The organism is Catenulispora pinisilvae (genome assembly GCF_015356865.1).
Lineage (GTDB): Bacteria > Actinomycetota > Actinomycetes > Streptomycetales > Catenulisporaceae > Catenulispora > Catenulispora pinisilvae.
The window spans coordinates 1-56063 of sequence record NZ_JAAFZA010000036.1; the positions used below are offsets into that span (position 1 = coordinate 1).

Annotated in this window: 52 protein-coding genes, 3 pseudogenes and 1 riboswitch (1 of these 56 running past the window's edge); of the genes and pseudogenes, 36 read left to right on the forward strand and 19 right to left on the reverse strand. The window is 70.2% G+C overall.

The genetic code is table 11. The features are described from left to right. Positions 1–1242: 1242 nt before the first annotated feature. Positions 1243–3828, reverse strand: a complete 2586-nt coding sequence (locus tag IZR01_RS12600) for an ABC transporter permease (RefSeq protein WP_194923909.1) — start codon at positions 3826–3828, stop codon at positions 1243–1245. A gap of 192 nt (positions 3829–4020) precedes the next feature. After that, entirely contained in the window at positions 4021–5229 is a 1209-nt protein-coding gene (locus IZR01_RS12605) for a cation:proton antiporter (RefSeq protein ID WP_194923910.1), read from the reverse strand. A gap of 136 nt (positions 5230–5365) precedes the next feature. Here IZR01_RS12605 and IZR01_RS12610 point away from each other — a divergent pair, with 136 nt between their 5' ends. Then, the gene (locus tag IZR01_RS12610; RefSeq protein ID WP_194892303.1) at positions 5366–5836 is read left to right on the forward strand and encodes a type II toxin-antitoxin system PemK/MazF family toxin; all 471 of its coding nucleotides are present in this window, start codon (positions 5366–5368) and stop codon (positions 5834–5836) included. Between the two features lie 198 nt (positions 5837–6034). Here the strand turns inward: IZR01_RS12610 and IZR01_RS12615 are convergent, their stop codons facing one another. Further along, positions 6035–7054, reverse strand: a complete 1020-nt coding sequence (locus IZR01_RS12615; protein ID WP_194923911.1) for a transglycosylase SLT domain-containing protein — start codon at positions 7052–7054, stop codon at positions 6035–6037. A gap of 11 nt (positions 7055–7065) precedes the next feature. Then, positions 7066–7217: riboswitch (cyclic di-AMP (ydaO/yuaA leader) on the reverse strand. Positions 7218–7480: 263 nt separating this feature from the next. Here IZR01_RS12615 and IZR01_RS53190 point away from each other — a divergent pair. The 3 genes from IZR01_RS53190 to IZR01_RS12630 all read left to right on the forward strand — a co-directional run bounded on the left by IZR01_RS53190 (position 7481) and on the right by IZR01_RS12630 (position 11832). Beyond that, positions 7481–10426, forward strand: coding sequence for a helix-turn-helix transcriptional regulator (locus IZR01_RS53190; protein ID WP_194892305.1), 2946 nt, complete (start codon positions 7481–7483; stop codon positions 10424–10426). Between the two features lie 137 nt (positions 10427–10563). Further along, complete coding sequence (locus tag IZR01_RS12625; protein WP_194892306.1) at positions 10564–11274, forward strand: DsbA family oxidoreductase; 711 nt, start codon at positions 10564–10566, stop codon at positions 11272–11274. Between the two features lie 117 nt (positions 11275–11391). Next, positions 11392–11832 (forward strand): hypothetical protein, encoded by a 441-nt coding sequence (locus tag IZR01_RS12630; protein WP_194892307.1) that lies wholly within the window; start codon positions 11392–11394, stop codon positions 11830–11832. Between the two features lie 343 nt (positions 11833–12175). Here the strand turns inward: IZR01_RS12630 and IZR01_RS12635 are convergent, their stop codons facing one another. Continuing rightward, positions 12176–12460 (reverse strand): DUF7336 domain-containing protein, encoded by a 285-nt coding sequence (locus tag IZR01_RS12635; RefSeq protein ID WP_194892308.1) that lies wholly within the window; start codon positions 12458–12460, stop codon positions 12176–12178. Further along, complete coding sequence (locus IZR01_RS12640) at positions 12460–12798, reverse strand: hypothetical protein (protein ID WP_194892309.1); 339 nt, start codon at positions 12796–12798, stop codon at positions 12460–12462. Before IZR01_RS12640 ends, IZR01_RS12635 begins: the two co-directional genes overlap by 1 nt. A gap of 230 nt (positions 12799–13028) precedes the next feature. Here IZR01_RS12640 and IZR01_RS54190 point away from each other — a divergent pair. Beyond that, positions 13029–13151 (forward strand): annotated as a pseudogene (locus tag IZR01_RS54190) (DsbA family oxidoreductase); the annotation flags it as partial. 108 nt (positions 13152–13259) lie between these two features. Here IZR01_RS54190 and IZR01_RS50430 read toward each other — a convergent pair. After that, complete coding sequence (locus tag IZR01_RS50430) at positions 13260–13439, reverse strand: hypothetical protein (RefSeq protein ID WP_228559305.1); 180 nt, start codon at positions 13437–13439, stop codon at positions 13260–13262. A gap of 148 nt (positions 13440–13587) precedes the next feature. On the opposite strand from IZR01_RS50430, the gene IZR01_RS12650 reads away from it, so the two are divergent. The 14 genes and pseudogenes from IZR01_RS12650 to IZR01_RS12715 all read left to right on the forward strand — a co-directional run. Then, the gene (locus IZR01_RS12650) at positions 13588–14157 is read left to right on the forward strand and encodes an NUDIX domain-containing protein (RefSeq protein WP_228554017.1); all 570 of its coding nucleotides are present in this window, start codon (positions 13588–13590) and stop codon (positions 14155–14157) included. 245 nt (positions 14158–14402) lie between these two features. Then, positions 14403–15689 carry a glycosyltransferase gene (locus tag IZR01_RS12655; RefSeq protein WP_194923912.1) on the forward strand — a complete coding sequence of 429 codons (1287 nt, stop codon included), beginning with the start codon at positions 14403–14405 and terminating at the stop codon, positions 15687–15689. 7 nt (positions 15690–15696) lie between these two features. Beyond that, positions 15697–16422: an SDR family oxidoreductase gene (locus tag IZR01_RS12660; protein WP_194923913.1), complete on the forward strand. Its 726-nt coding sequence runs from the start codon at positions 15697–15699 to the stop codon at positions 16420–16422. 21 nt (positions 16423–16443) lie between these two features. Continuing rightward, positions 16444–17337, forward strand: a complete 894-nt coding sequence (locus IZR01_RS12665; protein ID WP_194923914.1) for a TIGR03619 family F420-dependent LLM class oxidoreductase — start codon at positions 16444–16446, stop codon at positions 17335–17337. Positions 17338–17340: 3 nt separating this feature from the next. Further along, on the forward strand, positions 17341–18216 hold the full coding sequence (locus IZR01_RS12670; RefSeq protein ID WP_228559307.1) for an SDR family NAD(P)-dependent oxidoreductase: 876 nt from the start codon (positions 17341–17343) through the stop codon (positions 18214–18216). Between the two features lie 26 nt (positions 18217–18242). Then, on the forward strand, positions 18243–19238 hold the full coding sequence (locus tag IZR01_RS12675) for an NAD-dependent epimerase/dehydratase family protein (protein WP_194892313.1): 996 nt from the start codon (positions 18243–18245) through the stop codon (positions 19236–19238). A 49-nt stretch (positions 19239–19287) separates the two neighbouring features. Next, the gene (locus IZR01_RS12680) at positions 19288–19968 is read left to right on the forward strand and encodes an HAD family hydrolase (protein ID WP_194923915.1); all 681 of its coding nucleotides are present in this window, start codon (positions 19288–19290) and stop codon (positions 19966–19968) included. After that, the gene (locus tag IZR01_RS12685) at positions 19949–21178 is read left to right on the forward strand and encodes a sedoheptulose 7-phosphate cyclase (protein WP_194892315.1); all 1230 of its coding nucleotides are present in this window, start codon (positions 19949–19951) and stop codon (positions 21176–21178) included. Before IZR01_RS12680 ends, IZR01_RS12685 begins: the two co-directional genes overlap by 20 nt. Beyond that, positions 21171–21953 (forward strand): cupin domain-containing protein, encoded by a 783-nt coding sequence (locus tag IZR01_RS12690; protein WP_194923916.1) that lies wholly within the window; start codon positions 21171–21173, stop codon positions 21951–21953. Before IZR01_RS12685 ends, IZR01_RS12690 begins: the two co-directional genes overlap by 8 nt. Continuing rightward, positions 21950–22351, forward strand: coding sequence for an AraC family ligand binding domain-containing protein (locus IZR01_RS12695; protein WP_194923917.1), 402 nt, complete (start codon positions 21950–21952; stop codon positions 22349–22351). The genes IZR01_RS12690 and IZR01_RS12695 overlap by 4 nt, the downstream gene beginning before the upstream one ends. Before the next feature lie 2 nt (positions 22352–22353). After that, complete coding sequence (locus IZR01_RS50435) at positions 22354–23412, forward strand: VOC family protein (protein ID WP_228559309.1); 1059 nt, start codon at positions 22354–22356, stop codon at positions 23410–23412. A 22-nt stretch (positions 23413–23434) separates the two neighbouring features. Further along, positions 23435–24670, forward strand: coding sequence for an MFS transporter (locus tag IZR01_RS12705; protein ID WP_194923918.1), 1236 nt, complete (start codon positions 23435–23437; stop codon positions 24668–24670). Between the two features lie 287 nt (positions 24671–24957). Next, on the forward strand, positions 24958–25485 hold the full coding sequence (locus tag IZR01_RS12710; RefSeq protein WP_323746990.1) for an LmbU family transcriptional regulator: 528 nt from the start codon (positions 24958–24960) through the stop codon (positions 25483–25485). 226 nt (positions 25486–25711) lie between these two features. Continuing rightward, positions 25712–25856 (forward strand): annotated as a pseudogene (locus tag IZR01_RS12715) (DsbA family oxidoreductase); the annotation flags it as partial. Positions 25857–26025: 169 nt separating this feature from the next. Here the strand turns inward: IZR01_RS12715 and IZR01_RS54195 are convergent. Continuing rightward, positions 26026–26401 (reverse strand): annotated as a pseudogene (locus IZR01_RS54195) (alpha/beta fold hydrolase); the annotation flags it as partial. Positions 26402–27082: 681 nt separating this feature from the next. Beyond that, on the reverse strand, positions 27083–27280 hold the full coding sequence (locus tag IZR01_RS12720; RefSeq protein ID WP_194923920.1) for a hypothetical protein: 198 nt from the start codon (positions 27278–27280) through the stop codon (positions 27083–27085). 347 nt (positions 27281–27627) lie between these two features. Here IZR01_RS12720 and IZR01_RS12725 point away from each other — a divergent pair, with 347 nt between their 5' ends. After that, positions 27628–28512, forward strand: coding sequence for an aldo/keto reductase (locus IZR01_RS12725; protein ID WP_194923921.1), 885 nt, complete (start codon positions 27628–27630; stop codon positions 28510–28512). A gap of 119 nt (positions 28513–28631) precedes the next feature. On the opposite strand, the gene IZR01_RS12730 is transcribed toward IZR01_RS12725, so the two are convergent. After that, positions 28632–29057, reverse strand: a complete 426-nt coding sequence (locus IZR01_RS12730; RefSeq protein ID WP_194892324.1) for a hypothetical protein — start codon at positions 29055–29057, stop codon at positions 28632–28634. Between the two features lie 149 nt (positions 29058–29206). Between IZR01_RS12730 and IZR01_RS12735 the strand changes: the two genes are divergently transcribed. Then, positions 29207–29941: a Type 1 glutamine amidotransferase-like domain-containing protein gene (locus tag IZR01_RS12735; protein WP_194923922.1), complete on the forward strand. Its 735-nt coding sequence runs from the start codon at positions 29207–29209 to the stop codon at positions 29939–29941. A gap of 417 nt (positions 29942–30358) precedes the next feature. Here IZR01_RS12735 and IZR01_RS12740 read toward each other — a convergent pair whose 3' ends face one another. After that, positions 30359–31213: a S1 family peptidase gene (locus tag IZR01_RS12740; protein ID WP_194923923.1), complete on the reverse strand. Its 855-nt coding sequence runs from the start codon at positions 31211–31213 to the stop codon at positions 30359–30361. Between the two features lie 262 nt (positions 31214–31475). Beyond that, entirely contained in the window at positions 31476–33053 is a 1578-nt protein-coding gene (locus tag IZR01_RS12745; RefSeq protein WP_194923924.1) for an alpha/beta fold hydrolase, read from the reverse strand. Between the two features lie 85 nt (positions 33054–33138). On the opposite strand from IZR01_RS12745, the gene IZR01_RS12750 reads away from it, so the two are divergent. Then, positions 33139–34377: a sensor histidine kinase gene (locus IZR01_RS12750; protein WP_194923925.1), complete on the forward strand. Its 1239-nt coding sequence runs from the start codon at positions 33139–33141 to the stop codon at positions 34375–34377. Next, positions 34374–35054 carry a response regulator transcription factor gene (locus IZR01_RS12755; RefSeq protein WP_194923926.1) on the forward strand — a complete coding sequence of 227 codons (681 nt, stop codon included), beginning with the start codon at positions 34374–34376 and terminating at the stop codon, positions 35052–35054. Before IZR01_RS12750 ends, IZR01_RS12755 begins: the two co-directional genes overlap by 4 nt. Before the next feature lie 97 nt (positions 35055–35151). Here the strand turns inward: IZR01_RS12755 and IZR01_RS12760 are convergent, their stop codons facing one another. Further along, positions 35152–35382, reverse strand: a complete 231-nt coding sequence (locus IZR01_RS12760; protein ID WP_194892330.1) for a ferredoxin — start codon at positions 35380–35382, stop codon at positions 35152–35154. Then, positions 35376–36578, reverse strand: coding sequence for a cytochrome P450 (locus IZR01_RS12765; RefSeq protein WP_194892331.1), 1203 nt, complete (start codon positions 36576–36578; stop codon positions 35376–35378). Before IZR01_RS12765 ends, IZR01_RS12760 begins: the two co-directional genes overlap by 7 nt. A 347-nt stretch (positions 36579–36925) precedes the next feature. On the opposite strand from IZR01_RS12765, the gene IZR01_RS12770 reads away from it, so the two are divergent. After that, on the forward strand, positions 36926–38227 hold the full coding sequence (locus IZR01_RS12770; RefSeq protein ID WP_194892332.1) for an alpha/beta hydrolase: 1302 nt from the start codon (positions 36926–36928) through the stop codon (positions 38225–38227). A 339-nt stretch (positions 38228–38566) separates the two neighbouring features. Next, positions 38567–39922, forward strand: a complete 1356-nt coding sequence (locus tag IZR01_RS12775; protein WP_194892333.1) for a recombinase family protein — start codon at positions 38567–38569, stop codon at positions 39920–39922. An 18-nt stretch (positions 39923–39940) separates the two neighbouring features. On the opposite strand, the gene IZR01_RS12780 is transcribed toward IZR01_RS12775, so the two are convergent. Continuing rightward, complete coding sequence (locus tag IZR01_RS12780; RefSeq protein ID WP_194923927.1) at positions 39941–40531, reverse strand: CGNR zinc finger domain-containing protein; 591 nt, start codon at positions 40529–40531, stop codon at positions 39941–39943. 141 nt (positions 40532–40672) lie between these two features. On the opposite strand from IZR01_RS12780, the gene IZR01_RS12785 reads away from it, so the two are divergent. From IZR01_RS12785 to IZR01_RS12795, 3 genes are read left to right on the forward strand one after another with little or no spacing between them, the layout of a single operon-like run. After that, positions 40673–41827, forward strand: a complete 1155-nt coding sequence (locus IZR01_RS12785) for an MFS transporter (protein WP_228554020.1) — start codon at positions 40673–40675, stop codon at positions 41825–41827. A 34-nt stretch (positions 41828–41861) separates the two neighbouring features. Further along, positions 41862–42632: an ABC transporter ATP-binding protein gene (locus IZR01_RS12790; RefSeq protein ID WP_194923929.1), complete on the forward strand. Its 771-nt coding sequence runs from the start codon at positions 41862–41864 to the stop codon at positions 42630–42632. Next, positions 42632–45166: an FtsX-like permease family protein gene (locus IZR01_RS12795; protein WP_194923930.1), complete on the forward strand. Its 2535-nt coding sequence runs from the start codon at positions 42632–42634 to the stop codon at positions 45164–45166. The genes IZR01_RS12790 and IZR01_RS12795 overlap by 1 nt, the downstream gene beginning before the upstream one ends. Positions 45167–45169: 3 nt before the next feature. On the opposite strand, the gene IZR01_RS12800 is transcribed toward IZR01_RS12795, so the two are convergent. The 3 genes from IZR01_RS12800 to IZR01_RS12810 form a co-directional block, all read right to left on the reverse strand. Beyond that, a complete protein-coding gene (locus tag IZR01_RS12800; protein ID WP_194892338.1) occupies positions 45170–45742 on the reverse strand; it encodes a DUF1003 domain-containing protein in 573 nt (190 codons plus the stop codon). Between the two features lie 85 nt (positions 45743–45827). Further along, positions 45828–47906 (reverse strand): LCP family protein, encoded by a 2079-nt coding sequence (locus tag IZR01_RS12805; RefSeq protein WP_194892339.1) that lies wholly within the window; start codon positions 47904–47906, stop codon positions 45828–45830. After that, positions 47899–48303, reverse strand: coding sequence for a DUF6542 domain-containing protein (locus IZR01_RS12810; protein WP_194892340.1), 405 nt, complete (start codon positions 48301–48303; stop codon positions 47899–47901). Before IZR01_RS12810 ends, IZR01_RS12805 begins: the two co-directional genes overlap by 8 nt. Before the next feature lie 177 nt (positions 48304–48480). On the opposite strand from IZR01_RS12810, the gene IZR01_RS12815 reads away from it, so the two are divergent. Genes IZR01_RS12815 through IZR01_RS12830 form a run of 4 tightly spaced genes read left to right on the forward strand, consistent with a single transcriptional unit; the run spans position 48481 to position 52606 of the window. Then, complete coding sequence (locus tag IZR01_RS12815; protein WP_369125351.1) at positions 48481–49344, forward strand: ABC transporter ATP-binding protein; 864 nt, start codon at positions 48481–48483, stop codon at positions 49342–49344. Positions 49345–49354: 10 nt separating this feature from the next. After that, positions 49355–50695, forward strand: coding sequence for an FtsX-like permease family protein (locus IZR01_RS12820; RefSeq protein ID WP_194923931.1), 1341 nt, complete (start codon positions 49355–49357; stop codon positions 50693–50695). Between the two features lie 8 nt (positions 50696–50703). Further along, the gene (locus IZR01_RS12825) at positions 50704–51948 is read left to right on the forward strand and encodes a sensor histidine kinase (RefSeq protein ID WP_228554022.1); all 1245 of its coding nucleotides are present in this window, start codon (positions 50704–50706) and stop codon (positions 51946–51948) included. Between the two features lie 10 nt (positions 51949–51958). Then, positions 51959–52606 (forward strand): response regulator, encoded by a 648-nt coding sequence (locus IZR01_RS12830; protein WP_194892342.1) that lies wholly within the window; start codon positions 51959–51961, stop codon positions 52604–52606. 223 nt (positions 52607–52829) lie between these two features. Here IZR01_RS12830 and IZR01_RS12835 read toward each other — a convergent pair whose 3' ends face one another. Continuing rightward, entirely contained in the window at positions 52830–53225 is a 396-nt protein-coding gene (locus IZR01_RS12835; protein WP_194892343.1) for an STAS domain-containing protein, read from the reverse strand. A gap of 87 nt (positions 53226–53312) precedes the next feature. Between IZR01_RS12835 and IZR01_RS12840 the strand changes: the two genes are divergently transcribed. The 3 genes from IZR01_RS12840 to IZR01_RS12850 all read left to right on the forward strand — a co-directional run bounded on the left by IZR01_RS12840 (position 53313) and on the right by IZR01_RS12850 (position 55293). Further along, positions 53313–53765: an ATP-binding protein gene (locus IZR01_RS12840; protein ID WP_194892344.1), complete on the forward strand. Its 453-nt coding sequence runs from the start codon at positions 53313–53315 to the stop codon at positions 53763–53765. Then, positions 53753–54277 carry an ATP-binding protein gene (locus IZR01_RS12845; protein WP_194892345.1) on the forward strand — a complete coding sequence of 175 codons (525 nt, stop codon included), beginning with the start codon at positions 53753–53755 and terminating at the stop codon, positions 54275–54277. The genes IZR01_RS12840 and IZR01_RS12845 overlap by 13 nt, the downstream gene beginning before the upstream one ends. Positions 54278–54396: 119 nt before the next feature. Then, a complete protein-coding gene (locus IZR01_RS12850; protein WP_323746150.1) occupies positions 54397–55293 on the forward strand; it encodes a SigB/SigF/SigG family RNA polymerase sigma factor in 897 nt (298 codons plus the stop codon). Positions 55294–55337: 44 nt separating this feature from the next. On the opposite strand, the gene IZR01_RS12855 is transcribed toward IZR01_RS12850, so the two are convergent. Further along, positions 55338–55787, reverse strand: coding sequence for a response regulator (locus IZR01_RS12855; RefSeq protein WP_194892346.1), 450 nt, complete (start codon positions 55785–55787; stop codon positions 55338–55340). A gap of 134 nt (positions 55788–55921) precedes the next feature. On the opposite strand from IZR01_RS12855, the gene IZR01_RS12860 reads away from it, so the two are divergent. Then, positions 55922–56063: the start of a hypothetical protein gene (locus tag IZR01_RS12860; RefSeq protein ID WP_194892347.1), read on the forward strand. 317 nt of this gene lie beyond the right edge of the window; only the first 142 of its 459 coding nucleotides appear in the window; it begins with the start codon at positions 55922–55924; its stop codon lies off the right edge, out of view.

Genomic DNA, 56063 nt, shown 5'->3' on the forward strand with positions numbered 1-56063 from the left:
GTCCCCGACCCCGGCGCCCCATCCACAGCCAACCGCCGCCACGGATCCGAACCACCCGGCGCCAGCAGCCCGGCGATACGAGCCGCCAGCCGCTCCGGCGAGATGGGCTCAGCACGCATCAGTCATCTCCACAGACATCCCACTTCCCAGACCGCCACACCGCGCCCGCGGATGTGCCCGCCACACCGCGCCCACAGATGTGCCCACCACACCGCGCCCACGGATGCGCCCGCCGAGCCGCACGCCGCCAGCTCCCGCAACTGCGTGTCGGACCGCCGCTCGCACCCGCATGTCAGCGCGCCGCCCCGCGTGTCGCTGCCGCATCGCGCACCCATCCGCTGCCGTACCGCGTGCTGCTGGCCCGCGCACCTGCCTGCCTCTCGCCATGTGCTGCTGGCTCGTGCACCTGCCTGCCTCTTGCCATGTGCTGCTGGCTCGTGCACCTGCCGGCCAGCGCTCGCTTGTCTGCCGCCGCACACTGCCCACTTGTGCCTTTGCCGGTCGGCCGCCGCGCCCCGCCTGCTCGCGCACCCGCGTGCTGTCACGCCGCCCCGCGTGTCGCTGCCGCATCGCGCACCCACCCGCTGCCGTACCGCGTGCTGCTGGCCCGCGCACCTGCCTGCCTCTCGCCATATGCTGCTCGCGCGCTAGCCTGCCGGCCCAGCGCTCGCTTGTCTGCCGTCGTACCGCGCATCTGCCCGCCGACACGCCGCTGATTCGCGCACGTGCCCGCACCGCCCACTTGTGCCTTTGCCCGTCGGCCGCCGCGCCCCGCGTGCTGGCCCGCCGCTCGAACCCGTGTTTCGGCACGCCGCCCCCGCTTGTCGCTGCGGCATGGCGCACCTGCCTGCCGCGGTACCGCGTGTTGCTGGCTCGCGTACTTGCCTGCTGTCTCGCCGTGCACTGCCCGCGCGCACCTGCCTGCCAGCCCGCCCAATCGTGCCTTTGCCTGCTGGCCCACCGCGGGCCGCCGATTCGCCCCAGGGCTGGGCTGCCGCCGCTTGTCGCTGCCACATGGCGCACCTGCGTGGCTCGCGCTTTTGCGTGCTGTGTCGCCGCGTCGCTCGTACGCACCTGCCCGCCGGGCCCACCGCTCGCTTGTCTGGCGCCGCACCGCGCATCTGCCCGCCGACATGCTGATTCGCGCACCTGCCCGCACCACCCACCTGTGCCTCTGCCTGCGGGCCACCGCGCGCCGCCTGCTCGCTCACCCGCGCCAAACCGCCGCGCCACCGCGCGCGCTCACGAATCCGCGATCGCCGCGACGATCGACACCGAAGCCGCCCGCCGTCCCGGCAGCACCGATGCCACCAATCCCGCCACCGCCGCCAGCAGTACGTATCCCACCAGCGTCAACACCGGCACCGACAGCACCGCCCCGCCCTCGACTCGGCCGATCAGCGCCTCCAACGCGGCCGCGATCCCGACGCCGAGCGCCACTCCCATCAGCGCCCCGACCGCCGACATCAGTACCGCCTCTACCGACAACATGCGCCGCAGCTGGCCGCGCGATAGTCCCAGCGCGCGCAGGAGGGCTGACTCGCGGGTGCGTTCCACGACCGACAGCGACAGGGTGTTGGCGATGCCCAGTACCGCGATCACCACCGCCAGGCCGAGCATCGCGGTGAACAGTTGTAGGGTCGCGTCCGCGCTGCCGGTCAGTGAGTCCTTCTTCTCGGCCAGGCTCCCGGTGTGTAGGAACGGGTACTGCGACACCACAGAGTCGACGGCGGCTCGCGAGTCGACCGTGGGGACACCCGGTGCGGCCAGGATGCGGACCTGGGTGTCGCCGAGTGGCTTGAACGTCGACAGGAACTGTGGACGGGGCATCAGTACGTCGTACCAGTCGATGCCGTGGCCGGTGAAGACCTGGTAGATCAGGGTCACCCGGGCGGTTACCGGGCCCGATTGCTGGGTCTGCACGGTGATTGTGTCGCCGAGTTTCACGTGCTGCGAGTCGGCCATCTCGTTGGACAGGGCGACTGTGCCGGGGCCGAAGGCGGCCAGTGAGCCGGACTTCACCACCGGTTTGAACAGGGTGCCGTAGGCCGACGCCTCGACCGCTCCGACGTCGACCGACGTGCCGTTCAGCGTCGCCTTCGTGCCGTCCACCGCCGCGACGTGCGCCAGCTGTGGTTTGGCCCGCAGCTGGTCGGTGACTTGGAACGGGACTGTCTGTCCGGTGCTCGGCGGGTCCACGGAGTAGTCGTACGGGTTGTGCGAGTCGATCCACTGCGACTGCGTCACCGTCACCGAGTTCTGCGTCACTGTGAACAGTGCCATCAGCGTCACGCCGATGGTCAGCGCCGCGGTGGTGGCCGCGACCCGGCCGGGGTTGCGGCGGGCGTTGGAGCCGGCCAGCTTGGTCGGGGTGCCGAACAGCCGGCCCGGGAGCCAGCCCAGGGCCCAGATCATCGGCCCGACGATCAGCGGTCCGGCCACGATCAGCGCGGCGAAGACCAGTGCGCCGCCGCCACCGATCAGTTTCACCCCGCCGAGCAGGTCGTGCTGTCCGGTGCCGAGGGCGGCCAGCACGACGCCGACCACGCCGAGCGCCACCGCGACCAGCACCCGGGTGCGGCCGATCCGGCCCTTGGTGGTCTTCACCTCCTGCTGCGTGCGCAGCGCCTCGACCGGCGGCACGTTCGTCGCGGCCCGGGCCGGCAGCACCGCCGAGACGATGGTGACCGCGAACCCGACCGCCATGCCCAGCGCGATCACCCCGCCGGACACCACGATCCCGCCCGGCGGCAGCTGGGTCGAGCTCACCGCCGCGACCACCGCGTGCAGGGCCTGCGCCACGCCGATCCCGGCCAGCACGCCGAGCGCGGAGCCGACCAGCCCGACGAGCGCGGCCTCGGCCACCGTCGCGGCGAACACCTGCCCCTTGCCGGCGCCGATGCAGCGCAGAAGTGCCACCTGCCGGATCCGCTGCGCCACCAGGATGGTGAACGTGTTGTAGATGACGAACCCGGCGACCAGCAGCGCGACCGCCCCGAAGACCTCCAGGATCTGCGGGACGTTCCCGGCGATCGAGGCGCGCTGCTCCAGCACCGCCTTGGTGTACTGGGTCCCGGTCAGGACGGTGAACTGCGGCCGGCCGCCGAGCGCCGACGCCGCCTCGGACGCCAGGTGCGCCTGCGAGGCGCCGCCCTTGGCGTGCAGGTCGATCTCGTCATAGCTGGTCTTGCCGGTGAGGCTCAGCACCACCTGCGGTTCCAGCCCGACCAGGGTCCAGCCGTTGGCACGGTTGTCCACGCCGTACTCGGCGATGCCGGCCAGCCGGAAGGTGTGGATCGCCGAGTCGTGCCCGACGACCCGGATCGTCTGGCCGACCCTCAGCTTGTGCTCGGCGGCGGTGTCCTTGTCGATGACCGCGTCCCCGGGCCCGGTCGGCCCGGTCCCGGCCACGATGGACCCCGGATACAGCGCCGGATCGGCGGGGAACGCCAGGGCGTTGCCGGTCAGGCCGTCGGTGCGCATCGGCTGCCCGTTGGCGTCCAGCACCGGGGCCGGCCCCTTGACCTGCCCGCTGACCACCGCGTCCGAGCCGACGTGCGCCTGGATCTGGTCCACGACCGACGGCGTGAGCAGCGACGGAGGCGTCGGCGGCGCGGTGGCGTTCGGGTAGACGGCCGAGCCGGTCTGCTGCACGGCGACGTCCACGTTCTGCGCGGCCCGCGCGTACCCGTAGTTGAACGCCTGGTTGATGGACCCCGAGAGCAGGAACGTCCCGGTCACGAAGGCGATGCCGAGCACGATCGACAAGCAGGTCAGCGCCAGGCGCACCGCGTCGGCGCGCAACCCGGCCAGCACTACCTTCGGCATGCGCACCTCCTCGGGGCGGATCTGCTTTGCGGGGCGGACTGCGGGCTCACGTCTCCAGGACCGGATCATCGTAACTTTCCTGGCGTGACTATCCTGGCGCGCCCGGGGTGGGCTGCGCATCGGACTGTGGTCGGGTTCGCGACGGGATGATCTCCGACCACGGGTGGATCCAAGGTGCATCCACCGAAGTCGTCACCAACTCTCAGCGGCCTCCTCCCGCCCCTGCGGAGCCCGCGTGCTCCCGCTCACCTTCAGCGCCAGGAACGGATAGATGAGCACCGAGAGCATCCCCGCGCCGACCATCGCGGCCGCCGTCGACGACTTCAACGTCCCGCGCTCCACCCCGATCGCCGTGATGGCCACGATCAGCGGCAGCCCGGTGGCCGCATACAGCGCGATGGCCCGCCGGCCGCGCGTGCTGGTGCCCTCCGGCGCGGTCAGGAAGCTCGGCACGCCGCGCGTCACCAGGAACAGCCCCAAGAACAGCGGCACCAGCCCGAGGGTGGCCCAGTTCGAGGTCAGGGCCTTGAGGTCGTAGCCGATCCCGGTCTCGATGAAGAACACCGGGATCAGGAAACCGAAGCCGATCGCCTCCAGCTTCCCGGTGATCCGCTCGGCGCGCTCCGAGTCCCCGCTGTGGAACAGGATGCGCATGATGACGCCGGCGGCGAACGCGCCGAGCAGCATGTCCACCCCCAGCGCCACGGTCGCGCCGATCATCGCCATCAGCAGCGCGATGACCAGCCGGACGGCGAACTGCCCGGAGGTCTCCATGGTGATGTCGGCCAGCCGGTGCACGGCCGCGTGCTCGCCGCGCACCGCGAGCACCACCCCGGCCGCGGCGATCAGCGCGAACGCCGTCAGATAGACCATCGCCTCGCCGGGCTTGCGGCCGTCCAGGAACAGGGTCATGGCGATGATCGGCGCGAACTCCCCGACCGCGCCGACCGCCATCACCACGTTGCCCAGTGGCGTTCCGACCTCGCCGGCGTCCCGCAGCACCGGCAGGATCGTGCCCAGCGCGGTGGTGCTCAGCGCGATGCCGACGATCACGCCGCTCTTCGCCGACGGCGCCAGCAGCAGGCCCAGGCTGACGCCGAGCACCACCGACATCGCCCAGCCCAGCAGCGCACGGTTCAGCGGGGCGCCGCGCAGCCGGCCGAAGTCGATCTCGTAGCCGGCCATGAAGAACAGCATCGCCAGGCCGAACTGGGACAACGCGTGCACGTAGTCGTCGTCGTGGGCCCAGCCCAGCACATCCGGGCCGACCAGGATGCCGAGCACGATCTCGAACACCACCAGCGGCACCGGCGCCTTGCGTCCGGCCAGGTCGGCCAGCGGCGGGGACAGGACCGCGATGACGGCCACCAGCAGCATGGTCGCCAGAGAGTGCGTTGTCACACTGGGATTGTCCGGGCCCTGAGGTGCGTTCGGCCGGGTGTGGGAGCGCTACCGCGTGGCGTTCACTCGTTAGGCGCAGCGCGCGGCTCAATGGCGGTTGGCGGCCCGGCTCACTCCTTTGGCATAGTTCGGCGCCATGGCAGAGCATGAGCACGACCAGTGGGGGAACTCGCCCGGCCGGTTCCCGCCCTTCGACACCGTCGAGATGGACCCGCACAAGATCGGCGCGGTGCACACCGAGTGGGACCCCGAGGAGGACCACCACCCGGATCCCGGTGAGATCGTCTGGACCTGGGTCCCCTACGAGGAGCACGACGGGCGCGGCAAGGACCGCCCGGTGCTGCTGGTGGCCCGGGGCAAGGCGACCGGCAACTTCCTGGCGGTCAAGCTGACCAGCAAGTGGCACTCGGACGCCGAGAACTGGGTCAGCATCGGCACCGGCGACTGGGACCGGGACGCGCGCGAGTCCTGGGCGGTGATCGACCGCGTGGTGCGGGTGCACCCCGAGGGCATACGGCGCGAGGGCCACGCGCTGGACCGCGGCGACTTCGACAATGTCATCGGCCACCTGCACAAGCGGTATGGCTGGACCGGCGAGGGCTACTGAGCTTCAGCGGGTGTGAGCCCGACGGCTCCAGCCCGATGCCATGAGGCTGAAGCACGGCCGAAGCAGAGCCGAAGCAGAGCCGAAGCAGAGCCGAAGCAGAGCCGAAGCACGGCCGAAGCCCCCGAGCGCGTCCGCGCCCGGGGGCTTCCGGGTCTCACCCGGGATCTGACCGCGTCGCGATCGTCGCGATCGTCGGGATCAGTACCCGTACCAGCAGGAGCCGCCACAGCGGGCCGCCACGACCGAGTCCAGCGAGCCGTAGGTGGCCGCCGCGTACCGGACGCCGGCGATGATGTTGTCCACCGGGTTGTAGATGTCGGTGTGGCCGGACAGCGCGTAGGCGTTGAACGTCGGCGAGATGGTCTGCATCAGACCGATCGACGGGTGGCCGGCGGCGGCGTTGGAGTCCCAGCCGTTGGTGGCGCTCGGGTTACCGGCCGACTCGTGCATCACGGTCTGGTAGATCGCGTTGTACGAGACGTAGTACCCGTTGGAGTTCAGGATCGAGATGGCTTCCTTGATCCAGCCGTCCAGGTTGTTGGCGTAGGAGCCGGTCGACGCCGAAGAGCTCTGGTAGCTCTGGGTCTGCGTCTGGGTGCCCTGGCTGCTCTGCGAGCTCTTGCTGGACGACTGCGTCGACTGGTTCGACTGCGTCGACTGGGAGTTCTGCACCGGGGCGGACTCCGTGACCGGCTGGTTCGAGGTCGAGGTCGAGGTCGAGGCCGGGGCCGCGGAACCGTCGGCGTTCGGCAGGTTCAGCACCCAGCCGATCAGGATCAGGTTCGGGTCCTGGAGCTTCTGCCCGCCGGCCTGGGCCTTGCCGGTGTTGAGCTTGAAGATCTCCGGGTACTTGCTGCCGTCGCCGAGCTTGGCCTGGGCTATGCCGGACAGGGTGTCGCCGGCGCGGACCGTGTAGGTCGCGGACTGCGGGGCGGCGTCGGCCTTGGGGGCCGCGGCGGACTTCGGGGCCACCGCGGCGACCGGCGCCACCGCGGCGACCGGAGCGGCGGCGTGCGCCGGAGCGGCGGCGGCGAGCGCGGCGGCCACAGCCGAGGCCGGAGCCGGCGCCAGGGCCGGGACGGCCGCCGGAGCGGCGTGCGGCACGGCGGCGAACGCGGGGGCCGCGGAGGCCAGGGTCGGGACGGCGACCGCGCCGAGGGCGGCGGCGGTCAGGGTCAGGCCGCGGGAACGGCGGCTGAGCACCAAAGGTGTGCGCATGTGCGTAGTTGTCTTCCTCTTTGACCGCCTACCGGGTTAGCTGACGGGTTCGGGCGAAAGAGGCTGCCCTACCACTTCGGAAGCGGATTCACCCCATTGGGACGTGGGTCCCCGGTTCCCGTCCGGCGCTTTGCGCGCTTTTGGGATTCGGCGTAGGCCGCCGGTGTCCCGTCTTCCGGGTCTCGGACCGGCGTGCCTGGTCTGCGACCGTAGCGGCCCGGACTGGGCAAAAGCACGCTGAGACGGTCACGAAAAGGTAACAACGCGCTAGGTAGCTGCGCGTTCTATCTCCAGTAATTGATTTAGCTCGGAATTCAGAGGGATGAATCGGGCATAAGGTATTTCGACGTACCTCAGAGACGCTCTGTACACGAGCCGGTACTTCGGACTCGCCAACAGGACGCGCACGGGAGGACACTTCCTTGCGTGAAGGACGCACCAGCGATACTCGGCCGGCAGCAGACGCTCGAGAAGTGCATGGCGGCACTGGCCGCCGGCGGCGGCGTGCTGGTGAGCGGTCCGGCCGGGATCGGCAAATCGGCGCTGCTGGACGCGATCGGCTCGGCGTGCGCGGCCGCCGGGCAACTGGTGCTGCGCAGCGCGTCGGCCGCCGCCGAGTCCTGGCTCCCCTACCTCGGGCTTTACGACCTGTTCTCCGACGCTGTCGCCGCCCGGCCCGAGGTGGTCCCCTACCACCTGCGCTCGGCCTTCGACGGCGTGCTGATGCGCTCGGTCCCCGACGGCGCGGCCACCGACCAACTCGCGATCCGGGTCGCCGTGGTCGAAGCACTACGCGCGCTGTCCTTGGAACGGCCGGTCCTGCTGATCCTCGACGACGTGAACTGCCTGGACTCGGCCACCGCCGAGGTCCTGGCCTTCGCCGTGCGCCGCCGCCAGGGCAGCCGCGTCCGCGTGCTCGCCGCCGAGCGGTTGTCCGAAGGACAGGAGCCCACCTGGTGGGGACTCCTGCCGGAGGACGCGGTCGAGATCGCCCTGGGCAACCTGCCCGGCCCGGTGGTCTCCGAACTGCTGCGGACCCGCCTCGGCCTGCGTCCCACCGACAAGCTGTCGCAACGGATCCGCGACGCCGCGGGCGGTAACCCCTTTTACGCACTGGAGTTGGGCCGTGCCGCACTGCGATCGGGAACGGTGGTGCAACCCGGCGACGCGCTGCTGGTCCCGGAACGCCTGCGCGGCCTGCTCGCCGACCGCCTGCACGCGTTGCCGCAGGCCGCCCGCGACGCGCTCCTGCTGATCTCGACGGCCGCCCGCCCGCCGCGGGAACTGCTGGCCGGGCACGAGTGGGGACTGTCACAGGCGCTGGCCTCGGGCATCATCGTCTCCGGACGGGACCTGGAGCCGCGCTTCGCGCACCCGCTGCTGCGCGAGATCGTGTATGCGGACGCTGATATAGAGGCCCGCCGCGAATGCCACGCGAAGCTCGCGCTGGCGCACGACGACCCGCTGGAGCGGGCTCGGCACCACGCGCTGGCGACGGCCGACTCGACCGAAGACCTGGCGGCGGAACTGGAAGAGGCGGCACGGATCGCGGTGCATCGCGGAGCGCCGGGGACTGCTGCGGAGTTGTTCCGGATGGCCGCTGAGCGGACGCCTGCCAGCGGCGGCGCGGGGGTGCAAAGCGGGACGCCTGCCAGCGGCGGCGCGGCGGCGCCAAATACGCATTCTGCGCAGAACGGGACGTCCGCGGCCGGTAGCGAAGTGGTCAACGGTACCGACACCCTGTCGGCGACAACCGCTCCTGACGCTCATGAAGACGCCGCCGCGACGAATGCGAAGCCCGGCGCGGGCCTGGCGAATGTCGGCGCGATGTTGGCGGACACCGACGTGGCGTCCCGTCGCCTCCTGGAAGCCGCCCGCGCCGCCTTCGACGCCGGCCTGCCGCGCCAAGCCCGCGACGCCGCCGAGCGGGTCGCGGCCGGACCCGATCCGGCCTGCCGCGTCGGCGCGCGACTGTTGCTGGTCGAACTCGACGACGACATATCCGTGCAGTCCGCGCTTCTCGAGGCGGCCGAGGCCGACGCCGCGGGACGTCCGGACTTGCAGGCACGGGTCAGCCTTCAGCGTGCGGACCACGCCTTCCGCTCCGGTTCCGTCGAAGCGGCGATCGGGGCCCTGGCACGGGCCGAGGAGTACGCACTGTCCACCGGCGACCGCAATCTGCGGGCCGAGTCGATCGCGATGCGCGTGCCGACCGAGATCCAGACCGATCCGGAGCGGGCCATCGAGTCGCTGGAGGAGGCCGAGGCGCTGGGGCTCGGCGGCGATCTGACGCTGCCGTCCATCGCGGTCCGCAAGTCCCTGATCATCTGGTTCCTGCGCCGGGGCGACGTCGCCGACGCCTTGGCGACCGCCTCCCGGCTGCGGGCCGACGTCGAGCGGGCCGGGCGACTGCGCGACCTCGGTGACGTGCTGCACCTGGTCGCCTCGGTCAACGAGCGCGCCGGGCTGTGCCGTCAGGCGCACGAGGCGGCGCTGCTCGGCAGCCGGCTGCGCGCCGAGACCGGCTCTTCGAGCGTGCAGGCGCTGATCCTGACCGCCGCGGCTGAACTGTCCGGCGGCAGCGCCGAGGCCGCGGTGGAGGTGGCGCAGCGGGCCATCGAGGCCGGGACCGCGTCCGGCGATTCGGAGTTCACCGGCTACGCACACGCTTTCCTGGGACGCGCCGAACTACTGCTGGACCGCTCCTCCCAGGCCGCGCACCACCTGGCCCGTGGCAGGACCCTGATGCGCAACGTCGGCATGGTCGACCCGGCGACGTTCCTGGTCGACGCCGACCTCGCCGAGACCCTGGCGCGCTGCGGCTCGTTCTCCGCCGCCGACCGGATACTCGACGAGGCGCAGGAAGCCGTCCGGCGCCTGGAGCGCGACGTGGTGAAGCTCGGCCTGACCCGGGCCCGCCTGCTGCGCCACGGCCTGGCCGCCGACGCCCGCGAGGCCGCCGACCGGCTCCGGGCCGCGATCCCGGCCGAGCACGCCTATCCGCTGGAGATAGCCCGCGCCGAGGTCACACTGGGCGAACTGGAACGCCGGGCCCGCCGCCGCGCCGCGGCCCGCACCGCCTGGGAATCGGCGGCGACGGCCTACGCCGCAGCCGGTTGCAGCCCCTGGCTCCGCTTCGTCCAAGGCCGCCTGGCCCGCCTGGACACCCCGGCCGAACCGCTGAGCGCCACCGAGCGCCAGATCGTCGAACTGGTCCGCTCCGGCGCCACCAACCGCCAGATCGCCGCCGCACTCCAGGTGTCGGTGAAGGCCGTCGAAGGCAACCTGACCCGCCTCTTCCGCCGCTTCGGCGTCAGCAGCCGCGCCGAACTCGCCGGCGCCGAGCCGGTGGCCCGGGTGGAACACGTGTGACGGACGGAGACCGGGGTCACGTCCCCACCCGGAATTCCCCGAGGTAGTTCACCGTTGAACGAGATGTGTGGGCCCCAACCCCCTCCGGGCCCACACATCTATACGTGAGCGACCTACTAATAAGGGAGTGAACCACCGTGCGCGTCGAGATCTGGAGTGACGTCGCCTGCCCCTGGTGCTACATCGGCAAGGCGCGTTTCGAGCAGGGCCTACAGGCCTTCGCCCACAAGGACGACGTCGAGGTGGTCTTCCGCTCCTTCGAACTGGACCCGCAGCGAGCCAAGGGCGACACCGTCCAGGTCCTGCCGATGCTGGCCAGCAAGTACGGCATGAGCTTGGACCAGGCCAAGCAGGCCGAGTCGCGGGTGGCGGCGAACGCTGCCGACGCCGGCCTGGGCTACCTGGCCGAGGGCCGGGACCACGGCAACACCTTCGACATTCACCGGGTGCTGCACTTCGCGAAGACGCGCGGGAAGCAGAACGAGCTGCTGGACCTGGCGTACACGGCGAACTTCGCTGAGGAGCGCTCGGTCTTCGACGACGACCGCCTGGTCGAGTTGGCGGTGAAGGCGGGCCTGGACGAGACCGAGGTGCGCGCGGTGCTGGCGGATGCGACCGCCTTCGCTGCTGATGTTCGTGCCGACGAGCAGGAGGCACAGATGCTGGGTGCAAACGGCGTCCCGTTCTTCGTGCTGGACCGCAAGTTCGGCGTCTCTGGTGGTCAGCCGGCCGAGGTCTTCACCCAGGCACTCCAAGAGGCCTGGGCCGCGCAGTCACCAGTACTGAAGGTTGTTGGCGAAGCGCCGGATGGCGCAGTCTGCGGGCCCGACGGCTGCGAGATCCCGTAGTCGCGCACCCTCAGGTTCGCGGTCCGCTTGACGCCAAGACCTTGGATATGTGGTGTTGAGACTTTGCCGAGGCCGTGATGTGAGCGGGGCGGAGGCGGTGCGGGCTAGTCTGCTCGGGTGAGTCTCCTCGATGACGTGGCCGAGCGTGACGGCTGGCGGTGCTGGGTGTGCGACGAACCGGTCGACCCCGAAATGTCGGTGAACGACCCGCGGGGCCCTAGCGTTGACAGCCGAACCGCCGACCGGAAGGCCAAGGTCGTTGAGCGGCTCGCGCACCGCGGGTGTAACAGCCGCAAAGGCGCGGTCCATGTGGTGATTGCGTGGCCGGAACGCCTGTATGTGATCGAACCCGCGCCGCTGATCGCCGTTGCCGAGCGGCTGGAGCGCAAGGGGGGCCGCGAGGTGGTGGGCCGCTGCCCGACCAGGCAGGACGCCCAAGAGGCGGCGGATTGGCTGGTGGACCGGTTCTCCCGGCTGGTGCCGGGGCTGCCGGTGACCGCCGGCATCGAGGCAGGCGGCGGCCAGTTCCTCGTCATTCTGGCCACCGGTCGCCGCTGACCGGGCGCGTCTCGCCGATGGCTAATCCCCTCTCTGTCGGTCCTTCAACACGGTGCCTGGAATGAGGTTCAAAGCGGCGGTTCGGCCCGCCATCGTGCCAGTTGATGAACGCCAGCCGGTTCAGGTCGCAGCGGGCCAAGACTGCGTGGGCGGTGGCGGCCACCTGTCCGAGTCGGTTGGCAATCGCCACTGACCCCCGTCACCGTGAACGTGAACGCGTGCATGCCGGCGCTCAGGTTGACCGCAGCACTGGCTTTGAACGTCAGAACTGACGTCATGTGTCGATGAGTTTGGGCGTCGATCAGGAGCGCGGGATCGGTGAAATTCTCGCTGAGAAGTGATGTCACTCGAAGCGAGCGCGTTTGAAACCCTCGGCCCACGTGTCCTGGTCAACCGTGTACTCATCGATGACGAAGCACTCCGGCTCGGTGGCGAAACCGGGAAGGGTCCGAGCTCGGGTTCTGCGCTCCTGTGCTTTCTCGAAGGTGGAGTAGACGCCGAGTAGCTTGACGTTGTCGCCATCGTGCTCGTCGATATAAACGTCGTCATGGTCGTCAACGTGCAGGGCTGTGCCGTCGTCACCGGCTTCGTTCTGGTGCCCGACGTGCCAGAGCAGATAGACCTTCATCAGACTGCCACCTGCGTGACCTGACTCGCTCTGACCAGGAAGTCGGTGCGACCGTCCACGGCCTCCACACCGTCGGGACGGGCGGTCGTCACCAGCAGCACCGCATCTGGTCCTGGTCCGGACGGCGAGTCGACGATCTCACAGCGGATCGCTCCGGGGCAGGGGTATGAGGTCGTCGGCCCCGCGTCTCCCGTCTGGTCCACGATCGCGACCTTCTCGACGAACCGCCATGTCCGGTCGGTGGCGTCGACCACGACAGCCTCGACGATGCCCGGCTGGGGTTCGTCATCGATCCAGCGGGTGATCTCGCAGTGGAGATGTGGATAGGACGGGCGCATGCGGCGAGTCTTCCATCGACGGCGACAACCTGCGCTGGCCGGCTGGGGGCGACGACCCGGCCACGTGGCCGCTGATCGTGTGGCCCCGCCATTCCGACCAGGGTCCGGCCCTGGAGAACGGCCTGATCTACACGCTCCTAGCCTGGCAGCGCGGGAAACTGCGGGACGCTGGCCTAGCCGGATTCGACGTGGACGACGACCCCTCCGACTTCGTCCGCTTCAAGGCGTGGGGCGAAGACGCCTTCGCCCACAAGGACGACGTCGAGGTGGTCTTCCGCTCCTTCGAACTGGACCCGCAGCGGGCCAAGGGTGACACTGTCCAGGTTGTGCCGATGCTGGCGGGCACGTACGGCATGAGCTTCTACATCAACGAGCCGAAGCCGGCCACCGAACCCGTTCCATAGCTGGGATCCCGCAGCTGGCTGGCGACCGCGTCTCGACATCAGGGAGTCAGCGCGGAGTCAGCGCATGTAGTCCCTGGCCCGTCGCCGCGTATCGCGCACCGTGCCGGGCGAAGGGCCCGGACGCCGCAGCTCGTGGACACCCTTGGTGTCCGGACCACCCACGGGATCGACGTCCCAGCCGCCGTGGTCCACATCCAGACGTAGGTCCAGCGGTCGATCAGCGGGGTTCGATGCCAAACCCGCACCCAGCGCAGCATCCGCTCCAGACGCGGGACGATCCCTCCCGGCGGCACCCAACTCGGCGCGTCCGGCCTGTCCCGCCGGCGGGACGGTAAAGCAGAAGTCTGATGCTCCCGCGCGGTCCGCGCCCGATAGCCTGCTACCCATGAGCGTGCCCGCAGGCCCCCAGGAGCCCGAGATCGTGTGCATCTCCTCTGAGGTTGCCTACCGGAACAAGTGGATGACCGTCCGCGAGGACCGCGTCCGCCGCCCTGACGGCACGCCTGGCCTGTACGGCGTCGTCGACAAGCCCGATTTCGCGCTGATCCTGCCGTTCGCCGACGGCGGTTTCCATCTCGTCGAGCAGTTCCGCTACGCCCTCGGCGAGCGGCGCTGGGAGTTTCCGCAGGGGTCCTGGGAGCAGGACCCGGCCGCCGACCCGCACGATCTGGCCCGTGGGGAGCTGCGGGAGGAGACTGGTCTGCGCGCGAAGGAGATCGAGCTCATCGGCTATCTGCACAACTCGCCCGGCTTCTGTAGCCAGGGGTTTCACGTCTTCTTGGCCACCGGTCTGACCGAGGGCGATCAGCAGCTGGAGGACAGCGAAGCCGGCCTGATCCACCGCTGGTTCGCCCGCGACGAGGTCTGGGAGCTGGTCCAGCAAGGCCGCCTCAGCGATGCCGCGTCCGTCGCGGCGCTGGGGTTGTTCGAACGCCTCCGGCGACCTGTCGCGTAGCGCGCTTTCGCGGGTCCGCTCACCCCGGCGGGCCGGCGTCGGCCCGCCGTATTGTTTGACTCCATCTCAGGGCACTGCGAGACTTTTCGCAGATCCGCTCCGGCCGTTCCCGGTCTGCTCCTCGGCTGCGCGGCGGGTCGTGTTTCGTTTCCCGTTTCTCGTTTCCCGTTTCTCGTTCCGGACCTGACGAAGCGCGTCGGCGTCCGTTGAGCAGCAATCCGATCCCAGGTTCCCGGAGGGTTCTGATGGGTGTCGTCTGGCATGTGAACTCCACGGCCCGTGGCGGCGGCGTCGCCGAGATCATCGGCGCGTTGTGCCAGGCCGATGACCCGCGGTACCGAACGCGGCGCTTCGTCACCTCGGAGGACCCCGCCTTGTTCGAGGTCACCAAGCGCATCCACCACCGGCTGCACGGAGTGCCGGCGGGTGAGCTGCCCGACTCGGCCGAGCACGACGCCTGGTGTCGCTACGCCCGCGCGAACGTGAAGGAATTCCTCACCTCGGCCGATCCGAAGGACCTGGTGGTCCTGCACGACCCGCAGACCCTGCCGATGGCCCCGTTGCTGGCCGAGGCCGGTGTCCGCCTCGCGTGGCGGTGTCACATCGGCACGGCGGGCCAGAACGCCGTCACCGCGGCGACCTGGGACTACCTCAGACAGTTCTGGTCCGAGGGCCTGGTCCTGGTCTTCAGCAGCCCGGCGCTGGTGCCCGCCCTCGACCACGACCACGACCTCGCCCTCGCCCTCGAAAAACACGACCACCCCGTGCGGATCATTCGGCCGTCCATCGACCCCGGGACGCTGAAAAACCGACCGTTGTCCGACGACGAGGTCTCCAAGACGCTCACCGACGCCGGACTCGGTACCCGGCCGATCTCGCCCGCGCTGGACTCCAGCGTGGTCACGGTGTCCGAGTCGGATCTGGGCACCGATCCGGTCATCGTGCAGGTTTCACGCTGGGATCCGCTCAAGGACATGGCAGGCGTGCTGGAGATGTTCGCGTCGTCCGACCTGCCCTCCCGCGCGCACCTGGTCCTGTGCGGGCCGTCCCCGCAAAGCATCTCCGACGATCCGGAGGCCGCTGGTGTCTACGCCGAGGTCGTCCGAAGACGCGACCGGCTGGTGAGCGCCGTGCGCCGGCGCGTACACCTGGTCTGTCCCGCGCTCGACGACACACGCACGAACGCTCTGCTGGTCAACGCCCTGCAACGCCGGGCCACCGTGGTGGTGCAGAAGTCCCTGGAAGAGGGCTTCGGGCTGACCGTCACCGAGGCGATGTGGAAGGCACGTCCAGTCGTGGCCGCCCGGGTCGGGGGCATCCCCTCGCAGATCGAGCACGGGGTCACCGGCCTGTTGCTGGACGATCCGCGCGACCTGGACGGTTTCGCCGCCGCGGTCGGCGAAGTGGTCGCTCACAGCGCCCAGTACGCGCAGATGGGCCGCAACGCCCATGAGTTCGTGGACCGGGAGATGACCTCACACCGGGAGATCCGAGAGCACACGGATCTCTACCGCCTTCTTGAAGGGAGCTGATCAGCCGATGGACGGTACGGAGATCGACGCGCCCGGCCACGGACCGGTCTGTGTCTTCGGCGCCAGCTCCGGCTTCGGCCTGGCCCTGGCCGAGGAACTCACCGGCCACGGCCACCCGGTGATGGGCGCCGCGCGTTCGCCGAAGCCGCCGGCGGCGGGCTTCGACTACCGGCAGGTGGACGTCACCGACGAGCGGTCCGTGGAAGTGTTCTTCGAACAGGCCGAGAAGGAATTCGGCCCGCCGTCGGGCGTGGTGTACTCGGTCTCCAACGCCGCTGCGGTCGGCAACTCCTGGGAGCTCGACCCGCGGGAGCTGAGCAGCGTCTTCGAGGCGACGGTCTTCGGGTTCGCCCGCGTCGTACGGCATGCCGTACCGAGGATGGCGGACGCCGGCGGCGCCATCCTGCTCGTCGGCTCGCGGGCGGCGCGGGTTCCCGTGCCGACCCTTGCGGCGTACGCCGCCGCGAAGGCCTCCGCCGAGCACTTCGCGCGATGCCTGGCCCAGGAAGTCGAGCCACGAGGGATCCGGGTCAACATCCTGGGGATCTCGGCGGACACCCGGCTGGCCAGAGAACACCTCGACCGGCGGGCCGCCGTGCTCGGCCGGACTGAGCCCTATCCGGCTCTGCCACCGGTCCAGGACAACGTGGCCGCGGCTTGCTTCCTGCTGTCGCAGGAATCGCGGTTCGTCACCGGGCAGACCATCGAGGCCCGCCAACCCCTGTGGGTCTGAGGCGACGGGATCGGTGTTCGCATGACGCTTCGCATCGGGGTGGCCCTGCCCACCAATTCACGCAGATTCGACGGGACCGAGCTGTCCGACGTCGCGCGCCGTATGGCGGACCGGGGCTGCGCCTCGCTCTGGGTCAACGATCATCTGGCCGCCTTTTCGCAGCATGCCGACTCCGACTCCTACCCCTACACGGCCTCCGGCCGTCCGGACTGGGAGTCCACCGATCCCCAGTACGAGGCGCTGAGCGTCTGCGCCTTCCTCGCCGCCACCGCCGCCACCGCGGGCGTCACGATCGGCACCTCGGTCCTGGTGCTGCCGCAACGCCATCCGATTCAGCTCGCGAAGACCACCGCGACGCTCGCCGACCTGAGCGCGGGCCGCTTCGTCCTCGGGGTGGGTGCCGGCTGGGCCCGGCGCGAAATGGCGGTGCTGGGCTGGGATCCGGCCACTCGCGGAGCCCGGCTGGACGAACAGATCGTTCTGCTCAGAGATCTGTGGCGATACGGGCGGCCGGTCCGGGAATCGGTGCACTATCGGATACCGCCCGATCTCGTGCTGGCCCCGAGGCCGCACCCGTCGCAGATACCGCTCATCCTGGTCGGGGGCATGTCCGACCGGGCGGTGCGGCGTGTCGTCGAACTCGGGGACGGCTGGCTCGCGGTGGCCGGTCCGGAGTCCTCGGCGCTGGCCGGGGCCACCGCCCGCCTGGCGACCGTGCGTGCCGCGAGCGGGCGCCCGCTGGTCGGCCATCTCAAGATTACCGCCGACGCCGCCGAGCGGATCGAACCGGATCGCGTCCTCGCGGCGACTGTGGCCGGTGGCTGGGACGAGATCTCCCTCGAATTCGTGCACTGGGACACCGACTCCGTGGCGCGGCTCGTCGAGCGTCTTGTCACAACGGCACAGGGGAGTTGAGCGATGCGCTCCGAGCACGGTGCGGAACACCGGAACCGGTCGACCTGTCTGGTGATCGGCGCGGGCAGCGGTATCGGAACCGCGATACTGCGCCGGGCTGAGGCGGACGGCTTCCTGTGCCACGCCACCGCGCGCGGCCCGAGACCGGTTCAGCCGGTTCAGCCGGTTCAGTCGGATCAGCCGATCCAGTCGATCCAGTCGATCCAGTCGGATCAGTCGGTCCAGCGGGATCAGCCGGACTCGCCGGACCAGCGGGACCAGCCGCCCAGCGCCGCCGGCTGGTCGTCCGGCGACGTCAGCCGGCCGGAGGACATCGTCCGGATGGTGGCGGAGGCGACGACGGCGCTCGGACGGGTGGACTCGCTCGTCTACTGTCCCGCCGTGGCCGAGGTCGGCCCGATCGAGTCGCTGACCCCGCAGGCGTGGACCACGGTTCTCGAGGTGAACATCCGCGGGTTCGGACTGGCCGTGTCGGCCCTGCTGCCGCAGTGGCGGGCGGCGGGCATCGGCCGTGCGGTGGTCCTGTCCAGCCAGGCGGCCCGTCGCGGTCAAGCCCTCATCAGCGCCTACACCGCCTCGAAAGCCGGGCTCGAAGGTCTGGTCCGGGCGCTCGCGGTGGAGCTCGCGCCGGTGGTCCGGGTCAACGCCGTGGCTCCGGGGATCGTCCTGACACCCATGATCGAGGAAGACTTCCGCCGCCAGGCCGCCGCCGCGGACGTCGATCCAGAGGAGATCGCGCGCCGCACCGCGCAGCGCATCCCGCTGGGGTCCTTTCAGCGCCCCGAATCCGTCGCGGCGATGGTCGTGTTCCTGCTCGGCCGGGGCGCAGCCGACATAACCGGGCAGTGCATCGCCGTCGACGGCGGGATGACCGCGTAAGCACTCGATGAACAGCAGGGAGAAGCATGAGTTCTCATCCGAGAGCAGCAGAGCCGGCCGGGCGCGCGATCCGCGTGGCGCTGGTCACCGGAGGGTCCGGCTTCGTCGGATCCCATCTCGTCAGGACCCTTATCTCAGAGGGCGTCGTGGTCCGCAGTCTGGACTTGCGCGTGCCGGCCGAGCCGGTGCCCGGAGTCGAGGCGGTGAGCGCCGACTTGTCCGTTCCCGGTTCCGTCCAGTCGGCGCTGGAGGGCGTGGACACGGTCTTCCACCTGGCCGGCAACCCGAGCGGCACGGTCTCCGTCCAGGACCCCGTGTTCGACTTCGAGTCCAACGCCCGGGTCGGCCTCAATGTGCTCGAAGCGGTGCGTGCGAACCCCGCGGTGCGTCTGGTGTATCTTTCCTCGGCGATGGTGTACGGCCGGGTGCGGGGTTCGATCTCGACCGAATCGGACCTCTGCCTGCCGTTCTACCCCTACGGGGCGAGCAAACTCGCGGCCGAGCATCTGCTTCAGGCCTACGTGCAGACCTACGGTATCGACGCGAGCATCGGGCGGGCCTTCGTCGTGTACGGCCCGGGCGAGGACCCGAAACGCGCCGGCGCCGAGGTCGGGCAGTTCCTGCGATGGCATCTGAACAACGTGCCGATCCAGGTGGTCGGCGATCCGAGCGCCAAGATCCGTGACTTCGTCGACGTCGCCGACGTCGTCGCGGGCCTCATCGCGGTCGCCCGCGCCGGCGAGGCCGGATCGGTCTACAACCTCGGCAGCGGCACCGCCACCTCGCTCGAACAGCTGATCCGGGTGATCGAGAAGGTGACCGGACGCCGGGCCGAGGTGGAAGTCGACGATACGGATCTGACGGACAGCTACTCGTTGGTCGCCGACATCACGCGATTGCGCGGACTCGGCTATCAGCCGCGGACCGCGCTTGAGGCCGGTGTCGCCGCGGTGGCGCGGGAGCTCGGCTCGTCCCCGGAGTTGCCGCAGCTGGCCACCGTGCTCTCGGCAGGCTCGAAGTGAGTAAGCAAGCTGATACCCGCCATCGTGCGCGCACTTGGTCGGAGCCGAGATGACACATGTCGTATGGGATATGGACGGCACGCTGCTCGACAGCAGCCACGTCGTGCCGGACGCATTCGTCCGCACCCTCGCCGAGTCCGGAGCCGATCCGGTCACCGCGCAGGATGTGGTCAAGGCCTACGCGCTGGGACCGCCCCCAGCGATTCTGGAACACTTCCTCGGCCGCGGACCCACCTCCGACGACCTCGACCGCTTCTACGAAGACCTCAAGACCCGGCACGTGGCGCCCTACCCCGGCATCATCGACACGCTCAGCGCGCTGCGGGAGCACGGCCCGGTGGCGGTGTTCACCGGGGCGAGCCGACGAAGCGCCGAGATCCTGCTGCGATCCGCGGGCCTGACCCCGTACATCGACCTCGTCGTGGCCGGTGAAGGACCGATCCGTCCGAAACCGCATCCAGACGGCTTGCTGGAGATCGCGTCCAGATTCGACGCCGATCCCGCCGAGCTGATCTACGCCGGAGACTCACCCACCGATTGCGCCGCCGCCCACGCGGCCGGCTCCGTGGCGGTGGCAGCTGCCTGGGGACACCTGCACCGAAGTCAGACCAGTGCTGACTACGTGGCGGCCTTCCCGGGCGATCTGCTCCGCATCCGCGCCGCGTGCTCACCGCGCGGTGAAACCTCTTCAGACCCTGGGGGACCCCGCTATGTCAATCCACGACGATAACCACCTCCACCCCTCCGCCGCCGGCGGGCTCGATCTGCGGCTCGACGCGGCGAACGCGCCGTCGTGGACCGTCCGGGCGTTCAAGCACGTCAGCTATGAGATCCGCATCTGCCAGAACGTCTTGGACCCGGCATGCGCGGACCTGGCCGAGGCTGCGTCCGCAGGCAGGTCCCGCCGCCGCTTCGTCGCGGTGGACGCGAACGTCGAGCGGTTCTACGGAGACCGCGTCCGGGCCTATTTCGACGCCCGCGGCATCGACGCGCATTACCAGAGCGTCCAAGCCGGCGAGACGCGCAAGACCTTCGACACCGTCGCCGAACTGGTCCGGGGCATCGACGCCTTCGGCATCGACCGCCGCCGCGAGCCGATCATCGCGATCGGCGGCGGCGTCCTGCTCGACGTGGTCGGTCTGACCGCCAACCTCTACCGGCGCGGCACCCCGGTGGTTCGCCTGCCCACCACGCTCATCGGCCTGGTCGACGCGGGTGTCGGGGTGAAGACCGGTATCAACTTCAACGAACAGAAGAACCGGCTCGGCACCTACAGCGCCGCGGACCTCACCCTGCTCGACCCTTCGTTCCTGGCCACCTTGAGCCGCCGCCACGTGGCGAACGGCCTGGCCGAGATCCTGAAGATCGCCCTCATCAAGGACCGGGGGCTGTTCGACATTCTGGAGGCCGACGGTGCCGCTCTGCTCGAATCGCGTTTCCAAACGCTGTCCGGAACGGCGACCTCCGCGGCGGGATCCGCGGTGATCCAGCGGGCGATCCACGGGATGCTGGAGGAACTCCAGCCCAACCTCTGGGAGGCGAAGCTGGAGCGCCTGGTCGACTACGGCCACACCTTCAGCCCGACCATCGAGATGAGGGCTCTGCCTTCGCTTCTGCACGGCGAAGCCGTCTGCGTCGACATGGCGCTGACCACGGTGCTGGCCGAGCACCGCGGCCTGATCTCGGCCCGGGACCGGGACCGGGTGATCGGCGTCATGACGGCGCTGGGGCTGCCCATTTGGCACGATGTCCTCACTCCCGACACCCTCATGGGGGCTCTGCACGACACCGTGCGCCATCGTGACGGCAGGCAGCGGTTGCCTCTGCCGGTGGGCATCGGCGACGCGGCGTTCGTCGACGACGTGACCTTGCCGGAGCTGACGGACACGGTTCTGGATCTGGCGGAGCTGGCCCGGCGCCGGGAGCTGGCTCGTGCATGACGTCGAAGACAGGGCACTGCCTCTCTACGCGCGGACGTCGTCGGCTGCGGACGTCCTTGGCGTGCACGGAGCCGCGGGGCTGACGCACTGGAAGTACCTCGCCGGCCGCGGCCAGCTGCACGGCGAGTGGGAGGCCATCGAGTGGGCGAGCATTCCGCCGGGTGGTCTGAGCGGCGAGCATCGGCACACCCGCACCGAAGAGCTGTACTACGTTCTGGCCGGCGAGGGGGAATTCCTGGTCAACGGCGAAGCCGTCTACGCGAGTCCCGGATCGCTGCTGCTGACCGGGCGCGGAGCCGTCCACGGCCTGCGCAATCTCGGGCCCGATTCCCTGGACTGGCTGGTCATCGAAGTTCCGGTCCCGGACGTGGCCGCGGTCTTGCGGGGCGCGCGGCTCGGCTCGGCCCCACGTCCGTACTCCGCCGAAAGCCGAGGACTCGCCATGACCGCCCTCCACGATCTGTCCACATCGCGCAGCATCGATCCCAGCGACGTGTTCACGGGACCGCTAACGGTCATCGAGACGATCCACATCCGCGGCGGCGGATTTCAGGAGTTCGGCGTACCCGGCGCCGAGGAGACGCTGTTCGTGCTGAGCGGTTCCGGCTGGGCGGACAGTGCCGGAACCCGGATGCCGCTGTCCCCGGGCACTGCGGTCACCCTTCCGCTGGGCGCCCGGGTGCGGATCGGTGCCGACGCTGACGCCGACGCCGACGCCGACGGGCTCGACTTGTTCCACGCGCGTATGCGGGTCACCGCAGGGGGGACGGCGTGATCGTGCAGCGGCTCGCAGACCCCATTCGTGTCGGCGCCAACGGCGTAGTGCGGGCCCAATGGCAGTGCCTGGCACGTCGCGGCATGCTGCACAGCGAGTGCGTCTCCATCGACCACCTGCGGCTCGCGCCTTCGATCGGCATCGACAAGAAGCGCCGTGAATACGAAGAGAAGGCGCTGTATGTCGTCGCCGGTTCCGGTTCGCTGCGCGAGAACGACGGTGAGGTCCAGCTGAGTGCCGGGCGGCTGGCATTGCTCAATGCGGTCGATGAGGTATCCGTGACGGCCGGAAGCGAGGGCCTGGAGCTGTTGATCCTCACAGTCCTGCCCTCGGCTGTCTCCGACGTGCTGCCGAACAGAGCCCCCGAACTGTATACGGACCGGTGGGAGGAGCTGTGAGCATGATGACTGATATCACCGGGATCCCCACCGCACGGGCCGTGGACCACTATGCGTTCACCGTGCCCGATCTCGACGAGGCGGTGGCGCTGTTCACGGAGGTGTTCAGGGCCCGTCTGTGCTATCTCGAGGGTCCCATCGAGCACCCGGAGGACGACTGGATGGAGCGGAAGCTCGGGGTGCATCCGCGGGCGAGCGCACGGATCGCCATGATGAGGTTCGCGGGCAGCAACCTTGAGATCTTCGAGTATTCAGCCGTCGACCAGAATCAGACTCCTCCATCGCTCGGCCAACCTGGTGCGCACTACATCGCTATTGCGGTCACGGACCGAGACCGGGATCGCGTCCTCGACGAGCTGTGCGTGGATCCCCGGTTCCAGCGCGCGAATTTCGGGAACCCTCGGGCCGAGGCCGAGGCGGATGGGGATGGGGATGCGGAGGGGGACAGGACGGTCTGGCTGAGGACTCGATGGGGAATGCACCTCGCGATCACCGATCACGCCACACGTCTTCCGGGGGCGTTCCGGCCGCCGGCTCCGAAGCCCAACACTGCCGGGACGAGGTTCGTCGGCATCGATCACGTCGGATATACGGTGGCTGACCTGACCATCGCGGAATCCTTCTTCCGGGACGTGCTCGGCGCGCGGCTCCTCGCGCGCGAGACGACGACGCTGGTTGATGACGAAGTCCTTGAGCGGATGTTCTTGCGAGCTGGACCCACCGCGAACATCGCGCTTCTGGGCGCGGGAGACTTTGGGGCGGGCGAGGCGATGGCGCCGGTCCGGAACAGCGATGTCGGCGGACACCACCTGGCCATCCATGTCGACGATGTGGACGCCGCAGCCGCGTATCTGGCGCGGCAACCGGGGGTCGAGGTGATGGGCGCGCCGGAAACCGTGGCCGCCGGGCCGATCGCCGGTGATCGGTGGGTCTACTTCAGAACGCCCATCGGGCTGCAAATGGAGATCATCAATCTGCCCGACGGCAGCCTGCCTTACGAGCGGACGACGTCCGTGCGGCGTGCCGTCCCACCACTGGCGCTCTGGAATGAGTACAGATGACGGCCGGCCGGGACCGCTGCTGATGAGCGGGGGGAGGGCCGCAGTACTGGCCGCCTTCGTGTCCTTTGGCGCGTTCTGGGGTGCCTGGGGCGCCGCGTTGCCCGAGGTCCGGCAACAGGCGAGGGTGGACGACGGCGGCCTGGGGCTCGCGGTCCTCATGGTCGGATTCGGCGCCTTGTGCTCCATGCGTGCGATGGGCCTGGCGGTGGACCGGTTCGGTGATCGGGCGGTCATGTGCGGCCTGATCGCCATGGCGGCGGCGGGATTCCTGCCGGCCATGGCCCATTGCGCCGCTTCGCTGACCGGTGCGCTGTTTCTCACCGGCGCCGCGTCGGGGGCCATGGACGTGTCCATCAATGCGTTGGCCGTTCATGAGGAGGCGCGGACTGGCTCGATCATGAATGCGGCGCACGCATGCTTCTCCGGTGCTGCATTCCTGTCGGCATCGGGAGCGGGCGCACTGCTGGGTCTCGGCGCCTCCGTGCCAGCCGTGTTCGCCGTGATCGCCATCCTCGGCGTCGTCATCGCGTTCCTGGTGCGGCTGCTGGCGAGACGGACACCACTGCCCACCGGCCGGCCGGCAGCCGAGTCCGCGGCCAAGGCCTCGTGGAGCAGATCCCTGATGGTGCTCGGCGGCTTGTGCGCGCTGGCGTACTTGGTGGAGAACGCGTGGCAGAGTTGGTCGGCCGTGCTTGTGCGCACCGTACTGGGCCGCGGCCCGGTCCTGGCCGCCGTGGGCCCGGCGATGTTCGCAGCCGCCGCGGCAGCCGGTCGGCTGTTCGGCCACCGGTTCCTAGCCGGCCGACCACCACGCGGCGTCCTCGTCGGCGGCGCCACCGTCGCCGCGGCCGGAACAGTGCTCGCCGCCCTCGCCCCGGTCGCGGCACTGAACTTCGTCGGCGTGGTGATCGCCGGCCTGGGAACCTCGGTGTGCGCACCGACCATCCTGTCGGCCGCCGGATCCGGTGCGGGACGCCAGGCGCGGGCTTCGGCGATCTCCGTGGTGACGACACTGGGCTACTCCGGCTTCGTGGTGGGACCGGCAGCCGTGGGCGCCGTCGCCTCAGTGGCCGGACTGCGCTGGGCCCTGCTGGGCGTCGGTGGCGTCGCCGCGGCGCTGGCGGTGTGGGCCCGCTCGGCGCCGGAGTTGCCAGGCATCGCGCCCCCGCTCGGGCCCGAAAGCCGTTCTGCACCACCGAGTAGTGCTGCCGATGGCGATGCGGAGAGGTTTGCCTCGATTTCACCTCCGGACCGATGAGAACGAAACAGGAAGCTGCGACGCTTACGTCACAAGCGGTGATCAATTGATCGCTGAGGGCAGTCGTGCGCGCGGGAGGGCCGACTCGGGCCTTCCCACGCTTCCCCTGCCAGGGAAGCGCATCGCATGCGTATGCCTGGGCAACGCTATTGATGGAGCACACCATGTTCGAACAGCTGGTCAGTTTCCACCCAGGTCAGCCGATATCCCAAGCCGGCCCCGCCGGAGCCTCGGCAGGACGCGGCAGGACGAAACAGGAGTCCCCGAAGCAGATCATGGTGACAGGCGTGGGATTAGATCTTCCGCCGGTCCTGGAATACACAGCCTGGGAGCAGGCGGGCCGCAAGATCGCCCGCATCGCCGACACCTCCGCCTGGTGCCTGGGCGACTGGCTCATCTACGGGCAGAAAAGCTTCGGCGACAGATACCAACAGGCGATCGAGGCCGCCGGACTGGACTACCAGACGCTCCGCAACTACGCATGGACGGCCAGGAAGTTCGAACTGAGCCGCCGCCGCAGAACCCTCAGCTTCCAGCACCACGCCGAAGTGGCCTCCCTGCCCGCCGCGGACCAGGACACCTGGCTCGACGAGGCCGAGCGCCACAGCTGGTCCCGCAACGAACTCCGCAGGAACGTCCGAGCATCCCGCCAGAACCGAGGCCTCAAGGAAGCAACCGAGGCCCTGCCAAAACTCAGCCCACCCGCCGAACGCGTCGCTCGCTGGCGCGCGGCAGCCGACAAGGCCAACCGGAGCCTCGAGGACTGGATCGTCGACGCGCTCGACGACCATGCCTCGCAGACTCTGTCCGGCTAGACCCGGAGCACCCCTCCGCGGCCCACCGCGCCGGTGTTCGAGGCGGACGCTTGGCTGGAAGCCGCCGGATCCACGGGGATGACCGTGCTGAACATGGTCAAGGACACCCAGCACTTCCGGGAACGCACCGAGTACACCTCGGATGTGCCCGCTGCAGGCTATGCGCATGCTGTCCTAGGTGGCCGAGGGAACCGCTGCCAATCCGCTACGCGACAATCAAGCCACCGCGGGCCTGGACGAGACCGAGGTGCGCGTGGTCCTGGCGGATGCGACGGCCTCCGCTGCTGACGTCCGCGCCGACGAGCAGGAGGCGCAGATGTTGGGCACGAACGGGGTGCCGTTTCTTCGTGCTGGACTGCAAGTTCGGTGTCTGGTGGTCTGCGAGATCCCGTAGTTCCGTCGGGGATCGTCGGGCTACGCGAGTGGATGGTTCTACAACTACAGAGCCCCTCCACGCCGTCGGTGCCACCGCGATCACCGCGATTCTGCCGAACTAGGTGTCCCCGCCAACGTTCCCGCGGCCGAGTTCCACCGTCAGGGCTAGAGCCTGCCGGCCAGGAAGGGCAGCACCATGTTGGCCACCTCGTCCGGCACCTCCTCGGCGAGGTCGCGTCCGGCGTTGAAGACGTGACCGGTGACGTCGTGCGCTAGCAGCCGCATCTGGGCCTCGTTCCTGTCGCCGATGAACGCCGATGAACGCCGAGCCGCCGAGAGCCAGCACCGGGATGTCCAGCATCGTCTGCGCTGCCTGGCGGTTCTGTTCGGCGTCGACCAGCATCGCGCGGTAGATCGACAACATGGAGCGGATGCCGCCCGGCAGGCTGTAGCAGCGCACGTATTCGTCGACGGCGTCCGCGGTCGCGGTGTCGGGGTGGCTGCGTTCGTATTTCACCATGTAGGTGATCAGCTCGCGTTCTGCCGGTGTAGTGGGCGATCGGCTGCGTGGACAAGTCGGAGACGGCCATGTAGAACGGCGCCTGGTCGCTCTGGGGCCCGACGGCCGAGGCGCTTTCTGAGCCTCCTGATCCCAGCGCCCACGCCGTCACCATGCTCCCGACACTGGCCGCGGTGATGACCGCGGCCACCGCCCGGATCTCGCGACGGTGATACCAGCCCCGCTGCTTCGCCGGAGGCCGGGACGGCGGCGGCATCGGTGAACCGACCGGCGCCGGGAACGTCGGTGAAGGACTCGTCCCCATGCCCCAGGCACTTCGCGCCGGCGGTATGGTCGGGATCTGCACAGTGGGCGCGGCTGAGTCGACGTACGGAGCCTGCGATGGCCGAGCTTGCACGGGCATGGCTGCTGGCGGGACCGGCATTGTCGGCTGAGGCCGTTGCTGGCTCGGATTGTTCGGCTTAGCAGGTTCCTGGTGCCAGCTTTTCCCGTCCATAGCACTCCTCTATCGGCGGCCGGTACTGTCAGCGCTGATCAGCGAGCAGTTCAGAGCCCTGGCTGCGCGGCATGCATATTTGTGCGCGCATATAGGGACTGAGCCGGGTGACGCCGATGGGCTCGGCTCCTTCGGACGGGCACCAGCGTATGGACAAGCCAAGAGGACCGGTCCTCAACGAGGACCCGCGCATTCAGGCTTTTTCCTCACCGCCAGGCCCGCGCCGGAATCGTCCGATCCAGCACCGCCTTCAGCAGGTTCACGGTCCCAATGACGCAGATGAACCACGCCACCACGTGCAGGCCGTGGTCGGTGGCTGCGCCGCCGAAGGCGATGCCGGTGAGGCTGGCGGAGAAAATCGATCCTATGCAGGCGAACGTGCAGTACACGCCTGAGACGGCCATTTGGTCCGCGGGGAGTGGGAAGCCGTCGCCGATCTGGGTGGTCCATGCGTGTCGGAAGGCTTCGAAGGCAGCGGTGGGGTCGGCGGGACCGGCGGGGTCGCCGGTGGGATCCGAGACGCTGGGGTATCGGAGGCGCCGAGGCCGTCGGAGGGGGTCGGCGCGGCGTCGCCCGGTCGGGACTTGAGCGTGGACGACCCGCGCACATCGTGCGGCGCCCCGTCGATGGGTGTCGCGGATGTTCCATCGGGACGTCGCTCAGGTTCAAGCATGTGCATGTCCCCCTGTTTAGGGTTCTTCATAGGCTTGGCGCGATAGAGGCAGATGGCGCCATAAACGTAAGGAGACCCATGTCTGAGGTTCAGCGTAACGAGGGCCTTGTCAACCACGGTTCCGGAACGATCGAGATCGCCGGCAAGCGCGTGCACCGGCTTGGGTTCGGGGCCATGCGGCTGATCGGGCCGAACCTTTGGGGCGAGCCCGCGGACCGGCGTCCGCTCATCGAGCTCCTGCGGCGTGCCGTTGATCTCGGCGTCGACTTCATCGACACTGCGGCCGTCTACGGCCCGCACATTAGTGAGGAAGTCATCCGCGAGGCTCTGTATCCGTATCCCGAGCATGTGCTGATCACGACCAAGGGTGGCCAGGTGCAGTGGGGGCCCGGCTCGTACGCCACCGTCGGGCGGCCGGAGTTCCTGCGGCAGGAGTGCGCCTTGAGCCTGCGGCGTCTGGGCGTCGAGCACGTTGATCTGTACCAGCTGCACCAGGTGGATCCAGCTGTGCCGTTCGAGGAGCAGATCGGCGTGATGAAGGAATTGCAGGAGGAGGGCAAGATCGGGGCGATCGGGCTCAACGAGGTGACCGTGGAGCAGATCGTCGTCGCCAGGGAGATCATCACCGTCGCGTCTGTGCAGAATCAGTACAGTGTCACCGAGCGCAAGCACGAGGACGTGCTCGATTACTGTACGCGGGAAAGCCTGCCCTTCGTGTCCTGGTTCCCGCTGGACTTCGGAGCGCTCGCCCGCGTCGGCGGTCCCCTCGACGGCATCGCCGCGCAGCTCGCGGCCACTCCGGCCCAGGTCGCGCTCGCGTGGTTGCTGGCGCGTGCCGAGAACATGGTGGCGATTCCCGGTACCGCGTCGATGGCCCATATGGAGGAGAACGTGGCGGCGGCGGGGCTGCGGCTCAGTCCGGAGCAGTTCAAGGAACTGGACGCGCTGGCGGCTCGGGCCTGACCCGGATGGCGGTTCTAGCGGTTCCGGTGCGCCGTGGTCCGTATCGGCGGTTACTGAGGTGAGGTCGGTGTGCGGGCCGGACGGTTGAATGGCCGGACGATGGCAGGCCGGGCGGATGCTCAGGGAAGCTTGCGGTCGCCGGGCGGCCGCCCGCGCTGCTCCTTCTTGGCTTGCTTCTGCGCCTGCCTGTAGGCGTCCACCATGGCTTCCGCCTCAGGGGTGATGTTCATCCGGGCGCGGCCGCTGGCCGAGACATCCATCGACAATCCGGACGACTTCACGGCGCTGACCCCGGGATGCCGCTGCGCGGCGGCGGCCTTCTCGGGCTCGGCGGCGCGCGCCGGGCGGCCAAGCAGGTCGGTGTGGCAGGCCAGCACCGCCTCGACCAGGCCGGCGCCGTATACCGCGCCGGCCAGTCGGTGGAGTCCGTCCCACTTGAAGCCGGCCTTCTTCAAAGACCGCTTCTGGAAGTACGACATGCTCTCCAGAACGCGGATGACATCTTCGGGCGGCAGCGGTTTCGGCGAGTCGTCGATGTGGTCCATGTGGTCCATCCTCGGTGGCGCGGGTCGCGGGTGCCAGCCGGCAGTCTTGCCCGGACGATCCAGGCGACGGAGATCACCGTGCGCACATGGAGCTGGGTATGCTCCTGGCTCGCCATGGGTACCGCCCGTGATCGCTGAAGGAAGGTGTCATGAGGCTTCTCCTCACGTCCGCAGGCATCAAGAACGCGAGCATCCACGACGCCCTCGTCGAGTTGTTGGGCAAGCCGATCGCCGAGTGCGACGCGCTCTTCATCCCCACCGCCATGTACCCCTTCCCCGGCGGGGCTCGCGGGGCGTGGCGGGCGGTCAGCGGCAAGACCGCGTCGCCGTTGGCCGAGTTGGGCTGGAAGTCGATGGGGATCCTGGAGTTGACGGCGCTGCCGAGCATTGATGAGGCCGCGTGGCTGCCGGCGGTCCGGGACGCTGACGCGCTGCTGGTGTGGGGCGGCGACCCGCTGTTCCTCGCCGACTGGATGCGCCGCTCGGGCCTGGCCGCCGTGTTGCCGACGCTGCGTTCCGAGGCGGTCTACGTGGGGGTGAGCGCGGGGAGTATCGCGGCGACCTCGACCTTCGTCGAGACCTATGAGGAGCCGCCGCGTGCGAGCAGCGGGCTGCTGAAGTCGGAGGAGGTCGTCTTCACCTCGCCTCAGGGCGACATCGACCGGATCCTGGTCACCGGGCAGGGCGTCGGGCTCGTCGACTTCGCGGTCATCCCGCACTTTCAGCACCCGGACCACGCCGACGCCTCGACGGCCAACGCGGAGAAGTGGGCGGCACGGATTCCCGCCCCGACCTACGCGATCGACGACGACACGGCCATCAGCGTGGTCGACGGCGTCACGCAGGTCGTGTCTGAGGGGCAATGGAAGCTGTTCCAACCCTGATACGGCGGGCAAGGAGCAGGCATTAGCCCTGATGCATACCGTGGGGTGGCTGGGTGGCTGGGTGGCTGGGCGGCTGAGCGGCTGAGCGGCTGGGCGGCGGGCTCGTCCTGCCGCGACCTACCCCGCCTCCACCCACATGTAGTCGGTCCGCAACGCTGGCAGATCGTCGGCGCGTAGCAGCACCTCCAACCCGAGCTCGCGGTGACGACGCAGTGGTCGTTGGATACCTGGAGGATCAGGGAGTCGCCGCCTTCTTCGCCCCAGTCCCAGCTCATCGAGTTGGTAGACGTGCCGCCTTCGTCTCGCGGAGCACGCTTGTTGATGTCGGCCGCGGGCAATGGAGAGTCCTTATCTACGGGCCCCTGTCTGTTTCGTTGCGCCCCAGCCAGGGGCCCGCATCGTTCTACCGCACCATCGTCACGGCTTGGGCAGCATGCACCCGGAGATCGTCAGATCGATCGCGTTCGACGAGTTCAGGCACGTGGTGATCCAGTACGTCTCCTGCCCGTACCCTTGTCCCTTCGTCTCGGTGGTGGTCCCGTCCGGGTTCACCTCGCAGGGGTTGTCCAGCGTGCACATCTGGCCGTCCTCGTTGATCGTGTTGTTCACGCCGATGACGTCGCCGGTGCTGGTGTCCACGACCGGGGAGCCGGAGCTGCCGCCGATGACGCTGCATCCGGTCAGGCCGTAGCGCAGCGAGTCGTGCCAGGTCCACTGGTCCTCTTCGACCGTACCCGCGAAGCCGTTGAGATTGCAGCTCCAGGTGCGGTCCCAGTAGGCCGAGGGGATGGCTATGGTGTCGCCGCTCGTCGGGTGCGAGGCGGAGATGGTGAGGGCGGTGGCGCCGTACTCGCTGTTCAGCGAGGTGTAGGTGTCGGTGAGTTCGTAGATCGCGATGTCGGTGTTGGTCATGGTCGCGTAGAGCAGCTTGTCGGCCTGGACCGTGCCCAGTTGGTTGCCGTTCGCGTCCAGCAGGGTGCCCGAGCGGCTGCTCGCGACGTTTTGCAGCACCTGGCCGGCCGAGGGCATGCCGCCCTCGAAGCAGTGCCCGGCGGTGAGCATCAGTGCCTGGTCGGTGTCCTGCGAGGTGGGGTAGCGGACGAGCGAGGCGGAGCAGTCGTCCAGGGCGATGGTGCTGGCCAGGGTGACGTTGACGTGCGGACGCGGCGTGGCGGTCGCGGTGCCGGCCGTCGCGGTGCCGGCGGTCAGGGTGAGCGCGGTCGCGATGGTCACGGCCGCCGCGGCGAGCATCGCCGCTGTTCGCTTGAGCATGGGATCTCCATGGGGCGAGGGTGGTGGCATGGTGCCGGGTGGCACGCGGCGGAGCGTAGGAACGAATCCGGCATGTGTCAACGCGTCCTGATATAAACCTCAAGACGAAAGCGCCGCTGTGGGTAAGCCGCCGGCGATCCAGCGGCATGTCCACAGCGGCGCGAACTCAGCCGTGGTGCAAGGTCAGCCGCGGCGAGAAGTTAGTCGTGGCCCGAAGTTAGTCGTGGCGCGAAGTTAGTCGTGGCGCGAAATCAGCCGCCGACTACGCGCCGGGCTGCAAACCCGGGCACGAACCCGAGTCGGCAGCGCCGGTCTCGAAGTAAGCGGCCAGATGCGTGGCGCACACCGGCACCTGCGCCAGCGAACCGTGCCGGAAGTCGTCGACCGTGAACACCGTCCCGCCGATCGTGTCCTGCATCTGCCGCACCCACGGATACGGCGTCAGCGTCTCGTATCGGTGCCCTGACATCTCCAGCGACCCCGAGCTGTACCGCAGCGTGAAGTGCCGCACCGGCAGCGTCCAGCCCGCGCAGGTGGGACGCAGCGCCGTGAGGTCGCCGGTGACCGGGGCCTGACGGAGGTTGCGCTGGTACTCGTCCCACAGCGGCTCGAAGGCGCGGGAGCTGTCGTCCTCGTTGCACAGATACGCCTGCTGCGCCGTCGGATTGAAGGCCTGCGGGGCACCGCTGGGCGGCGGGGGAAGCGGGCCGTTGATGTTGGCTGCGGCCCTTACCCCGGGCGGGGCCGACTGGCCGGAGACCGCGGTCATCATGTTCTTCAGGACGGCCGCAGCCTGCTCCCAGCCGGTGTTCTGCGAGCTCGCGAGGAAGGCTATGAAGCCGCCGCCCAACGGCGAGGCCAGATCAGAGAACTGCCACGGGTGCGTGTCGCCCTGCTCGCGCAAGGCCAGCACCCGCGCGGTTACGGCCTGGGTGGTGTCGCCCAGGCCGTAAACGTCGTCGCGCTGCGCCAGCCAGGCCGCGAACAGCGCGAAGTCCTGTTCCATCGCCTGCGCCGAGTCGTCCATGCGGTACGCCAGATCGTAAGCGTGGGGTGAGACGACGCTGTCCAGCCACATGCGATGGATCGTCGCCGGGAACATGCTCCGGTACACCGCGCCGAGCTGGGTACCCCACGAGACGCCGAAGTAGCTCGCCTGCCGCTCGTGCAGTGCACGCCGCAGTTGGTCCAGGTCCCGCGCCGCGTTCGCGGTCGTGAGCTGGCCCAGGAACGCAGGGTTCGAAGAAGAGCACGCGGTATTGGTCTTCGCCGATTGGTCGTACGCCTGCTTCACCTGTGCCTTCGTCATCTGCCCGGACTGCGGCGGCGGTCCGCCCTGGAGGCCCGAGCAGTCGTAGGAGCTGCTGTAACCGATGCCGCGCGGATCGAAGCCGATCAGGTCGTACTGGTCGTTGAGCTGCGCGTCGGCGGAGTTCTGCAAGGCCACCTGCTCCGGCATCAGATAGCCGCTGCCGCCCGGACCGCCGGGGTTCATGAACAGGATTCCCTGGCGGTGCGCCTGATCCTTGGCCCTCAGCCGGGTGAACGCGATCGTGACGTGCCGCCCCTCCGGATGCCGATAGTCCAGCGGGACGCTCCCCGTTCCGCAGTCCGTGCGCGCCCACATCGCCCGGAAGGCCGCCCGGTCCTTCGGCTGGACGCCGAGGAACCCCAGGACGTCGTCCGAATACTGCGGGCACGCCTGCCAGGTGACTACTGGCGTCGCAGAAGCCTGCGAATCGGCGTCCTGCGCCGCACTGGCGGTGCCGGCCAGGCCGAAGCCGGTGGCGCTCAAGGCCAGCCCGAGCGCCGCCGCGCCGTTGCGTTTACTGAGTTTCATGTCCCCGGTCTAGGCGAAGCCCGGCAACAGCCGGGTCACCGAGGCTGTTACCCGGTTGTTGACACCGGGCCCTGATACTTGGGTGATGTCCGTCCCGTGGTATCCGCGCAGGATCCGGATGCGGTTGACGCTGCTCTACGCGGCGCTCTTCCTCGCCTCCGGCATAGTCCTGCTCGCCGTCGCGCTGTATCTGGTGTTCCGCAGCCCGATCCTGGTCACGTTCGATCCGGCGCCGCCGTCCCCGCCGTCACCAGTGCCGGGCATGTCCGATGTGCTGCGCGTATTCCGGCCGGCCGCTGGCACGGTCAGTCCCACCTGGGCCACGGTGCGCGCGGCCGCCGCGCAGTCGGCCATGGTCCTGGCGGCGATGGCCGCGATGTCGGCCCTGCTCGGCTGGATCGTCGCCGGCCGGGTTCTCAGTCCTCTGCGGACCATGACCTTCCGGACGCGCACGATCTCCGAGCAGAACCTGCACGAACGCCTGGCGCTGGCCGGTCCGCGCGACGAGATGACCGAACTGGCCACCACGATCGACGGTCTGCTCGGCCGGTTGGAAGCGGCCTTCGAGGCGCAGCGCCGATTCATCGCGAACGCTTCTCACGAGTTGCGGACCCCACTGGCCATGATGCGCACGTCCCTCGACGTGGCGGTCGCCAAGCCGGGGCGGCCGCGTGAAGTGGACGTGCTCGGCGGGAAGCTGCGCGAGGGTCTGGACGCCGCGGACCGGTTGCTGGAAGGGCTGCTGTTGTTGGCCCGGACCCAGAACGTCGAGCGGATGGAGACCTCGGACGTGTCGTTGCCGGACCTGCTCGACGCCGCGTTCCGAGCGCGCACGGCCGCGATCGAGGAGAAGCACCTGTCGGTGCAACGGGAGGCGGGGGAGGCGCTGTATCGGGGCAACGGCACGCTGTTGGCGAGTCTCGTCGACAACCTCGTGGATAACGCGATCCAGCACAACGAGCCCGGCGGCTGGGTGCGTGCGCAGGTCACGACACCGCGCGATGAGGCTGACAGCACCAGCACCAGCACCAGCACCAGCACCAGCACCAGCACCAGCACCGGCACCGGCACCCGTACCGGCACCGGCACCCGTACCCGCGCTCACATCGTCGTCGAGAACGGCGGTCCGATCCTGACCCAGGCCGAAGTGGACCTGCTCGGACAACCGTTCCAGCGCCTCGGCCCGCAGCGCACACAGCGCACGTCGCAGCCGGGCACCGGCCTGGGCCTGTCCATCGTCGCGGCGATCGTCGCCGTGCATCATGGCAGGCTCCTGCTACGGGCCCGGGACGAGGGCGGACTGTGCGCGGAGGTGGAGCTGTGAGGGTCCTGGTCGTGGAGGACGTCCGCCGGCTCGCCGACGACATCGGCGAGGGGCTGCGGGACCAGGGCATGGCGGTGGACGTCGCCTACGACGGCCTGACGGCCTCGGAGAAGTGCGCGTCGACGGACTACGACGTCGTGGTCCTCGACCGGGACCTCCCGGGCCTGCACGGAGACGTGCTCTGCCGCCAGATCGCCGAGTCCGCGGACCCGGCACTGGTCCTCATGCTCACCGCGGCGGGTGCGCCCGACGAACGCGTCCAGGGTCTGTGCCTGGGCGCCGACGACTACCTGCCCAAGCCCTTCCACTTCCCCGAACTGGTGCTGCGCGTCCAAGCCCTGGCCCGGCGCCGACCCGCGGCCCGGCCCCGGGTGTTGCGCGCGGCCGGCGTCGAACTGGACCCGATGCTGCGCACGGCGGCCCGGGATGGCCGGCCGCTGCGGCTGTCGCCGAAGGAATTCGAGGTCCTCGCCGCGCTGCTCGCTGCGGCACCCGCCCCGATGAGCGCCGAACACCTGCTGGAAAAGGTGTGGGACGAGAACGCCGATCCCTTCACCCGCACCGTCTCGGTCACGGTCGGCCGGTTGCGCCGCAAACTCGGCGCGCCGGACGTGATCGTGACGATAGCCGGTGCGGGCTATGGGATCGCTGTCTCAGGGGACGAAGATCTGCCTTGAAGAGATCGACCCTGAAGAGATCGGCCCTGAGGAGATCGACCCTGAGACGATCGGGCTTGAGAAGGTCGGACTTGAGAAGATCGGCCCGGAGCCGAGCTCAGGCCTCGTCCTTCTCGAATCTCAGCGCCGACGCAGGACACAGATTCACCGCGTCCCGCACCGCGTAACGGTGTTCCGCCGACGGCTCGGGCTCCAGCACGACGACCAGACCCTCGTCCTCGTCCTGGTCGAACACCTCCGGCGCGTTCAACGCGCACATCCCGGCTCCCATGCACTTGGAGCGGTCGGCCACGACGCGCAGCTTGACGTCCTCGGCCGGGCTCACCATGCGATCGGCAGGCTGTGGACGCCGTAGACGAGCATGTCGTCGCGGAACGGGATGTCTTCGAAGGGGGCGGCCAGGCGCAGGTTCGGCAGTCCGTTGATCAGGACGTCCAGCGCGATCTGGAGTTCGGCGCGGGCCAGCGGCTGGCCCAGGCACTGGTGCACGCCGAAACCGAAGGCGAGGTGCCGGCGCGCGTCCCGGCCGACGTCCACGGCGTCGGCGTCCGGGAAGGCCTCGTGGTCCCGGTTGGCCGCGTTGATCATCAGCAGCACGCCTTCGCCGGCCCGGATCCTCTGCCCGCCGATCTCCAGGTCCTCGACCGCCGTCCGGGCCAGTCCCTGGTGGATGATCGACAGGTAGCGCAGCATCTCCTCGACCGCGCCGCGGATCAGGCCGGGGTCCTCGCGCAGCCGCTTCAACTGGTCCGGGTTGCGCAGCAGGGTGAGGATCGACAGCGAGGTCATGTTCGCGGTGGTCTCGTGCCCGGCCACCAGCAGCAGCGTGCCCATCGTGGCGATCTCGTCGGGGGTGAGCTCGTCGCGGTGGATCAGGCGGCTGATGATGTCCTCGTCGTCGTGGTCCCGCTTGGCCTCGGCCAGGTTCTTGATGTAGCCGTTCAGATCGTCGCGGGCCACGCGGACCTGTTCGGCGCTGCTGCCGGCGCTCAGCAGGATGTGGCTCTGCTTCTGGAAGTAGCCGTGGTCCTCGTAGGGGACGCCCAGCAGCAGGCAGATCACCAGCGAGGGGAGCGGGAACGCGAACTCGGTGACCAGGTCGGCGTGGTTCTTGCCGCGGGTCATCGTGTCCAGCAGGTCCGCGGCGATCGCCTTGACCTGCGGCCGCAGCGCCTCCACCCGCTTGATGATGAAGTCCGAGGTGAGCATGCGCCGCAGCCGGGCGTGCTCGGGGTCGTCCATCCGGATGAAGGACGCGCTCTGCGTGCCGAGTTGTCTGCGTCCGGGGCTGAGGAAGGGGAATCCGGGCTTGGTGCCGTCGGCGCTGAGCCGGTGGTCCTGCAACGCGGTCCGGATGTCCTGGTGCCGGGTGAGCATCCACACGGAGGAGCCGTCGAACAGCTGCACCCGGCTGACGGGGTTTTGCTCTCGGGCCTGGTCATAGGCCGGAGGCGGGTCGAACGGACAGGCTCCGCGGGAGGCGGGGACGGCGAGGACTTCAGTCGACTGGTCCGCGAGAGTCATACGCCTGATCCTTTCCAGGTGGCACAAGTTAGCTTTGGTACGCTAACTAACTATCGGTCAGCCTAACTCACGCATGGTGATGAATAAAGGGGCGAATCGAGGGTTGAATCGGGGTGAACCAGGGGAGAGTCGGGCCTCAGCTCTCTGACAAGGGCAAATGCGTCAGGGTGTCAGGGGTGATAGGCCGGGAATCGAACCGAACCCGATGAATGTCGCGATCAGGTGCCGATGAGCATCGCCTCCCTTTCTCAACGCGGCAAAAGACTTCCGTGTCCGTCCGTACCTCCAGGTGCCGGTGGATAGTTGACCTCGGAGACGTCCATCCGGACGGACAGATAGAGGGAGTCATGGAGTCGATGAAGGATCCGGCCGAGTTGGTGCAACGGTTCGTGGGGTTCGCCGAGCGGGGCCAGTGGCAGCGGATCGAGGAGCTCTTCGCGCCGGAACTGCGGGCCGCGGTCTCCGCCGACGCGGTCCGCGCCGGATGGACCGCCGAGGCCACGCCGCTCGGCCCGGTCGCCGGATTCGGTGCGCCGCGCAGCGAATCGGCTCCGGGCGGGCTGACGCGGGTGAGCGTCCCGGTCAGCTTCGCCAAGGGCGACCTCGTGATCGTCATCGCCACCGCCGACGACGGGCTCCTGCACGGTCTGCGCCTCGGAGCGCCCGGGGAGTGGACCGTGCCGTCTTACGCCGCCCCGAAGCGGTTCACGGAGCGCGAAGTCGTGGTCGGCGAAGGCCCGCTGGCGGTGCCCGGCACGCTGACCATGCCGCGCGGTGACGGTCCGTTCCCGGCCGCGATCCTGCTGTCCGGCGGCGGCCCCTTCGACCGGGACGGCGCCGCCGGACCGCTGAAGCCGCTCAAGGATCTGGCCTGGGGGCTGGGCAGCCGGGGCGTGGCGAGTCTGCGCTTCGACAAGGTCACCGCGGTCCATGCCGAGGTCCTGGCCGAGATGATCGAGTTCACGGCGGCCGACGAGTACCTGCCTTACGCACTCGACGCGTTCCGGCGGCTCCGGGAGAGCCCGGCGATCGCCGCCGACCGCATCTATGTCCTCGGGCACAGTATGGGCGCCAAGATGGCGCCGCGGGTCGCCGAAGCCGAGCCCGGTATCGCAGGGCTCGTACTCCTGGCCGCCGACGCGACGCCGATGCAGCGCTCGGCGGTCCGGGTCGCGCGCCATCTGGCCGGCCTGGGCCTGGTGCCGGCCGAGATGGCGGCGGTGATGGAGCGGCAGGCGGCGACCGTCGAGAGCCCCGCTCTGTCCCGGTCGACGCCGATCGAAGACCTCCCGCTCGGCTACTCCGGCGCCTACTGGCTCGACTTGCGTTCCTACGATCCGGTGGCCACGGCGGAGGCTTTGGACCTGCCGATGCTCATCGCGCAGGGCGGCCGCGACTACCAGGTCACCGTCACCGACGATCTCGCTTTGTGGCGGGCCGGGGTCGGGGATCGGCCTAATGTGGACATCCGCGTATATGACGCCGATAACCACATGTTCACGCCCGGCAGCGGTCCTTCGACGCCGGCCGAGTACTCGACGCCGGCCAACGTCGATCCGGCGGTGATCGACGATCTCGTGGGCTGGCTGGACCCGGATTCCCCGCGCCCGGGGCGCCGGTTCTCCGGAATGCGTGTGCGCGGCAGCTGAAACCGGCTTCGACCACGTGTAAGGCAATATCCGCGACCGCCCTTCACGATTTCTTCAGAAAGCGCGCCGCAGGTCAAAGAGTCGCGCGTGAGAGGCTACATACGACTTACTCACGGGGTGTAAAGTGCTGCGCGAGATAGGCTGTTTCCATTGGGAAATCGCCGTCGAGCTCGCTGAGGCGCCGGCTCCATCTTGTTGTGCGCGTGCGTGCCCGGCCGGTTTCACTCGATGTGACCGACAGGGCCCGCATCGTTCACGTTAACAAGCTGTGACCTCGGTTCTCCTCGGTTGAGACTCCCCATCTCCTATGGCGCGTAGTAGATTCACGGTGTGGTTGACATGCGAGAACCGAACTCCGCGGTGGGTATCTACTGCTGCGTACCGCACATCGACGACGATGATCAGAGCACTGTCGACGTCCGCGAGCTCAGGTGCCGCGAGTACGCGCGGGCGCTGCGGCTGACGGTGGCTCCCTCGGCGGTGCAGGCCGACGCCGTGCGCACGGTGTGGAAGGCCAAGGGCGTCAAGCCGGGGTGGATCGCGACGCTGGCCGCCGTGGAGCGCAGGAAGGTCGACGACCTGATCCTGTACGCGCCCGGCTCGCTGCTCCGGCACCGGGCGCACGACCTGGTGCGGCTGCTGAACGCCTGCGAGCGCAACGGGATCAGGCTGCACAGCGTCGGCGACGAGTGGAACCTGGCCGACCCGGCGCAGCGCCGGACGATGACCGACCGCGCGAGCGCCGCCTGGCGCTCCGCGCAGGCCGTCTCGCGGGCGTCCCGGGCCGCGCACCGCGGCGCCGCGCTGGCCGGCCGGCCGCACGGCGGCGGCCGCCGCGCCTTCGGCTACGAGTCGGGCATGGGCGCCGTGGTCCCGGCCGAGTCCAAGGTGGTCCGCGAGGTCTTCTCACGCTTCCTCGAAGGCGAGACGCTGCGCGCGATCGCCTTCGACTTGAACGATCGCAACGTGCCCACCGCGCTGGGCTCGGCGTGGACGGTGGGCGGCGTCGGCCGCATCCTGGACGCCCCGCGCTACGCCGGCATCCGCGTCTTCCGCGGCCAGGTCCGCGCCGACGACGGCGGCTATCTGCTCGGGGCGTGGGAGCCGTGCATCAGCGTCGAGGAGTGGGAACGGGTGCGCACGCTGCGTGCCGACCACGCGCCCCGGTCCAACGGGGCGCGCAACGGTAGTGAGCGCTCGGGGTACCTGCTCACCGGCTTGGTCGAGTGCATGGCTTGCGGGCACAGCATGGTCGGCTCGGTCGTCGGCGGCTACCGCATGTACGCGTGCGCCTCGACACGCAACCGCCCGCCGGAGGAGTGCGCGCGCTCGATCGGGGCGACGTCGTTCGAGGTGCATGTGCAGCAGGACGCGGTGCGGATCCTGCAGGAGTGGGACGCCGACCGCGTCGCCGCGCTGCCGATGGTCGGCAACCGCCGTCCCGAGGTGCGGCCCGGCGATGTCGAGCACGCGGCCTTCGGCGATATCCACGGCGGGGTGGTGGTTCGCTCGGCCTCGGCGGTGGACGGGATCGTGACCGGCCCGGACGCTGGTTTGGATTGGCCGCGGGTGCCGTTGCGCCGCCGGGCCGAGGTGCTGCGGTTCCTGTACACGGTGATCCGGGTCGGGCCGAAGACGACGAGCCGCGGGGTGTTCGATCCGGGGCGGATCGCTTTGGTGCCGCATCCGTTGTAGGGATCCGATGTAGGGACCTCAGCTGTGCTCCGGGTGCCTGGCCCGCCAGGTGTTCTTCTTGGCCTGGTTGCCGCAGCGGTCCATCGAGCACCAGCGGCGGGTTCCGGGGCGGGAGGTGTCGAGGAACCAGGCGCCGCAGGCCGGGTTGGCGCAGTCGCGGACGCGGGGGAGCAGTGGCGACGTCGCCAGGTCGAGGGCGTCGCGGGCGATCGCGGCCAGGGCGGCGGTGATCGGGTCGGCGGCGGTGTGGGTCAGGGTGCCGCTTTCGTCGAGGACGGGGTGCGGGGTCGGGCCGGATGCGACCTTGTTGAGCAGGCGGCGGGCGGCCGACGGGCAGTCTGCGGGGGTGGTCGTGCGCGCGGCTGCCAATAGAGCGTGGACGGCTTCCCGGGTTTCTTGCGCCGTGGCGAGGGTGCGGGCTGTCGGCGTGGCGATCGGTTGGTCGGGGTCGTAGGGCCCGAGTTGGCGTACCCAGGCCGCTAGGGCCTCGGGGGTGGTGAGTTCTTCGAGCGCCTGGGGTGTGTCGCGCCATCGCAGGGTTCGAATGAAGTCCAGGCACAGGCGGCCGGAGCCGGTCCGGAAGACGGGGTCTGGTTCTGCGGTGGTCACGGGTCCAGCTTACTGCGGAACCGGTTTGACTGGTGTACTTTGATGGAACCAGTTAAACCGGTTCCGGTCCTGTGAGGTGCCCTCTTGTCCGCACTTGTCGCATCCCCTGCCCCCGCTCTGAAACCGGCGCTGAGCCGGCCGTTGACGTTGCTGCTCTCGATCGCGTGCGGGGTGGCCGTCGCGAACATCTACTTTCCGCAGGCCATCAGTCCACTGATCGCCGACGGGCTGAAGGTGAGTAAGAGCTCTGCCGCTCTGGTCACGACCTGTGCCCAACTCGGGTACGCGGCCGGGATCTTCCTGCTGGTGCCGCTCGGGGACCGGGTCCGGCATCGGCGGCTGGTCACGGTGTTGTTGCTGATGACCGCGGTCGGGCTGGTCCTGGCCGGTACGGCCGATGCACTGCCGGCGATGGTGGTCGCCAGCACCCTGATCGGGGTGACGACGGTCGTCCCGCAGATCCTGATACCGATGGCGGCCGGGCTGGCCGAGCCGGAGCGGCGCGGTGAGGTGACCGGGACTCTGTTGTCCGGGCTGATCGGCGGGATCCTTTTGGCCCGCACGTTCTCCGGGACGCTCGGCCAGTGGCTCGGGTGGCGGGCGCCGTATTTGGTCGCGGCTGTCGCGGTGCTGGTGTTGTCGGTGGCGTTGGCCGTGTTGATGCCGGTGACGACGCCGAGTACCGGCGAGCGGTATCCGGCGTTGCTGGCCGCGTCGGTGCGGTTGTTGCGCGCGGAGCCGTTGCTGCGGCGTTCGTGCCAGTACCAGGTGCTGGTGTTCGCGGGCTTCAGCGCGGCTTGGACGGCGTTGGCTTTGCACGTCACGGGCCCGACGTACCACCTCGGCACGCCGGCGGTCGGGCTGCTGGCGTTGGTCGGCGCCGGGAGCATGTTCGCGACGCCGCGGGCCGGCCGGGCCACCGATCGGCTCGGGCCGGACGCGGTGAATCTGCGTTGCCTGCTCGGGGTGTTGGCGGCCGCGGCCGTGCTGCTGCTCGGCACGGTCGGCGGGGTGCTCGGGCTGGTGGGGCTGGCGGCGGGGATGCTCGCGTTGGACGTCGCGATGCAGTCGGGGCAGGTCGCGAATCAGGCCCGGATCTTCGCGCTGCGGCCGCGGGAGCGGGCCCGGTTGAACACGGCGTATATGACGTGCGCGTTTCTCGGCGGGAGCGCCGGGTCGTGGCTCGGAGTGCGGGCCTACTCGGCGTTCGGTTGGAACGGAGTGTGCGGGGTCATCGCGGTGTTGGGCGGCGCCGCGCTGGTGCGGTGTCTGCTCGCTGAGAAGCCTCGGGGTTGATACCTAGGGTTCCTAAAGCCTAGGCTTTCTAGGTATGACGATGATCGCTGCTACCGGCCTCGCCAAGAGCTACGGCGCCGAGCCGAACCGCGTGCCCGCACTGCGCGGCGTGGACGTCGCGATCCCGAAGGGCACCTTCACCGCGGTGATGGGCCCTTCGGGATCGGGCAAGTCCACGCTGCTGCACTGCCTGTCGGGGCTGGACACCGTGGACGCCGGGACGGTGCGCATCGGCGACACCGAGATCACGGCCCTGCCGGAGCGCGCGCTGACCCGGCTGCGGCGCGAGCGGATCGGTTTCGTGTTCCAGGCGTTCAACCTGCTGCCGACCCTCACCGCCGGAGAGAACATCGTCCTGCCGCTGGAACTCACCGGCCGCCGCCCCGACCCAGAGCACTTCGACGCGGTGGTCACCCTTCTCGGCCTGGCCGACCGCCTGGAACACCGGCCCGCGCAGCTCTCCGGCGGCCAGGCCCAGCGCGTCGCGATGGCCCGGGCCCTGATCACCGGCCCGGACGTGGTCTTCGCCGACGAGCCCACCGGCAACCTGGACCGGCGCACCGGCCGCGAACTGCTGGACCTGCTGCGGCGCAGCGTCGACGAGCTGGGCCAGACGGTGGTGATGGTCACCCACGACCCGGCCGCCGCCGCGCGCACCGACCGGGTGCTGCTGCTCGCCGACGGCCGGGTGGTGGACGACGTCGCGGAGCCTTCGGGGGCTGAGGTGCTGCGGCGGTTGGACGAGTTGGACGGGGATGAGAACACAAATCAGAGTACTGATGCTACTGAGAGTGTGAGCCGTTGATGCGCATCGTCACCGTCCTGCGCAGAGGCGTCGCCGCCCGCAAGGCGCGCGGCTTGGCGACCGCCGGCGCGGTGGCCGCGGCCGTCGCTTTCCTCGCGTCGAGCTACATCCTCACCGACACCGTCAACGCCGGTATCAAGCAGCAGGCCGATGCCGCGACCGCAGGCGTCTCCGCAGTCGTGACCGACGCACGCGGCTTCGGCGGTTCGGTGCTGACCGGGGCGCCGACGTTGCCCGTGTCCCTGGTGTCGAAGGTGCGGGCGGTGCCCGGCGTGGTGGCCGCCGAGGGCATCGTCGAGGGCTACGCCATGCCCCTGGACCAGCACGGCCACCCCACCTCCGGCCTCGGTGGCCTCGGTCTGTCGATTCCCGCTGATCCGCGCCTGCGCCTGGTGAACTTGCAATCCGGCAGCTGGCCTCAGGGTCCTGATGAAGCCGTCGTCGACGCCGGCACCGCGCAGAGCCTCCATCTCGCCGCCGGCAGCACGCTGCACGTGGCGCTGGCCGGCGGCGTGCGGGCCTTCAGCGTCACCGGGACCGTCGGGTTCGGCGGTGCGCAGAACATCGCCGGGCTCAGCGTCGTCGGCTTCGATCAGGCGACGGCCGGCACGGTGCTCGGCAGTGGGGACACCGTCGCGGCGGTCGAGGCGGTGGGCGCGGGCGGCATCGATCCGACCGTGTTGCAGGCCCGCATCACCAAGGCCGTCGGCGGCGACTACACGGTCCGTACCGGCGCGCAGCAGGCGGCGCAGCTCGTCACGCAGGTGGGGTCGGTGACCTCGACCATCGGCGCGGTGCTCCAGGTCTTCGCGGTGGTGTCGGTGGTGGTCGCGGCGCTGCTGATCGCGAACATCTTCGCCGTGACGGTCGCGCAGCGCACCCGCGAACTCGCGCTTCTGCGCTGCGTCGGTGCCGGCCGGCTGCAACTGGCGCGCCTGGTGCTCGCCGAGGCGTCGCTGACCGGGCTGGTCGGCGCGCTGGTCGGGCTGCCGATCGGGCTCGCGGTGACCGTCGGGCTGCGCTGGGGCTTCGACCATTTCGGGCTGCCGTTGCCCGCCGGCCCGACTGTCATCGCGGCGCGCACCGTCGTCCTGTGCTTCGTCGTCGGCCCCGGCATCTCGATCGTGGCCGCCGCCTCGGCCGCCCGGCGCGCTTCCCGCTCCCGGCCGCTGGCCGCGCTGAGCGCCGTCGCCACCGGGGATCAGAACAGCCGGCTGTCCTGGTGGCGGCGCGTGATCTCGGTGCCGGCGGTGCTCGGCGGCGCCGCGTTGGCGGCCGGGGCCCAGGGCGTCGCGCCGGCCGGGTTGGGCAGCATCCTGATTCTGTTCGGCGTGGGGCTGGCCGCTCCGGCGTTGGTGCGGCCGCTGACCGCCGGGCCGCGCGCCCTCGTGGCCTCGGTATCAGGGTTCTGTGGACGCCTGGCCGGGCGCCAGATGACCCGCGAGCCGCGCCGCGTGGCCGGTACCGCCGGCACTCTGGCCGTGGCCGTGGCGACGGTGTCCATCGTCGCGGCGATGGCGGCCTCGCTGGTCTCCAACAGCGAACTGGACGTCCGCCGCTCCCTGCACGCCGAGCTCGTCGCCTCGACCACGCCCGGCTCCGGCGCCACCCTCGACCCGGGTGCGGCCCGGCGCCTCGCGGCGCTGCCCGGCGTGGCCCACGCGACCGGCCTGTCCTGCGGCATCTTCAAGGCGCCCGGCGACTCCGAGAAAGCCTGCGGCGTGGACCCGGCGACCCTGTCCGCCGACGTCGACCCGGGCGTCACCGCGGGCCGGCTCGCCGACCTGGCCGCCCCTGACACCATGGCCGTCAACGCCCTCGCCGCCCAGCGCGACGGCTGGCACCTCGGCCAGCGGATCCCGATCACGTCCCCGATCGGCGGCACCCGCCCGGTCCGCATCGTCGCCCTCTACGACAACGAGCAGGTTCTCGGCGCCTTCCTGATCCCCGAATCCGACTACCTGAGGGAGTATCCGCCGCAGGATCAGGGCCTTGATGAGATCCTGATCCGCACCGAGCCGGGCCAGACCGGTCCGGCCCGTCAGGGCGTCGCAGCGGTCCTCGCCGGCTATCCGCAGGCCGCTCTCGACGACCGCGCCAGCTTCGCCGTCCGCGCCGCCCAGGGCTTCCAACTCCTGGCCACGATCATGACCGCGCTGCTCGCGCTGAGCCTGCTGATCGGCATCCTGGCCGTGCTCACCAGCCTGGCGTTGAGCGTCCTGGAACGCACCCGGGAGATCGGCCTGCTCCGCGCGGTCGGGGCCGAGGCGAGTCATATCCGTACTCTGATTCGCGGCGAGGCGTTGGTCACCGTGGCGACCGGGACCGCCGCCGGCGTCCTGCTCGGCCTGCCGATCGGCTGGTTGCTGGCCCGCGCCGTGCTGAACGGCCACCTGCCCGGACCGCCCTCGATCCCGGTCCCGTTGCTGGCGGTCGTGGTGCCGGCGGCGTTCGTCACCGGGCTGCTGGCCGCGGTGGCACCGGCCCGGCGCGCTGTGCGGATCGGCGTCCTGCAAGCGCTGCGGGCCGAATGAGGCCTACGCCCCCGAGCCGCCGCCATTGGCGCCGGCACTACCGCCATCGGAATCCGTAGTACCGGTCGCGGCAGAACCGTTGCCGTCGCCCTCGAACGCCGCGGTGTCGATCACCGGGACCGGGTCCAGCCCGAGGTGCGCCGCGATCCGGGTCAGAAGGGCGTCCTGCGCCGCCAGGTGCTCCTGGAGCTGCGCGGTCTCGTGCAGTGTGGCGCTGGCGTCGTGGTAAGTCGCCTCGCTGCGCGCGTCGGCGGCCGCGGCCTGCACGTTCTGTCCCACCATGATCACCGACAGCAGCACCAGCTGGAGGAAGGTCTGCGCGACCCAGGCCACGATCGTCGAGGCCCCGCCCCTGATCGCCGACGGCAGGCTGATCAGGTCGAAGGCGGCGAACAGGTACGCGCACCACATCGAGCCCACGGCCTTGGTGATCAGCAGCGCGGCCTTGGTGTTGAACCGGGTGAAGGTGTTGTCGGTGCGGTGCTGGTCGGCGACCTTGACCGGGCCCACGGCGTGCCGGGCGGTGATGTGCGGATGCGGTATGTGCTCGTAGTGCATGTGCTTGGGCAGGTCCATCGGGCTCTCCGTTCGTCGGCCGCCACGGCGGGGCCGGGGCGATCGGTCGGTTCACACGGTCAGTTCACGCAGTCGGTTCACACGGTCAGTTCACGCACGTGATCCCGTTGTCCATGGCGATGCCGGGCGAGTTCGCCGGATCCTGGGTTCCGGACGGATCCGGGTTCGCCGGGTCCGTGGAACCGGATCCGGATCCGGTCCCGTCGCCGGGTGCCGCGGGCTGCGGGTCACCGGGCGGAGTGTAGTCGGCGCCGAGTCTGATCAGCACATGTCCGGCCGCGGTGCGTGCCGAGGGGGCCGGGACGGCCTGGACACCGAGCGTGGTCGCGAGCTGTCCGGCGGCCTTCTCCGCGCCCTTGCCGTAGAAGATCGTGGTGTGGTTCTGGGACGCCGCGCCGGCGGTCTTGTCCACCGGCCAGCCCGACGCCGACAGCCAGTCGCCGACCGTGGTGGCCAGGCCGTTCTTGGCGGTGCCGTTGTAGAGGTCGACCACGGTGTTCGTGTCCGGCGGCGCGATCGCCGCCGGCCGCATGCCGGTGCCCGCGCCGCGGGCGTCCGGAAGTGGGGGAAGGGCAGACGACACACCCGACCCCGACTGACCTGCCAGATCCGAAGACATCCCCTGGCCGGACTGGCCCGATCCCGATCCCGATCCCGATCCCGAACCCGAACCCGCCTGATCCGGCAGAACCGCCGGCCCCGTCCCGAGCCCGCCACTCGGATCGGAGAGACTGCGCGGCCCCAACGCGTCCGCCGAATCCCCGCTCTCGGCGTCCTGCGCCATCTCGTTCGCGAACTCCTTCGCGTCCCCGAACCCGGTCATCACGATCTGCCGGATCTGCAACGGGTTCACCGTGTTGACCGACCCGTCGCCGGGCAGCACCGGCTGCCCGGTGATCGGCAGCTCCCGGAACTCGGCGTTCCCGCTGGTCAGGTTCTGCGCGCGGGAGGCGAAGTCCAGCACGTCCCAGTTGTCGTCGATCACGACGTCCTTCTTCACGACGTCGAACAACGACTGCATCTTGCCCAGGTCGCCGATCACGCCCTCGGACTTGAGCTTGTACATCACCGACGCCAGGAACGCCTGCTGCCGCCGGTTCCGGTCGAAGTCGCCGCGCAGCAGGTGGAAGCGCTGGCGCACGAATTGCAGCGCGGTGGCGGCGTCCAGCGTCGAGTGCCCGGCCGGCAGCTTCAGCCCGGTGCCCGCGCCGTCCTCGATCGGGTCGTCCACCGGGCGGTTCAGGCAGACCTCGATCGGGCCCACGGCCTTGGCCACGTCGTAGAAGCCCAGCAGGTTGATCTCGGCCAGGTGGTCCACGTGCTCGCCGGTGAGCAGCTGCACGGCCCGGATCGTCGACTCCCGGCCCACCTCGCGGCTGATCTTCTCGATCTGCGCCTGGTCGGTCATCCCGGAGGCCTTCAGCCGGTCCACCGCGATCGCCTTGGCCCGGCCGTACGCCTCCTTGATCTTGTGCATCCCCAGGTCCGGGAGGTCGCCGACGGCCGAGGTGCCGCCGGGCTCCTCGACGTAGTCGTCGCGGGCGATGGAGAACGCGGTGACCCGGCCGCCGTCGGCCGGGATGTGCAGGAAGATTAGGACGTTGGTGTTGTAGCCGCCGATGTCCGAGGAGCCGGCATGCAGTTCGGACTCCACGAAGTCGGTCGGCAGGTCATTACCGTTCATATCCTTGCGGGAGTCCAGGCCGATCAGCAAGAGGTTGACCGAGCCGTCCAGGTGCGGAGCGACGTAGCCCTTCTCCCCGGAGCGGATCTGGTTGATCGCGTCGGAGGTGAGCAGGCCCGAGGTCAGGTTGTGGTAGGCGGCCCAGGTCGCGGCGCTGGCCAGGACGATCGCGGCGGAGGCGGTGCAGGCCAGCGCGCGGGCGGTGATGATCGCGCGGCGGCGGCGCGGCTGGCGGCGCTCGGGCCCTCCGGGCCCTCCGGGCCGTTCGGGACGCGGCGGCCCGGGAGGGCGCGGCGGCGCCTGCTGCGGGCGCGGCGACCAGTAGCGCAGGTCGTCCTGCGGACGGGAACCCGGCGCGCGCGGGGACAGATCGTAGGGCGGCTGGAACCGCGGCTGCTGCCGGGGCCGGCGGCCGGGCCCGGATCCGTACTCGGGCGATCCGTCGGGCGATCCGTACTCGGGCGATCCGTACTCAGGCACCGGCGGACCTCCGGCGGAGCGTCCGGCGTAACGCCGCGACGGCGGCCGTGGCCAGCAGCGTCACCATCATCGCCGGGAAGGCGTCGATCATCCCGTGCGCCACCGCGACCGCCTGCTTGCTGGTCCCGCCGGAGGCGTCGAACACCTCGCGCCCCACGCACACCGCCCAGATCGCCACCGGCGCCAGCGGCAGCACCCACCACAGCCCGGCCGGCCGCACCCGCAGCGCGGCCAGCGACGCGGCCCCCGCGCACACCACCGCGAACACCGCGCCGCCGAAGAACATCCCGATCGCCGGGGCGAGCAGGAGCAAGGCGGTGACGCGTCCGGCCGTGATGTTCGCGCGCCGAGTGGGGGCGCGGTGACAGCTGCCGTGGGTGCCGGGGGTGTGTGGCATGTGGCACATCTTCACATCTTGGGCGGCGGTGATGGGATAGGTCCGAGAAGTGTCTGATGCCGCAATCATCAGCTGACGCAATGATCATCCCGGCGGGCCCGAAGTCCCCTCCGAAGACTGGTACTAGCACCCCTGATTCCGGGCCGGCGACGGGCGAGTCTGGATCACATGACAGCCATGGAAGACGCGCTGCGTCTGGAATCGGTGAGCAAGACGTTCGGCGACCAGGTGAAGGTCGCCGCCCTGGACCAGGTGAGCCTGGGCCTGCCCTACGGCACCTTCACCGCCGTGATGGGCCCTTCCGGCTCGGGCAAGAGCACCCTGCTGAACTGCGCCTCCGGCCTGGAGCGCGCGGACTCCGGCCGGATCGTGATCGGCGGCCAGGAACTGGACACCTCCGACGAGACCGCCGCCACGCGGTTCCGCCGGGGCCGCATCGGCTTCGTGTTCCAGGCCTTCAATCTGCTGCCGACGCTGACCGTCTGGCAGAACGTGCTGCTGCCGGCCCGGATCGCCGGGACCGCCGTGGACAAGCGGCGGGCGAGGGCCCTGCTGGAGCGGGTCGGGCTGGCCGACCGGCTGAACCACCGCCCGGCCGAGCTGTCCGGCGGCCAGCAGCAGCGGGTGGCGATCGCCCGGGCCATCGTCAACCGGCCGGCGCTGCTGTTCGCGGACGAGCCGACCGGCGCGCTGGACTCGGCGCGCGCGGCCGAGGTGCTGATGCTGCTGGGCGAGTCGGTGCGGGAGTTCGGGCAGACCGTGGTGATGGTGACGCACGACCCGGTCGCCGCCGCCTATGCCGACCGGGTCCTGTTCCTGGCCGACGGCCGGATCGTCGAGGAGATGCGGGCGCCGCAGGCCACGGGGGTCGCGGCGCGGATGGCCGCGTTCCGGCAGTCCGGCACCGGCACCGATAGCGGTGGTGGCAGCGGCGCCACCGGACACGACGCCGGACACAGCGCCGCGGGACACGGCGCCACGGGTCAGCACTCGTACCCGGCCGGCCGGACCGACTCCCACTACACCGGATCGGCGGCCTGACATGCGCACCGTGAGCCTGAGCAATCTGCGGCACCGCCGCGCGGCGTACCTCGCCTCGTTCCTGAACCTGTTCCTCGGCGGCGCGATCCTCACCGGCTTCGCCGCCCTCTACGAGACCGGCAGCGCGCCGGGCGTGTCGAAGGACGACCGCTCGGCCCTGCAAACCACGGCCCTGGTGATCGGCGGCTGGGGCGCGCTGATCATCGCCTTCGGCACCGCCGCCACCCTCAGCCTGACGGTGCAGCAGCGGGAGAAGGAGATCGCGCTGCTCAAGGCGGCCGGCGCGCTGCCCCGGCAGATCCGCCGCATGATCATGGTCGAGACCGCGATCCTGCTGGTCGCCGCGGCGATCCCGGCGGTCCCGGCCGGACTGGGCGTGGGCCACGGCATGCTGGCCATGCTGAAGTCCTCCCACCAGGTCTCGCACGGCGTCGACTTCAAGTTCGGCGCCACCACCTTGACCATGGGGCTCGGCGACATCGTGGTGGCGGCCCTGGTGGCCGCGGTCGCGACCGGGCGCCGCGCGGCGAAGCAGAGCACGGCGGCCTCGCTGGTCGCCGCCGCCACCGAGGACGCCGGGATGTCGCGCAAGCGCAAGATCGGCGCGGTGGTGCTGATCCTGCTCGGCCTGGACGACGCCGTGATGACCGCGACCCTGATGAAGAACGAGGGTTACGACACCATGGAGATCGCCGGCCAGGCCTGCATCCTCACCGGCATCGGGCTGGCGCTGCTGGCCCCGGTGCTGATCCGGATCACCGCCGCGGCACTGGGCCCGCTGATGCGGCGCAGCGGCGGCTACCTCGCCGAGGCCGAACTGCGGCGGCACTCGCGGCCGGCGGCCGGCGTGCTGATGCCGGTGATCCTGTTCGTGTCGCTGGCCAACGGCGCGCTGTATGAGCAGTTCATCCAGGACGACGCCAACCGGGCCCTGCACACCGTCGTCACGGCCGACGACAAGGGCGTGCAGACGCTGAGCTTCCTGGTGACCGGCATGATCGCGCTGTTCGCGGCGGTGGTCGTGGCGAACATCGCGGTCTCCAGCACCCTGCACCGCCGCCGCGAGTTCGGCCAGCGGCGCCTCATCGGCGTCACCCCCGGCGAGGTCCGGCGCGCGCTGAGCTGGGAGACCTGCGCGATCCTGGTCGCCGGGCTGGTGTTCGGCACGCTCGCGGCGCTGGTCGGGGTGATCCCGTTCAGCTACGCCAGGACCGGCGACTTCCTGCCGGACCAGGGCCTCGGGGTGTTCCTCGCGGTGGGCGCCGGCATCATCGTGCTGACCTTCGCGGCCTGCCTGGGGGCGGCTCGGCGGGCCATGCGGGTCTCCGCGCTGGCCGCGATCAACGGCTGATCACCATAATGGCGGACGAGGAAGGGACGGATCTGATGGCCTGGCTGCCGCGGGAGTTCGGGGGTGACGCCGCCGAGTGGCGCGGGCGCGGTGCCTCGACCGCCCTGGCGGCCGGCCGGGGTCTGGTGCTGGCCCTGGTGTCGCTGCTGGCGGGGGTCCCGCTGGTGGTCGCCACGGTGCTGACCCTGGGCCTGATGCCGATCGGCGGCGGGATGCTGGTGCCGCCGGTGATCGGCGGCGCGGTGCGCGCCTTGGCGAACTGGCAGCGCGGGATCGCGCGGAGCTGGAGCGGCGTCGTGATCGACGAGCCGTACCTGCCCCGGGCCGGCCGCGGCCGGGTCCGCTGGCTGCTCGGCGACCCGGCGACCTGGCGGGACCTGCTCTGGCTGGTCACCAACACCGCTGTCGGGCTGGTGCTGGGCCTGCTGCCGCTGACCCTGGTCGGCTGGGGCGTGGTCGGGGTGTTCGCGGTGCCCGGGCTGGTGCTGGGCGACAGCGCGTTCTGGCCGTTCGGGTTCGGCATCGGGATCGTGGCGCTCGCGCTGGCGCCGTTCGTCGGCCCCACGCTGATCCGGGCCCAGGCCCAGTACTCCCAACTGCTGCTGGACTCCACCGACGTCGGCGAGCGGATCAGCACCCTGACCGTGACCCGGGAGCGGGTCAGCGACGACGCCGAGTCCGAGATGCGCCGCATCGAGCGGGACCTGCACGACGGTGCGCAGGCCCGGCTGGCCGCGGTCGGGCTGAGCCTGGGCATGGCCGAGGACCTGATCCGGGAGAACCCCGAGGAGGCCATCGCGCTGCTGGCCGAGGCCCGCGAGCACAGCGGCGCGGCGCTGGCCGAACTGCGCTCGCTGGTCCGCGGCATCCTGCCGCCGGTGCTGGCCGAGCGGGGCCTGGGGGACGCGCTGCGGGCGCTGGCCTACGCCTCGCCGATCCCGGTCGAGGTTCGCAGTGACCTGACGGAGCGGCTGCCGGCGCCGCGCGAGTCAGCCCTCTACTTCGGGATCGCCGAGGCCTTGGCGAACGTGCTGAAACACAGTGGCGCCGCGCGGGGGCGGATCGACGTGTATCGGCGCGAGGCCCGGGTGATCGCCGAGGTCTGGGACGATGGCTCCGGCGGTGCGGACGTCGCCGGCGGCGAGGGGCTGGCCGGGGTGCGGCGGCGGCTGGCGGCGTTCGACGGGACGCTGGCCCTCGACAGTCCGGCCGGGGGGCCGACGATGGTGACGCTGGAGGTGCCGTGCGAGTGAGGAAGCCTTGATGCGCGTAGTACTGGCCGAGGACCAGGCCCTCCTGCGGGACGGTCTGGTCCGGCTGTTGTCGGCGCACGACTTCGAGGTCGTCGCGGCCGTCGAGACCGGCCCGGACCTGCTGGACGCGCTGCTCACCGAGCGTCCGGACGTCGCGGTGGCCGACGTCCGCCTGCCGCCGACGTTCAAGAACGAGGGCCTGGCCGCCACGCTGGAAGCCCGGCGCCGGGTCCCCGGCCTGCCGGTGCTGATCCTGTCGCAGCATGTCGAGCCGCTTTACGCCCGCGAACTGCTGTCCGACAGCACCGGCGCGGTCGGCTATCTGCTGAAGGACCGGGTTTCGAACGTGCGTTCGTTCGTGGACGCGGTGCGGACCGTCGCCGGCGGCGGCACCACGATGGACCCCGAGGTCATCGCGCAGCTGCTGGCCCGGCGCTCGCGCGACGAACGGCTCAGCTCACTGACCCCGCGCGAGCGCGAAGTGCTGGCCGCGATGGCCGAGGGCCACGCCAACGCCGGGATCGCCGCCCGCCTGGTGATCACCGAGAAGGCGGTCAGCAAGCACATCAACACCATCTTCGCCAAACTCGGCCTGCTGCCGGACCTGGACGGCAACCGGCGGGTGCTGGCCGTCCTGGCTTTCCTGGACGCCGCATGACCTCTTAGGGACTTTCCCGCCCCCGGGCTATGCTTTTCGCACGTCGGATACCTGACAATAGGCGCGGCGCCGCCTGTCGGCCGACGGCTCGCGACGGCGCACCGCCGCCCCGCGTGCCCCACGTCACCGAGAGTGGATCGAGTTTGGATTCGGTGGAGCGGGTAGCGGTGTTCGCGGTGGCCTGTCGGACCGGACGCGAGGAAGGGGTGGCGATGACCGATGGTCAGCGTCCGCTGCCGCTCCCGCTGATGTCCCCGCTGATGTCCAGGACGAACAAGTCGGCGACGCCGGCCAGCTGGAGCACCCGCAGCACCGCCTCCGACGGCGCGGCCAGGGTCAGGCGCGCGTCCGCGGCGGCGGCCTTGTGCTGGGCCCGGATCAGCGTGCGCAGGCCCATCGAGTCCAGGAAGGCCACCCGCGAGCAGTCGACGACCACGTGCGCCCCGGGGCGCACGTACTCATCCAGCACGCTCCACAGCGTGTCCGCCGCGGCCAGGTCCACGTCGCCGGCCACGGTGACCGTGACCGCCGCCGCACCCTTGCCGTCCCCGGTGACCGCGGCGGCTCCGCCCCGGTCCGGGTCGTTGTCGACCTCGACCGAGAAGCCCTCGACCGCCATGACGCCTCCTGTTTTCCCACCCAGCCCGCGTGATCCCGGATCGCTACCGACGATATCGGGTCGGCTCACGGCTGGGAATCTGGCGCGATGACCTCGCGCCGCAGGGCCCAGACCGACCTGGCCCCGGGACCCTCGGCGCCGGCCCGGGCCCGGGCCTTCCTGACCGAGACCTGCCGGCGCTGGCACGTCGCCGACTTCGTCGCCGACGCCGCGCTCGTGGTCAGCGAGCTTGTCACGAACGCGGTCCGACACGCCGGGACTGAGATGCGGCTCACGCTGGAACTGCGCGACGGCGCGCTGACCGTGAGGGTCCACGACCGCGGCCCCGGCCTGCCGCGGCTGATCCCGCCGGCCGAACGCGGCTACGGTGGTCAGGGACTGGCGATCGTGGTGCAGTTGGCGCAGGCCTGGGGGGTCGCGGTCGAGGACGACGGCGGAAAAGCCGTATGGTGCCGACTCGGGCCGCGGGCCGCGGTCCCGGCTGGGGCGGGCACTCAGCGGCCGCCATGGAAAGGGGAGCAGGACGTATGGAGCGCGTGAGCGGAGTGGGTGGCGAGGACGCCGTCGGTCCGGGTGTCGCCGGGGTCCGTTCGTCCGGTGCGGGCGTGAGTGCCGACGCGACTGCGGACGGTCGCGTCCCGGTGACGCTGAGCATCCCCGCCGAGCGTGACTACGTGGTCCTGGTCCGGTCGGCCGCCGGGCACCTCGGCGTGCGCGCCGGGTTCTCGATGGCCGAGATGGGCGACTGGCGGCTGGCCGTCGACGAGGCGTGCGGGCTGCTGCTGTTACCCGACGAGGTCGACGTGATCGGCGAGGAGCTGGACTGCGTCTTCCGGCTCGGCCCGGCGGGCCTGGCGCTCACCGTCTCGGCCGAGGCCCGGCCCGGCTCCAAGCCGCAGGTCGGCGGCTTCGGCTGGTCGCTGCTCGCGGCGCTGGTCGACGACCTGCAGTGGGCCGAGGAGGAGGGCCGGGTGCGGGTGGACATCGTCAAGCGCGCGGCGGGCGCCGGCGGGCCAGGGCCCGGCGGCCCGGCCCGGGCGGGGGTGCGGTGAGCACTCGGGGGACCAGTCCCGGTCCGGCCTCGTCGTCCGGCCGCGGCGGGTCTGAACGCGGGTCTGAACGCGGGCCGGAACGCGACGGTGAGCCGGTGCAGCCGCCTCACCACAGCGCCGTGCCCGCCTCGCGCGCCGTGCGTCCCGACCGCCAGCTGCCCGACCAGGACTCGGACCTCCCGCTGCCGAGCATCCCCTCGCCGCGGCTCGGCGGCGTGCCGAAGGACCGCGCCGAGCACCGCGCGCAGATCCACCGCCGGTTCGAACAGCTCGCGGCCTGCGAGCCGGACAGCGCGCGCCGCCGCACGATGCGCGACGAGCTGATCGCCGAGCACATGAACTACGCGCGCTACGTCGCCTCGCGCTTCAGCGTCCCGGCCGACACCGCCGAGGACCTGGAGCAGGTCGCGTACCTGGCGCTGATCAAGGCGGTCGACAACTTCGACCCGGCGCGCGGCACCGCCTTCCTGGGCTACCTGACGCCGATGGTCGCCGGCGAGATCAAGCGCTACTTCCGCGACTCCACCTGGGACGTGCACGTCCCGCGCCGTATGCAGGAGCTGAGCCTGGCCCTGCACGGCGCCCCGGCCGAGCAGCTGGAGCGCCGGCTGGGCCGCTCGCCGACGATCGCCGAGCTGGCCGAGCACCTGGGCGCGCAGCCGGAGGAGATCGTCGAGGCCTTCGACGCCTCGGCCGCCTACAGCGCCACCTCGCTGGAGCGCCCGCTGGTGCCCGGTGACGAGCAGGGCGCGAGCCTGGGCGAGACGCTGGGCGGGGACGACGACGCCTACGAGTGGGTCGTGGACCGCGAAGCCCTCAAGCCGCTGCTGGCCGCGCTGCCGGAGAAGGACAAGCGCATCCTGCTGATGCGTTTCTTCCGCGGTATGACGCAGAGTCAGATCGGCACCGAGCTCGGGGTGTCGCAGATGCAGGTCTCGCGCTACCTCACCCGGATCCTGGGCACGCTGCGCGACGCCGTGCTGGTGGAGGACGGCGAGACCGAGGAGCAGGCCTGACTCGGCGCTCGGCGCTCGGTGCTCGGTGCTTTGTCAGCTCGTCGTCAGCTCTTCATCAGCTCTCCCAACAGAGCCAGCAACCGCGTCACGTCCACGGGTTTGGGCACGTGCTCGTCCATCCCGGCGGCCAGCGCCTTGGCCCGGTCGGCGGCCGAGGACTCGAACGTGACCGCGATGATGGCCGGCGGCTCGGGCTGGTCCAGCTCGCGGATCCGGGCCGTGGTGGCGTAGCCGTCCAGGCCCGGCATCGCGATGTCCATCAGGACCGCGCGGATCGTCGGGTCGTGCTGGAGCGCGGCCACCCCGTCCGGGCCGCTGGCGGCCTGCAGGACGGTGAGCCCGCGGGCACTCAGGGCACTGCCGAGGGCGAACGCGCCGCGCCGGTCGTCGTCCACGATCAGGACCTTCTGCCCGGCGAATAAGGGCGGGTCGGAACCGGCCCGGCCACGCGCGACGTCGGGGGCGGGCTCACGGCGTTCGGCAGGATGCGCCATCCCTCCATACTCCGCGCTCGCCAGCTATTTGAGAACTCTGATTCGAACACGGTTCCGGGCGCGGCCGATTGGCCGGGGTCGAACCGGGTAACGGCACGTGTTCACGGCCGAAGGTCAGCCTCGGGAGGGTCGTCGTGGTCGTCACTGTGATCATCGTCCTGGTTGTGATCGCCGCCCTGGTGGCGATGTTCTTCTTCGGACCCGCCGGCTGGCGGGCCTGGGCTGCCGGAACGTTCGGCGGCCTGTCTACCCGGATCGGCAGGTTCATCGACAGCG

Excerpts from the sequence above, each read along its gene's own strand:
- IZR01_RS12600 (WP_194923909.1), bottom strand. The coding sequence starts at position 3,828 with ATGCCGAAGGTAGTGCTGGCCGGGTTGCGCGCCGACGCGGTGCGCCTG.
- IZR01_RS12610 (WP_194892303.1), top strand. The coding sequence starts at position 5,366 with ATGGCAGAGCATGAGCACGACCAGTGGGGGAACTCGCCCGGCCGGTTC.
- IZR01_RS12615 (WP_194923911.1), bottom strand. The coding sequence starts at position 7,054 with ATGCGCACACCTTTGGTGCTCAGCCGCCGTTCCCGCGGCCTGACCCTG.
- IZR01_RS12635 (WP_194892308.1), bottom strand. The coding sequence starts at position 12,460 with ATGAAGGTCTATCTGCTCTGGCACGTCGGGCACCAGAACGAAGCCGGT.
- IZR01_RS12640 (WP_194892309.1), bottom strand. The coding sequence starts at position 12,798 with ATGCGCCCGTCCTATCCACATCTCCACTGCGAGATCACCCGCTGGATC.
- IZR01_RS12650 (WP_228554017.1), top strand. The coding sequence starts at position 13,588 with ATGAGCGTGCCCGCAGGCCCCCAGGAGCCCGAGATCGTGTGCATCTCC.
- IZR01_RS12655 (WP_194923912.1), top strand. The coding sequence starts at position 14,403 with ATGGGTGTCGTCTGGCATGTGAACTCCACGGCCCGTGGCGGCGGCGTC.
- IZR01_RS12660 (WP_194923913.1), top strand. The coding sequence starts at position 15,697 with ATGGACGGTACGGAGATCGACGCGCCCGGCCACGGACCGGTCTGTGTC.
- IZR01_RS12665 (WP_194923914.1), top strand. The coding sequence starts at position 16,444 with ATGACGCTTCGCATCGGGGTGGCCCTGCCCACCAATTCACGCAGATTC.
- IZR01_RS12670 (WP_228559307.1), top strand. The coding sequence starts at position 17,341 with ATGCGCTCCGAGCACGGTGCGGAACACCGGAACCGGTCGACCTGTCTG.
- IZR01_RS12675 (WP_194892313.1), top strand. The coding sequence starts at position 18,243 with ATGAGTTCTCATCCGAGAGCAGCAGAGCCGGCCGGGCGCGCGATCCGC.
- IZR01_RS12680 (WP_194923915.1), top strand. The coding sequence starts at position 19,288 with ATGACACATGTCGTATGGGATATGGACGGCACGCTGCTCGACAGCAGC.
- IZR01_RS12685 (WP_194892315.1), top strand. The coding sequence starts at position 19,949 with ATGTCAATCCACGACGATAACCACCTCCACCCCTCCGCCGCCGGCGGG.
- IZR01_RS50435 (WP_228559309.1), top strand. The coding sequence starts at position 22,354 with ATGATGACTGATATCACCGGGATCCCCACCGCACGGGCCGTGGACCAC.
- IZR01_RS12705 (WP_194923918.1), top strand. The coding sequence starts at position 23,435 with ATGAGCGGGGGGAGGGCCGCAGTACTGGCCGCCTTCGTGTCCTTTGGC.
- IZR01_RS12720 (WP_194923920.1), bottom strand. The coding sequence starts at position 27,280 with ATGGCCGTCTCAGGCGTGTACTGCACGTTCGCCTGCATAGGATCGATT.
- IZR01_RS12725 (WP_194923921.1), top strand. The coding sequence starts at position 27,628 with ATGTCTGAGGTTCAGCGTAACGAGGGCCTTGTCAACCACGGTTCCGGA.
- IZR01_RS12730 (WP_194892324.1), bottom strand. The coding sequence starts at position 29,057 with ATGGACCACATCGACGACTCGCCGAAACCGCTGCCGCCCGAAGATGTC.
- IZR01_RS12735 (WP_194923922.1), top strand. The coding sequence starts at position 29,207 with ATGAGGCTTCTCCTCACGTCCGCAGGCATCAAGAACGCGAGCATCCAC.
- IZR01_RS12740 (WP_194923923.1), bottom strand. The coding sequence starts at position 31,213 with ATGCTCAAGCGAACAGCGGCGATGCTCGCCGCGGCGGCCGTGACCATC.
- IZR01_RS12745 (WP_194923924.1), bottom strand. The coding sequence starts at position 33,053 with ATGAAACTCAGTAAACGCAACGGCGCGGCGGCGCTCGGGCTGGCCTTG.
- IZR01_RS12750 (WP_194923925.1), top strand. The coding sequence starts at position 33,139 with ATGTCCGTCCCGTGGTATCCGCGCAGGATCCGGATGCGGTTGACGCTG.
- IZR01_RS12760 (WP_194892330.1), bottom strand. The coding sequence starts at position 35,382 with ATGGTGAGCCCGGCCGAGGACGTCAAGCTGCGCGTCGTGGCCGACCGC.
- IZR01_RS12765 (WP_194892331.1), bottom strand. The coding sequence starts at position 36,578 with ATGACTCTCGCGGACCAGTCGACTGAAGTCCTCGCCGTCCCCGCCTCC.
- IZR01_RS12770 (WP_194892332.1), top strand. The coding sequence starts at position 36,926 with ATGGAGTCGATGAAGGATCCGGCCGAGTTGGTGCAACGGTTCGTGGGG.
- IZR01_RS12775 (WP_194892333.1), top strand. The coding sequence starts at position 38,567 with ATGCGAGAACCGAACTCCGCGGTGGGTATCTACTGCTGCGTACCGCAC.
- IZR01_RS12790 (WP_194923929.1), top strand. The coding sequence starts at position 41,862 with ATGACGATGATCGCTGCTACCGGCCTCGCCAAGAGCTACGGCGCCGAG.
- IZR01_RS12795 (WP_194923930.1), top strand. The coding sequence starts at position 42,632 with ATGCGCATCGTCACCGTCCTGCGCAGAGGCGTCGCCGCCCGCAAGGCG.
- IZR01_RS12800 (WP_194892338.1), bottom strand. The coding sequence starts at position 45,742 with ATGGACCTGCCCAAGCACATGCACTACGAGCACATACCGCATCCGCAC.
- IZR01_RS12810 (WP_194892340.1), bottom strand. The coding sequence starts at position 48,303 with ATGCCACACACCCCCGGCACCCACGGCAGCTGTCACCGCGCCCCCACT.
- IZR01_RS12815 (WP_369125351.1), top strand. The coding sequence starts at position 48,481 with ATGGAAGACGCGCTGCGTCTGGAATCGGTGAGCAAGACGTTCGGCGAC.
- IZR01_RS12825 (WP_228554022.1), top strand. The coding sequence starts at position 50,704 with ATGGCGGACGAGGAAGGGACGGATCTGATGGCCTGGCTGCCGCGGGAG.
- IZR01_RS12830 (WP_194892342.1), top strand. The coding sequence starts at position 51,959 with ATGCGCGTAGTACTGGCCGAGGACCAGGCCCTCCTGCGGGACGGTCTG.
- IZR01_RS12835 (WP_194892343.1), bottom strand. The coding sequence starts at position 53,225 with ATGGCGGTCGAGGGCTTCTCGGTCGAGGTCGACAACGACCCGGACCGG.
- IZR01_RS12840 (WP_194892344.1), top strand. The coding sequence starts at position 53,313 with ATGACCTCGCGCCGCAGGGCCCAGACCGACCTGGCCCCGGGACCCTCG.
- IZR01_RS12845 (WP_194892345.1), top strand. The coding sequence starts at position 53,753 with ATGGAGCGCGTGAGCGGAGTGGGTGGCGAGGACGCCGTCGGTCCGGGT.
- IZR01_RS12855 (WP_194892346.1), bottom strand. The coding sequence starts at position 55,787 with ATGGCGCATCCTGCCGAACGCCGTGAGCCCGCCCCCGACGTCGCGCGT.